Annotated in this window: 52 protein-coding genes and 1 pseudogene (2 of these 53 only partly in view); 34 read left to right on the forward strand and 19 right to left on the reverse strand. The window is 67.6% G+C overall.

Annotation, left to right across the window (positions count from 1 at the left end; all coding sequences use genetic code 11):
• Together HWX39_RS23900 and HWX39_RS23905 are read left to right on the forward strand one after the other, a co-directional pair.
• Window positions 1-1,290, forward strand: the 3' portion of a protein-coding gene (locus tag HWX39_RS23900) for an MFS transporter (protein WP_175970269.1). Its footprint begins 6 nt before the window's first position; the window shows 1,290 of its 1,296 coding nt (coding positions 7-1,296); the start codon falls outside the window, past its left edge; its stop codon occupies window positions 1,288-1,290.
• A gap of 66 nt (window positions 1,291-1,356) precedes the next feature.
• Window positions 1,357-2,139: a substrate-binding domain-containing protein gene (locus HWX39_RS23905; RefSeq protein WP_175970270.1), complete on the forward strand. Its 783-nt coding sequence runs from the start codon at window positions 1,357-1,359 to the stop codon at window positions 2,137-2,139.
• 24 nt (window positions 2,140-2,163) lie between these two features.
• On the opposite strand, the gene dctA is transcribed toward HWX39_RS23905, so the two are convergent.
• From dctA to HWX39_RS23940, 7 genes are all read right to left on the reverse strand, one after another.
• Window positions 2,164-3,492, reverse strand: a complete 1,329-nt coding sequence (dctA, locus tag HWX39_RS23910; protein WP_175970271.1) for a C4-dicarboxylate transporter DctA — start codon at window positions 3,490-3,492, stop codon at window positions 2,164-2,166.
• 34 nt (window positions 3,493-3,526) lie between these two features.
• Window positions 3,527-4,450, reverse strand: a complete 924-nt coding sequence (locus HWX39_RS23915) for a LysR family transcriptional regulator (protein WP_175970272.1) — start codon at window positions 4,448-4,450, stop codon at window positions 3,527-3,529.
• A gap of 86 nt (window positions 4,451-4,536) precedes the next feature.
• Complete coding sequence (locus HWX39_RS23920) at window positions 4,537-6,009, reverse strand: NAD-dependent succinate-semialdehyde dehydrogenase (RefSeq protein ID WP_175970273.1); 1,473 nt, start codon at window positions 6,007-6,009, stop codon at window positions 4,537-4,539.
• Between the two features lie 100 nt (window positions 6,010-6,109).
• Window positions 6,110-6,601: a winged helix-turn-helix transcriptional regulator gene (locus HWX39_RS23925; protein WP_077217568.1), complete on the reverse strand. Its 492-nt coding sequence runs from the start codon at window positions 6,599-6,601 to the stop codon at window positions 6,110-6,112.
• Window positions 6,602-6,686: 85 nt separating this feature from the next.
• On the reverse strand, window positions 6,687-8,087 hold the full coding sequence (locus HWX39_RS23930) for an aspartate aminotransferase family protein (RefSeq protein ID WP_175970274.1): 1,401 nt from the start codon (window positions 8,085-8,087) through the stop codon (window positions 6,687-6,689).
• 161 nt (window positions 8,088-8,248) lie between these two features.
• Window positions 8,249-9,175, reverse strand: a complete 927-nt coding sequence (locus HWX39_RS23935) for a glyoxylate/hydroxypyruvate reductase A (RefSeq protein ID WP_175970275.1) — start codon at window positions 9,173-9,175, stop codon at window positions 8,249-8,251.
• Window positions 9,176-9,187: 12 nt separating this feature from the next.
• Window positions 9,188-10,048 carry a GNAT family N-acetyltransferase gene (locus HWX39_RS23940; RefSeq protein ID WP_175970276.1) on the reverse strand — a complete coding sequence of 287 codons (861 nt, stop codon included), beginning with the start codon at window positions 10,046-10,048 and terminating at the stop codon, window positions 9,188-9,190.
• 420 nt (window positions 10,049-10,468) lie between these two features.
• Here HWX39_RS23940 and HWX39_RS23945 point away from each other — a divergent pair, with 420 nt between their 5' ends.
• The 12 genes from HWX39_RS23945 (at window position 10,469) to HWX39_RS24000 (ending at window position 25,320) form a co-directional block, all read left to right on the forward strand.
• A complete protein-coding gene (locus tag HWX39_RS23945; protein WP_175970277.1) occupies window positions 10,469-11,137 on the forward strand; it encodes a haloacid dehalogenase type II in 669 nt (222 codons plus the stop codon).
• Window positions 11,138-11,624: 487 nt separating this feature from the next.
• Window positions 11,625-13,199: an ABC transporter substrate-binding protein gene (locus HWX39_RS23950; RefSeq protein WP_175970278.1), complete on the forward strand. Its 1,575-nt coding sequence runs from the start codon at window positions 11,625-11,627 to the stop codon at window positions 13,197-13,199.
• Window positions 13,200-13,278: 79 nt separating this feature from the next.
• A complete protein-coding gene (locus tag HWX39_RS23955) occupies window positions 13,279-14,232 on the forward strand; it encodes an ABC transporter permease (protein ID WP_175970279.1) in 954 nt (317 codons plus the stop codon).
• A 32-nt stretch (window positions 14,233-14,264) separates the two neighbouring features.
• A complete protein-coding gene (locus HWX39_RS23960; protein ID WP_175970280.1) occupies window positions 14,265-15,221 on the forward strand; it encodes an ABC transporter permease in 957 nt (318 codons plus the stop codon).
• Complete coding sequence (locus tag HWX39_RS23965) at window positions 15,221-17,092, forward strand: ABC transporter ATP-binding protein (RefSeq protein ID WP_175970281.1); 1,872 nt, start codon at window positions 15,221-15,223, stop codon at window positions 17,090-17,092. Before HWX39_RS23960 ends, HWX39_RS23965 begins: the two co-directional genes overlap by 1 nt.
• A 199-nt stretch (window positions 17,093-17,291) precedes the next feature.
• Window positions 17,292-18,569, forward strand: a complete 1,278-nt coding sequence (locus HWX39_RS23970) for an FAD-binding oxidoreductase (protein ID WP_175970282.1) — start codon at window positions 17,292-17,294, stop codon at window positions 18,567-18,569.
• A 25-nt stretch (window positions 18,570-18,594) separates the two neighbouring features.
• Window positions 18,595-19,008, forward strand: a complete 414-nt coding sequence (locus tag HWX39_RS23975; RefSeq protein WP_175970283.1) for an AraC family transcriptional regulator — start codon at window positions 18,595-18,597, stop codon at window positions 19,006-19,008.
• Between the two features lie 115 nt (window positions 19,009-19,123).
• The gene (locus HWX39_RS23980; protein WP_175970284.1) at window positions 19,124-19,858 is read left to right on the forward strand and encodes a cupin domain-containing protein; all 735 of its coding nucleotides are present in this window, start codon (window positions 19,124-19,126) and stop codon (window positions 19,856-19,858) included.
• A gap of 2 nt (window positions 19,859-19,860) precedes the next feature.
• Window positions 19,861-21,186, forward strand: coding sequence for an FAD-binding oxidoreductase (locus HWX39_RS23985; RefSeq protein WP_175970285.1), 1,326 nt, complete (start codon window positions 19,861-19,863; stop codon window positions 21,184-21,186).
• 130 nt (window positions 21,187-21,316) lie between these two features.
• Entirely contained in the window at window positions 21,317-22,594 is a 1,278-nt protein-coding gene (locus tag HWX39_RS23990) for an FAD-binding oxidoreductase (RefSeq protein WP_175970286.1), read from the forward strand.
• Complete coding sequence (locus HWX39_RS23995) at window positions 22,591-24,048, forward strand: aldehyde dehydrogenase family protein (protein WP_175970287.1); 1,458 nt, start codon at window positions 22,591-22,593, stop codon at window positions 24,046-24,048. Before HWX39_RS23990 ends, HWX39_RS23995 begins: the two co-directional genes overlap by 4 nt.
• 84 nt (window positions 24,049-24,132) lie before the next feature.
• Entirely contained in the window at window positions 24,133-25,320 is a 1,188-nt protein-coding gene (locus HWX39_RS24000; protein WP_175970405.1) for a M20 aminoacylase family protein, read from the forward strand.
• Window positions 25,321-25,397: 77 nt separating this feature from the next.
• Here HWX39_RS24000 and HWX39_RS36390 read toward each other — a convergent pair.
• Window positions 25,398-25,550, reverse strand: a pseudogene (locus tag HWX39_RS36390) (cupin); the annotation flags it as partial.
• 447 nt (window positions 25,551-25,997) lie between these two features.
• Here HWX39_RS36390 and HWX39_RS24005 point away from each other — a divergent pair.
• A complete protein-coding gene (locus tag HWX39_RS24005) occupies window positions 25,998-26,672 on the forward strand; it encodes a lytic polysaccharide monooxygenase (protein WP_175970406.1) in 675 nt (224 codons plus the stop codon).
• Between the two features lie 97 nt (window positions 26,673-26,769).
• Here the strand turns inward: HWX39_RS24005 and HWX39_RS24010 are convergent, their stop codons facing one another.
• On the reverse strand, window positions 26,770-28,173 hold the full coding sequence (locus tag HWX39_RS24010) for a GGDEF domain-containing protein (protein WP_175970288.1): 1,404 nt from the start codon (window positions 28,171-28,173) through the stop codon (window positions 26,770-26,772).
• Between the two features lie 660 nt (window positions 28,174-28,833).
• Window positions 28,834-29,184 carry a hypothetical protein gene (locus tag HWX39_RS24015; protein WP_175970289.1) on the reverse strand — a complete coding sequence of 117 codons (351 nt, stop codon included), beginning with the start codon at window positions 29,182-29,184 and terminating at the stop codon, window positions 28,834-28,836.
• Between the two features lie 72 nt (window positions 29,185-29,256).
• Between HWX39_RS24015 and HWX39_RS24020 the strand changes: the two genes are divergently transcribed.
• Window positions 29,257-30,354, forward strand: coding sequence for a glycosyl hydrolase (locus HWX39_RS24020; protein WP_244135084.1), 1,098 nt, complete (start codon window positions 29,257-29,259; stop codon window positions 30,352-30,354).
• A 450-nt stretch (window positions 30,355-30,804) separates the two neighbouring features.
• The gene (locus HWX39_RS24025) at window positions 30,805-31,686 is read left to right on the forward strand and encodes an endo alpha-1,4 polygalactosaminidase (RefSeq protein WP_175970291.1); all 882 of its coding nucleotides are present in this window, start codon (window positions 30,805-30,807) and stop codon (window positions 31,684-31,686) included.
• Window positions 31,687-32,279: 593 nt separating this feature from the next.
• Here HWX39_RS24025 and HWX39_RS24030 read toward each other — a convergent pair.
• Window positions 32,280-32,552, reverse strand: coding sequence for a DUF4148 domain-containing protein (locus HWX39_RS24030; RefSeq protein WP_175970292.1), 273 nt, complete (start codon window positions 32,550-32,552; stop codon window positions 32,280-32,282).
• Between the two features lie 280 nt (window positions 32,553-32,832).
• Here HWX39_RS24030 and ppsA point away from each other — a divergent pair, with 280 nt between their 5' ends.
• Window positions 32,833-35,244 (forward strand): phosphoenolpyruvate synthase, encoded by a 2,412-nt coding sequence (gene ppsA, locus HWX39_RS24035; protein WP_175970293.1) that lies wholly within the window; start codon window positions 32,833-32,835, stop codon window positions 35,242-35,244.
• Between the two features lie 6 nt (window positions 35,245-35,250).
• Here ppsA and phaZ read toward each other — a convergent pair whose 3' ends face one another.
• Window positions 35,251-36,462, reverse strand: a complete 1,212-nt coding sequence (gene phaZ / locus HWX39_RS24040) for a polyhydroxyalkanoate depolymerase (RefSeq protein WP_175970407.1) — start codon at window positions 36,460-36,462, stop codon at window positions 35,251-35,253.
• A gap of 145 nt (window positions 36,463-36,607) precedes the next feature.
• Between phaZ and HWX39_RS24045 the strand changes: the two genes are divergently transcribed.
• Entirely contained in the window at window positions 36,608-37,141 is a 534-nt protein-coding gene (locus HWX39_RS24045) for a flavodoxin (RefSeq protein WP_175970294.1), read from the forward strand.
• A complete protein-coding gene (locus tag HWX39_RS24050; protein ID WP_175970295.1) occupies window positions 37,138-39,414 on the forward strand; it encodes an FAD-dependent oxidoreductase in 2,277 nt (758 codons plus the stop codon). The genes HWX39_RS24045 and HWX39_RS24050 overlap by 4 nt, the downstream gene beginning before the upstream one ends.
• A 7-nt stretch (window positions 39,415-39,421) precedes the next feature.
• Here the strand turns inward: HWX39_RS24050 and HWX39_RS24055 are convergent, their stop codons facing one another.
• Both HWX39_RS24055 and HWX39_RS24060 read right to left on the reverse strand, forming a co-directional pair.
• A complete protein-coding gene (locus tag HWX39_RS24055; RefSeq protein ID WP_175970296.1) occupies window positions 39,422-39,841 on the reverse strand; it encodes a hypothetical protein in 420 nt (139 codons plus the stop codon).
• A gap of 209 nt (window positions 39,842-40,050) precedes the next feature.
• A complete protein-coding gene (locus HWX39_RS24060) occupies window positions 40,051-40,266 on the reverse strand; it encodes a hypothetical protein (RefSeq protein WP_175970297.1) in 216 nt (71 codons plus the stop codon).
• A 440-nt stretch (window positions 40,267-40,706) separates the two neighbouring features.
• Between HWX39_RS24060 and HWX39_RS24065 the strand changes: the two genes are divergently transcribed.
• The 3 genes from HWX39_RS24065 to HWX39_RS24075 all read left to right on the forward strand — a co-directional run bounded on the left by HWX39_RS24065 (window position 40,707) and on the right by HWX39_RS24075 (window position 41,903).
• Entirely contained in the window at window positions 40,707-41,135 is a 429-nt protein-coding gene (locus HWX39_RS24065; protein WP_175970298.1) for a hypothetical protein, read from the forward strand.
• On the forward strand, window positions 41,132-41,587 hold the full coding sequence (locus tag HWX39_RS24070; protein WP_175970299.1) for a CBS domain-containing protein: 456 nt from the start codon (window positions 41,132-41,134) through the stop codon (window positions 41,585-41,587). The genes HWX39_RS24065 and HWX39_RS24070 overlap by 4 nt, the downstream gene beginning before the upstream one ends.
• 76 nt (window positions 41,588-41,663) lie before the next feature.
• Entirely contained in the window at window positions 41,664-41,903 is a 240-nt protein-coding gene (locus tag HWX39_RS24075; protein ID WP_175970408.1) for a hypothetical protein, read from the forward strand.
• Between the two features lie 13 nt (window positions 41,904-41,916).
• On the opposite strand, the gene HWX39_RS24080 is transcribed toward HWX39_RS24075, so the two are convergent.
• Complete coding sequence (locus HWX39_RS24080) at window positions 41,917-42,789, reverse strand: ABC transporter permease (RefSeq protein WP_175970300.1); 873 nt, start codon at window positions 42,787-42,789, stop codon at window positions 41,917-41,919.
• Window positions 42,746-43,561, reverse strand: coding sequence for an ATP-binding cassette domain-containing protein (locus HWX39_RS24085; protein WP_175970301.1), 816 nt, complete (start codon window positions 43,559-43,561; stop codon window positions 42,746-42,748). Before HWX39_RS24085 ends, HWX39_RS24080 begins: the two co-directional genes overlap by 44 nt.
• Before the next feature lie 238 nt (window positions 43,562-43,799).
• Here HWX39_RS24085 and HWX39_RS24090 point away from each other — a divergent pair, with 238 nt between their 5' ends.
• The 6 genes from HWX39_RS24090 to HWX39_RS24115 all read left to right on the forward strand — a co-directional run bounded on the left by HWX39_RS24090 (window position 43,800) and on the right by HWX39_RS24115 (window position 50,851).
• A complete protein-coding gene (locus HWX39_RS24090) occupies window positions 43,800-44,231 on the forward strand; it encodes a hypothetical protein (RefSeq protein ID WP_175970302.1) in 432 nt (143 codons plus the stop codon).
• A gap of 222 nt (window positions 44,232-44,453) precedes the next feature.
• On the forward strand, window positions 44,454-45,152 hold the full coding sequence (locus tag HWX39_RS24095; RefSeq protein ID WP_175970303.1) for a hypothetical protein: 699 nt from the start codon (window positions 44,454-44,456) through the stop codon (window positions 45,150-45,152).
• A 257-nt stretch (window positions 45,153-45,409) separates the two neighbouring features.
• Window positions 45,410-46,792, forward strand: coding sequence for a nicotinate phosphoribosyltransferase (locus HWX39_RS24100; RefSeq protein ID WP_175970409.1), 1,383 nt, complete (start codon window positions 45,410-45,412; stop codon window positions 46,790-46,792).
• 124 nt (window positions 46,793-46,916) lie between these two features.
• Window positions 46,917-48,650, forward strand: a complete 1,734-nt coding sequence (locus tag HWX39_RS24105) for an ABC transporter permease subunit (protein WP_175970410.1) — start codon at window positions 46,917-46,919, stop codon at window positions 48,648-48,650.
• 119 nt (window positions 48,651-48,769) lie between these two features.
• A complete protein-coding gene (locus tag HWX39_RS24110) occupies window positions 48,770-50,029 on the forward strand; it encodes a nitrate/sulfonate/bicarbonate ABC transporter ATP-binding protein (RefSeq protein WP_175970411.1) in 1,260 nt (419 codons plus the stop codon).
• Between the two features lie 351 nt (window positions 50,030-50,380).
• Entirely contained in the window at window positions 50,381-50,851 is a 471-nt protein-coding gene (locus tag HWX39_RS24115; protein WP_175970304.1) for a hypothetical protein, read from the forward strand.
• Between the two features lie 33 nt (window positions 50,852-50,884).
• Here HWX39_RS24115 and HWX39_RS24120 read toward each other — a convergent pair whose 3' ends face one another.
• Complete coding sequence (locus tag HWX39_RS24120) at window positions 50,885-51,478, reverse strand: rhomboid family intramembrane serine protease (protein ID WP_175970305.1); 594 nt, start codon at window positions 51,476-51,478, stop codon at window positions 50,885-50,887.
• A 315-nt stretch (window positions 51,479-51,793) separates the two neighbouring features.
• Here HWX39_RS24120 and HWX39_RS24125 point away from each other — a divergent pair, with 315 nt between their 5' ends.
• The gene (locus HWX39_RS24125) at window positions 51,794-52,243 is read left to right on the forward strand and encodes a CBS domain-containing protein (protein ID WP_175970412.1); all 450 of its coding nucleotides are present in this window, start codon (window positions 51,794-51,796) and stop codon (window positions 52,241-52,243) included.
• 69 nt (window positions 52,244-52,312) lie between these two features.
• Here HWX39_RS24125 and HWX39_RS24130 read toward each other — a convergent pair whose 3' ends face one another.
• Entirely contained in the window at window positions 52,313-53,917 is a 1,605-nt protein-coding gene (locus HWX39_RS24130; protein WP_175970306.1) for a bifunctional aminoglycoside phosphotransferase/ATP-binding protein, read from the reverse strand.
• A 463-nt stretch (window positions 53,918-54,380) separates the two neighbouring features.
• Between HWX39_RS24130 and HWX39_RS24135 the strand changes: the two genes are divergently transcribed.
• From HWX39_RS24135 to HWX39_RS24150, 4 genes are all read left to right on the forward strand, one after another.
• Window positions 54,381-54,854, forward strand: a complete 474-nt coding sequence (locus HWX39_RS24135) for a hypothetical protein (protein ID WP_175970307.1) — start codon at window positions 54,381-54,383, stop codon at window positions 54,852-54,854.
• 146 nt (window positions 54,855-55,000) lie between these two features.
• Entirely contained in the window at window positions 55,001-55,471 is a 471-nt protein-coding gene (locus tag HWX39_RS24140; RefSeq protein ID WP_175970308.1) for a universal stress protein, read from the forward strand.
• Between the two features lie 65 nt (window positions 55,472-55,536).
• A complete protein-coding gene (locus HWX39_RS24145; protein WP_175970309.1) occupies window positions 55,537-55,812 on the forward strand; it encodes a DUF1488 domain-containing protein in 276 nt (91 codons plus the stop codon).
• Window positions 55,813-55,992: 180 nt separating this feature from the next.
• A complete protein-coding gene (locus HWX39_RS24150; protein ID WP_175970310.1) occupies window positions 55,993-56,427 on the forward strand; it encodes an Hsp20/alpha crystallin family protein in 435 nt (144 codons plus the stop codon).
• Window positions 56,428-56,511: 84 nt separating this feature from the next.
• Here the strand turns inward: HWX39_RS24150 and HWX39_RS24155 are convergent, their stop codons facing one another.
• Window positions 56,512-56,658, reverse strand: partial view of a nitroreductase family protein gene (locus tag HWX39_RS24155; protein WP_175970311.1) — the 3' portion only. It continues 519 nt past the right edge of the window; only the last 147 of its 666 coding nucleotides appear in the window; the start codon falls outside the window, past its right edge; its stop codon occupies window positions 56,512-56,514.

Below are 56,658 nucleotides of genomic sequence, written 5' to 3' on the forward strand. Positions count from 1 at the left end.
CCCTCGTCCAGCCTTCCGACCGAACGTTCGAAGGCCGCTGCGGTCTTCCGCGTCACAGCCGGGAATTTTCTCGAGCAGTTCGACTTCTTCCTGTTCGGCTTCTACGCCACGCAGATCGCCAACGTCTTCTTTCCCGCGCAAAGCGAGTTCGCATCGCTGATGATGACCTTCGCCGTGTTCGGCGCCGGCTTCCTGATGCGGCCGCTGGGTGCCATCGTGCTGGGCGCGTACATCGACGACGTCGGCCGCCGCAAGGGCCTGATCGTCACGCTGTCCATCATGGCGAGCGGCACCATCCTGATCGCGTTCGTGCCGGGCTACGCGACGATCGGCCTGCTCGCACCCGCGCTCGTGCTGCTCGGCCGGCTGCTGCAGGGCTTCTCCGCCGGCGCCGAGCTGGGTGGGGTATCGGTGTATCTCGCCGAGCTGGCGACGCCCGGCCGCAAGGGCTTCTTCACGAGCTGGCAGTCCGCCAGCCAGCAGGTCGCGATCGTCGTCGCGGCGGGCCTGGGCTTTGCACTGAATCAATGGCTGAGCGCGTCGGCCATCGCCGCATGGGGATGGCGCGTGCCGTTCTTCGTCGGCTGCATGATCGTGCCGTTCATCTTCATGCTGCGCCGCAACCTGGAGGAAACCCAGGCGTTCAAGGCGCGCACGCATCGTCCGGGCATGAAGGAAGTGTTCGGTACGCTGGTCCAGAATTGGGGCGTCGTGGTGGCCGGCATGATGCTGGTCGCGATGACCACCACGAGCTTCTATCTGATCACGGTCTACGCGCCGACCTTCGGCAAGACGGTGCTGCATCTGAGCACCGCCGACAGCCTGCTCGTGACGCTGTGCGTCGGCGTGTCGAACTTCGTGTGGCTGCCGATCGGCGGTGCGCTGTCCGACCGGATCGGCCGCCGGCCGCTTCTGGTCGCCATGACGGTGCTCGCCGTCGTGACCGCCTACCCGGCGCTCTCGTTGCTCGCGCACGCGCCGTCGTTCGTCAACATGCTGCTCGTGCTCCTCTGGCTCTCGTTCATGTATGGGATCTACAACGGCGCGATGGTCGTCGCGCTCACGGAAGTGATGCCGGTGCAGGTGCGCGTCGCGGGCTTCTCGCTCGCGTACAGCCTCGCGACGGCCGTGTTCGGCGGCTTCACGCCGGCCATCTCGACCGCGCTCATTCACATGACGGGCGACAAGGCCGCACCGGGATACTGGATGAGCTTCGCCGCGGTGTGCGCGCTGCTTGCGACGTTCGCGCTCTATCGCCCCCGTGCCGCGACGCTGACGCCGGCGCATTGATGCGCTGACCCATCCGGCATGCTCGGCAAACCCCACGAACCCACGCGAATCCCTACGACCACGACCATGAAAAACCTGTTCCTGAAATGTTGCGCGACCGCGCTTGTCGCCGCTACCGCGGTGGCGGCCAACGTGCAGGCCGCCGAACTGCACGTGATGAGCTCGGGCGGCTTCACCGCCGCCTACAAGCTGCTCGGCCCCCGGTTCGAGTCGACGACGGGCAATACGCTCGATACCGCGCTCGGTCCGTCGATGGGCAAGTCGCCCGAAGCGATTCCGAACCGGCTCGCGCGCGGCGAGCCCGCCGACGCGGTGATCATGGTCGGCTACGCACTCGACGAACTGATCAAGCAAGGCAAGGTCGTCCCCGGATCCCGGGTCGAACTGGCCGATTCGCGCATCGGCATGGTCGTGCGCGACGGCGCGGCAAAGCCCGACATCAGCTCCGCCGAAGGGCTTAAGCAGGCGCTGCTGCACGCCAGGTCGATCGCCTATTCGGACAGCGCGAGCGGCGTGTATATCGAACGCGAGCTGTTCAGGAAGCTCGGCATCGAGGATCAGGTGAAGTCGAAGGCGAAGATGATTCCGCGGATTCCGGTGGCGTCGGTCGTGGCGAACGGCGACTACGAAATCGGCTTCCAGCAGGTGAGCGAGTTGCTGCCGGTCAAGGGCGCGACCTTCGTCGGCAAGATTCCCGAATCGTTGCAGTCGGTCACGCGCTTCGCCGCCGGCATCCCCGTCGGCGCGCAGCATCCGAAGGAAGCGAAGGCGCTGCTCGACTATCTTGCGTCGCCCGAGGTGCAGGCGGACGTGAAGTCGACCGGACTCGATTCCGTTTCCGCTCGCTGAATCCGGTCGACGGGAAGGCGTGCGTCAGGCGGCCTTCCCGTTACCGTCGGCATCGGCCGCGACACGGCCTTCATCGGCCCCGTTCGGGAAGGCTGAACCGGCCACGGCGAGCCGCTGCGCAAGAAGCGTGCGATCGCACGCGCGTTCCCACATCGACACGAAGATGACCGCGCAGGCGTTGCTGATCACGCTCGTCAGCGCGCGCGCCTCGGACATGAAGCGATCGATGCCGACCAGCAGGGCGACCCCGGCAACGGGCAGGTCGGGCATGACGGCGAGCGTGGCGACCAGCGCCACCAGCCCGCTGCCGGAAACACCGGCCGCGCCCTTGGACGTGAGCAGCATGACGGCGAGCATCATCGCGATCTGCGACGCGGAAAGCGGCACGTCGCACGCCTGCGCGATAAACAACGCGGCAAGCGTCAGGTAGATCGCGGTGCCGTCCAGGTTGAACGAATAGCCCGCCGGCAGCACGAGCCCGACGACGCCCCGGTCGCAACCGAGCGACGTCAGCTTGACGATCAGGCGCGGCAGAACGGGCTCCGACGAGGACGTCGCGAGGACGATGAGCAGCTCTTCGCGCAGGTAGCGCAACAGCCGCCACAGCGCGAAGCCGTGCAGGCGCGCGAGCGGTGCGAGCACCAACGCGACGAACAGCGCGCATGCCGCGTAGAAGGACAGCATCAGCTTCGCCAGCGAGCCGACCGAGCCGATACCGAAGCGGCCCACCGTGAACGCCATCGCGCCGAATGCGCCGAGCGGCGCGAGCCGCATGATCATCGCAAGCACGCGGAAGACGACCTGGGCGACCCCGTCGATCAGCGCAAGAACGGGCCGGCCGGCCGTCCGGTGCGCGTTCAGCGAGAAGCCGAACAGCAGCGACAGCAGCAGTACCGGCAACACCTCGCCCTTCTCGAACGCGCCGAGCATCGTATCGGGGATCACGCTCAACCCGAACGCCACGAGCCCGCGTGGCTGCGCGTCCTTCGCGTACTGCGCGAGGATGCTCGAATCGAGATGGTGCACGTCGATGTGCAGGCCGGCGCCCGGTCGCAGCACGAACGCGGTGACGAGCCCGATCGCGAGTGCGACGGCGGTCAGCGAATAGAAGAGCGCCATGGCCCGAACGATCGTGCGGCCGATGGCCTTCCCGTCCGCGAGTGATGTGATGCCCGAGACGATCGTGCAAAAGACGATCGGCGCGATGGTCATCCGCACCAGGCCGACGAACGCATCGCTGAGGGGCTTGAGCATGGCGCACGCGTCCGGCCATGCGTGACCGACGCTCACGCCGAGCAGCATCGCAAGCAGCACCTGCACATAGAGCGATTTGAGCAGCCTGGCCAGCCTCACGGGACGATCTTCCTTCGGGTCTTTCCGGTCGTTGTCATGCCGCTGCACCACGGCTCGCGAACCCGCCGCGCTTCGCGTCGACGATCATCCGATGAAACGCTTCGGCGGCCGGCGTGAGCGGACGTCCGCGCCGCTTGACGATGCCCACGCGCCGTTTCACGACCGGCTCGACGAGCGGCACGCTCGTGAGAACGGGATGGTCATGCCCGGGCATCGCCATCGAGGGCACCGCGGCGACGCCGAGCCCCGCCTCGATCAATCCGAGCAGGGTCGTCACGTGGCGCGCTTCGCACACGCTCGGCCCGCGCGGCGCCACGGCGGCCAGCGCCTGGTCGAGCAGCAGACGGTTACCGGACGTCTTGTCCACCGCCACGTAATCGTGCTCGTAGAGTTCGTTCCAGGTCACGCGCTTCTTGCGCGCGAGCGGATGGTCGCGACGGCACGCCGCGACGAAGCGCTCCTGGAGCAACACCTTGAACTCGATCTCGGCTTCCTGGCTGCCGATGAAGCTCACGCCGAAATCGGCCTCGCCGCTGATGACGGCGCCCAGCACCTCGTTCGCGCTCGCGTCCAGCAGCTTGACCCGGATGCGCGGAAAGCGCTGATGATAGCGCGCGATGATCGCGGGCAGAAAGTAGTAGGCCACCGAGGGCACGCACGCGATGGTCACATGGCCCAGGCGGCTCGATGACACGTCGCGAATGCCGAGCAGCGCGGCGTCGAGATCGTCGAGCAGTTGTTCGGCACTCTGGGCGAACACGCGGCCGACCGTGGTGAGCGTGACGCGACGCGTGGTGCGCTCGAACAGGCGCACGCCGAGCGCTTCCTCGAGCTTGTCGATCCGACGACTCAACGCCGGCTGGGAAATGCTCACCGTCTCCGCGGCCTTGCGGAAACTGCCCGTTTCCACGACCGCGCGAAACGCCTGCAAGTCGTTCAAATCGAAGTTGATTCCCACGGGCAAGCCTCCGCATCTCAGATGCGCAGTATTGTCCACGATTCCCGCGATCCTGCCTTGCCGGCGCTGCACGCATCCGTGCAATGTCAGTCGAGCCCGCCCTGGCACAGGTACTTGATCGACAGGTAGTCGTCGAGGCCGTAGCGCGAACCTTCGCGGCCATAGCCCGATTCCTTCACGCCGCCGAACGGCGCGGCCTCGCTCGCGAGCGCGCCTTCGTTGATCCCGACGATGCCCGTTTCGAGCCGCGCCGACACGCGCGCGATGCGTCGCACGTCCTGCGTGTAGAAATACGCGGCGAGCCCGAACGGCGTGTCGTTCGCGGCGGCGACGGCCTCGTCCTCGGTATCGAAGCGAAACAGCGCGGCGATCGGGCCGAACGTTTCCTCGCAGTTCAGTTGCATCGCGGCGGTGGCGTCGGCGAGCACCGTCGGTGCGTAGAAGTTCGGGCCGAGTTCGGGCAGGCGCTTGCCGCCGGCCAGGACGCGCGCGCCGTGCTCGATGGCGTCGCCGACGTGGCGCGCGATCTTGTCGACCGCACGTGCGTTGATCATCGGGCCGATCTGCGCGGCCGGGTCGGTCGCCGGCGCGACCTTCAACGCGGCGACGCGCGCCGCGAGCTTCGCGGCGAATGCGTCGTAGACGCCGGCCTGCACGTACACGCGATTCGGCGACACGCACGTCTGGCCGCCGTTGCGGAACTTGGCCGCCATCAGCCCGTCGACTGCCGCGTCGAGCTCGGCATCGTCGAACACGATGAACGGCGCGTTGCCGCCGAGCTCCAGCGACAGCTTCTTCAGCGTGGCGGCCGATTCGCGTGCGAGCAGCTTGCCGACGGGCGTCGATCCGGTGAACGTGATCTTGCGCACGCGGCCGTCGGCGAGCCAGTCGGCCACGGCATCGATGCCGCGCTCGCGCGACGCGGCAATCATGTTCAGCACGCCGGCCGGCACGCCCGCTTCCTGCGCGAGGAAGGCGAGCGCGAGCGCGGTGAGCGGCGTGTCCTCCGCCGGTTTCGCGACCACCGTGCAGCCGGCCGCGAGGGCGGGCGCGATCTTGCGCGCGATCATCGCGAGCGGAAAATTCCACGGGGTGATCGCGGCGACGATGCCGATCGGCTCCTTGACCGCGGCGAGGCGTTTGCCGCGCTGCTGCTGCGGAATCAGGTCGCCGTACGTGCGCGTCGCTTCCTCGGCGAACCACAGCACGTACGACGCGCCGTAGGCGACTTCGCCGCGCGCTTCGGCGAGCGGCTTGCCCTGCTCGCGAGACATCAGCTTCGCGAGATCCTCGGTATGCGCGACGATCGCCGCATGCCATGCACGCAGGATCGCCGCCCGTTCGCGAGCGGGCGTCGCGCGCCAGGCAGGCAGCGCGCGCGCGGCCGCGTCGGTGGCCGCGCGGGCGTCGGCCGCGCCGCTGTCGGGGGCTTCGGCGGCGGTGTCGAGGGTGGCCGGATCGGTGACGGCGAAGCGGCGGCCGTCGAGCGCATCGCGCCAGGTGCCGTCGATCAGGTTGGCGGTGCGCAGGAGTTCGGAGCGGGACAGCGTGAGCGGCATGACAGGTCCTTGGATGGGGCGGTTCGGCGGCGGCGCGGGCGCGCGACGACTCCACGCGGACGGCATGGCTGCCGCGTTCGTGGATGCCGCGCGCTGTCCGTCAATGCCGTTCGCCGAACAGCGATTCGAGCGGGTAGTGCCGTTTGACGAACGGCGACTTGATGATCACGTAACTGAAATACTTCTCGATGCCGATGTTCTGCTCGAGCAGGCCCTCGATGATCGTCTGGTAATGGCTGACGCTGCGCGTGATGAACTTCAGCAGATAGTCGTAGCCGCCGCTTGCGAGATGGCACTCGACGATCTCGTCGACGTTGCGGATCGCCGCGACGAAACGGTCGAAATCCTCGCGCCGATGGTCGGCCAGCGTGACCTCGGTAAATACGACCTGCACGTCGCCGAGCTTCTCGAGCTGGATGTGCGCGCCGTAACCGCCGATGTAGCCGGCCTTCTCGAGCCGCTTGACGCGGATCAGGCAGGGACTGGGCGACAGCCCGACCGCATCGGCCAGTTCGACGTTGGTCATGCGGCCGCGCTTTTGCAACTGGGAGAGGATGCGCAGGTCGATGCGATCCAGCTTGCTGTCCGTCATGGTCCGGGAGAGGGAAAAAATGGAATGTCCGGTTACTTTAGAGTCGAACGGGGGCCGTCACAAGCCCCGCTTTCCCTTGTCGCGCTCACGCCGGCTGCGCGTGTGCGGCGTCGAGCGCGCGCTGCACGCCCGGTTCGGCCAGCACGTCGTCGAGCGTCTTGCGCACGCGCTCGAACAGCAGGTCGAACTCGCCCGCGGTGAAGCTCAGCGCCGGCGCGAAACCGAGCACGCCGTCGCCGAACGCGCGGAACACCACGCCGTTTGCATACGCGGCGGCGGCAATCCTGTCCGGCACGTTCAGTGCCGGGTCGAAGCGCGTCTTGCGTGCCTTGTCGGCCACCAGCTCGAGCGCGCCGAGCAGGCCGACCGAGCGCGCGTCGCCGACGAGCGGATGCGCACGCAGCGCGTCGAGGCCGGCGGCAAAGCGGGGCGCCATCGCCCGGCCGTTCGCGAGCAGCCCGCCTTCGTGATAGAGCTTGAGCACTTCGAGGCCGATCGCCGCGCTGACCGGATGCGCGGAATACGTGTAGCCGTGGCCGACCACGGCCGATTCGGCGCGGCTGCCCGCGATCCCCTCGTAGATTTCGTCGGACATCAGCACCGCGCCCATCGGCGCATAACCGGCGGTCAAGCCTTTCGCGACGGTCATCAGGTCGGGTTCGACGCGCTCGGTTTCGCACGCGAACAGCGGGCCCGTCCGGCCGAAGCCGGTGATCACCTCGTCGGCGACGAACAGGATGCCGAGGCGCCGGCATGCGTCGCGCATCGCCTTCAGCCAGCCGGCCGGCGGCACGATCACGCCGCCGGAGCCTTGCACGGGCTCGCAGAAGAATGCCGCGACGTTGTCCGCGCCCAGTTCGGCCACCTTCGCGTCGAGCGCGGCGACCGACGCGGCGATCAGCGCCTGCGGATCGTCGCCGAGCGGATGGCGGTACGGGTAGGGCGACGGGATGTGGTGCTGGTCGGCGCGCGGCAGGTCGAAATGGCGATGGAACGCGGGCAGTGCGGTAAGGCCGGCGCCGATCGACGACGAACCGTGATAGCCGCGTTCGAGCGCGATCATCTGCTTTTTCGACGGCCGGCCGGTCGCGTTGAAATAGTGCGTGATGAAGCGCACCGCGGAGTCGATCGCGTCCGAACCGCCGAGCGTGAAGTACACACGGTTCAGCGACGGCGGCGCGAGCGCCGCGAGCCGTTCGGCGAGCTCGATCGCCGGCTGCGACCCGAAATGGAAATAGCCGGTCGCGTAGGGCAGCTTCGCCATCTGCTCGGCGGCGGCTTTCACGATGCTGGCGCGGCCGTAGCCGACGTTGACGCACCACAGGCCCGAGAACGCGTCGAGCAGCGTATGGCCGCCGGCGTCGCGCAGGAACACGCCGTCGGCGGATTCGAGCACGGTGACGCCGCGCGCCTCGTGCGCACGATAGTTGACGACGGGGTGGATCAGGTGTTGACGATCGGCTTCGATCAGCGCGGCGTGGTTCATGGGAGGGCGGGACTCTCGTCGGGTGTCAGCGGTGAGTTCATGCTACCGGGCGAGCCATTCGCCTGTGCCTTCAATTCGCTGCCCGAAACGTATGGATACGGCGTTTGCACGGGGTGCTTCGGCATTTTCTGCTGCGTACCCCGCCGCACCGGAGGCGCGCGTCAGTAGCCGCGCGCGCGATCGACGACGCCGATCATCGGCTGCCCCGCGCGATGCCGCGCGAGGTTCGCGAGCACGGCGTCCACCGCGGTATCGGGCCGAGTTGCGCTCGCGATGTGCGGCGTGATCCGGATCCGCGGATGCGCCCAGAACGGATGGCCGGCGGGCAACGGTTCGGGGTCCGTCACGTCGAGGATCGCGCTGTCGAGCCGGCCGCTGTCGAGCGCGGCGAGCAGGGCGGCCGCATCGAGCTGCGGCCCGCGCCCGGCCTGCACGAGCGACGCGCCGGCCGGCAGCGCATCGAACACGCGCGTGCCCAGCAGGCCGCGGGTGCTGTCGGTGAGCGGCAGCAGGCAGATCAGGACGTCGGTGCGGGCCAGGAACGCGTCGAGCGCCGCGTCGCCCGCGTAGCAGTCGACGCCGTCGAGCGTGCGCGGCGTGCGGCTCCAGCCGGCACACGGGAACCCGAAGCGCCGCAGCGTATCGAGCACGGCCTGGCCGAGCGTGCCGAGGCCGAGCACGCCGACGCGCCGCGACGCGGCCGCGCGCACCGGCTTCTCGCGCCACACCTGCGCGCGTTGTTGCGCCGCATAGTCGAACAGGTCGCGGTGAATCGTCAGCACGGCCTGCGTCACATACTCGACCATGCCTTCGACGATGCCGGGCTCGATCATCCGCACGACCGGGATGTGAGCCGGCACGCGCGACAGGTCGAACTGGTCGATGCCGGCGCCGACCGAGAACACGACCTCGAGGTTCGGCAGCAGCGCGGCCGGATCGTCCGGCGGTTGCCATGCGGCGAGGTAGCGGACGTCGTGCGGATCGCCGATGTCCGGCCAGATCCGGAACGCGAGGTCGGGCGCCTGTTGCGCAAAGCGCTGCGCCCATTGCGTGCCGCGCACCGGGTCGGCCTTGTAGAGGAAGCTCATCGGGCGTGCCGCTCAGCCGAGCGCCTGGTTGACGATCGCGAACGCGCGCAGCGCGGGGTCGCGCGCGGGCGTCGCACCGCGCGCCATCGCGACGACGGTATCGACGCGCGGCAGCCCGAGCCCTTGCAGCCAGTCGGACAGCCCGCTGTCGCCCGGCACGTCGAGGCGCACGAACATGCCTTCATGCAGCGCGAGCCAGTGGCTGATCAGCGCCTGTGCGCGCAGCGTGTCCGGTGCGACCACCGGGCCGATCACGTGGCCGCGGCCGAAACGGCGAAACAACGCGAAGCCGAGCAGTTCGCCGTCACGGTCGAGTGCGATGCCGTTCGCGACGCCGAGCAGCGCCTCGATCACCGCGTCACGTCGATAGCCCGCGGCCCGCGATGCGAGCGCGGCAAGCCGCGGGCCGTCGTTTGCGCCGATGGGCCGCAGGCGCTCGCCGGGCGGCAACGATATCAGCGGCGGCTGGAACGCGGCGCCCTGGTGCTGATCGATCGTGTCGATCGCTTCGAATCCGAATTTCGCGTACAGCGGTTCGCCCGCCGGCGTCGCATGCAGAAAAATGGTTCGCGAGCCGAGGCTGTCGAGCACGCGGGAAAACAGTTCGCGCCCGATGCCGCGGCCCTGGCGCTCGGGCGACACGATGACCATGCCGAGCGACGCGTGCGCTTCGCCGAAGCGCCAGCCCAGTGCGGTACCGACGATGCCGGTTTCGTCCTCGGCGACGAAGCCGCCGCCGAGCTGGAACACGAAGCGCCAGTCGTCGAGCCGGTGCGGCCACTTGACGGCCTCCGACAGCCGATGCGCGGCGGGCAGGTCGGTTTCGGCGAACGGGCGATAGGTAAGCGTGCTGGAAGGATTGAGGTCGGACACGCCGGACTCCGGATGGGTGGGAATGATGCGCCCACTGTGCCAGCGCCACGGCGGTGCGGATAGGACGATTCGCCTGTTTTCCGGTGCACGCGGCCGGTCCGGCGGGTTCGACGCAAACCGGCCTGATCGGCGCGCGGGAACGCGCGGTTCGTGCCGGCCCGACCCGTCATTGCGGCAGCTTCTGCTGATCGGACGCAATACGATTGAAGCAAGGCGCCGAAGCGGCCACGCATCCCGCCTCCGCTCGTGCGCCCCATGAAGGCCGCCGCAGATCGTGCCGTGCGAGGCGCGCAACACGCGGCGATTCTGCGCTTTGGGCGGCATCGAACGACGCGCGGCGGATTTTTTGCCCTGATTCAATTTCGTACAACCCAGCCCGTCCCCGGCCCTGCCGGGGCTTCACACCGACAGGACGTCACCATGATCCAATTTGAACCGAAGTTCATCACGTTCGACTGCTACGGCACGCTCACCCGCTTCCGGATGGCGGAAATGGCGCGCGAGGTTTACGCGGACCGGCTGTCGCCGGTCGCGCTCGAGGCGTTCGTGCGCGCGTTCGCCGCCTATCGCCTCGACGAGGTGCTCGGTGCATGGAAGCCGTACCGGGATGTCGTCGTCAACGCGATCCGCCGCACCTGCAACAAGCTCGGCGTGACGTTCGACGAAGCCGAGGCCGAAAGCTTCTATCTGGCGGTGCCGACCTGGGGCCCGCATCCGGACGTGCCCGCGGGCCTGTCGCGACTGGCCCAAAAATACAAGCTGGTGATCCTGTCGAACGCATCGGACGACCAGATCATGAGCAACGTCGACAAGCTCGGCGCGCCGTTCCATGCGGTGTTCACCGCGCAACAGGCGCAGTCGTACAAGCCGCGGATGCAGGGCTTCGAATACATGTTCGGCCAGCTCGGCTGCCAGCCGGAGGATGTGCTGCACGTGTCGTCGAGCCTGCGCTACGACCTGATGACGGCGGAGGATCTCGGGATCAAGCACAAGGCGTTCGTCAACCGCGGCCACGAGCCGGGCACGCCGTTCTACAACTACTACGAAGTGTCGGACATCGGCCATCTCGCGACGCAGCTCGGACTGTAGGCGGCGTATCGGCCGCGCAGCGCGCCTTCGAACCGGCCGGGATCGCATGCGTCGCCGCCCGGCGGTCTATACGCGCGGGCGCGGTGCCGGGCAAGCCGCCCGCACCGCGGTCGGCGCCCGGATCGGTCGCGCCGGGCGCCGACTATCGTCTGAACTTTCATGCGGGGCCGGCGCGCGGCGCGGGGGCATCGCGGGTCGGCGCGGCCGTCGCGGCACGGTGTCGGCCAAACGGTGCGACGCGGTGTGACGCGGCGTGACGTGACGCGCAGTGACGTATAGACACGCAGCAATTCATGCTGCGCAGGCTACCCAAAACGGTTGATTCGTGTCGTGCGGCCGCCCCGAATCGAGACAACCCGCATTTTGGCGATGCTTAAATGAACTTCATGTGCAAGACGTTGCGCCCGCCACCAGCAGGCGGGCGCAACGGGATGATCGAACCACGCTGGACCCCAGGACCCACTTTCCACAGTCAGGAGCAGTTCGGATGAACGACGATATCGACAAGGGCGGTTTCACGCGCCGCGACATGATGCGGGTCATGGCGGCGAGCGGCATGATGGCCGTCGGCGGCGGCGGGCTGCTGATGAATGCGCAGTCGGCGTTCGCCGCGCCGGCGCCGAAGCGCGGCGGCAAGATCCGGGTCGCGAACGAATCCAGTTCGACGGCCGATACGCTCGATCCGGCCAAGGGCTCGACCGGCGCGGACTACATTCGCTTCTTCATGTTCTACAGCGGCCTCACGCAGCTCGATGCGAGCCTGACGCCGCAGATGAATCTCGCCGAGTCGCTGCAGACGACCGACGCGAAGACGTGGATCGTCAAGCTGCGCAAGGGCGTCACGTTTCACGACGGGAAGCCGGTCGGGCCGGCCGACGTCGTGTTCTCGCTGATGCGCCACAAGAACCCGGCCACCGCATCGAAGGTCAAGACGCTCGCCGACCAGTTCGCCGACGTGAAGGCGAGCGGTCCGGACGAGGTCACGCTCACGCTCGCCAGCGCGAACGCCGACCTGCCGGTGATCCTCGCGACGCCGCAGCTCGTGATCGTCAAGGACGGCACGACCGACTTCTCGACCGGCATCGGCTGCGGGCCGTACAAGCTCAAGTCGTTCAAGCCGGGGGTATCGACCGTCGGCGTGCGCAACGACAGCTACTTCAAGCCCGGGATGCCGTACCTCGACGAGATCGAGCTGATCGGCATCAGCGACAGCGCCGCGCGCCTGAACGCGCTGCTGTCGGGCGACGTGCACCTGATCAACTCGATCGACCCGCGCTCGACGCAGCGGGTCGCGTCGACGCCCGGCTACGCGCTGAAGGAGACCAAGTCGGGGCTCTATACCGATCTGATCATGCGCAGCGAAAACCCGATCACCGCGCATCCCGATTTCGTCGAGGGGATGAAGTACCTGTTCGATCGCGAGCAGATCCGCTCGGCGGTGTTCCGCGGCTACGCGGTGATCGGCAACGACCAGCCGATCCCGCCGGGGCATCGCTACTTCAACGCGTCGCTGCCGCAGCGCCCGCACGATCCGGACAAGGCGAAGTTCCTGTTCCAGAAGGCCGGTGCGCTCGGCGCCGCGCTGCCGCCGATCTACGCGACGTCGGATGCGAACGGGTCGATCGAGATGGCCGTGCTGCTGCAGCAGGCCGGCCAGAAGATCGGATTGAACCTGCAGGTGAACCGCGTGTCGCCCGACGGCTACTGGTCGAACCACTGGATGAAGCATCCGCTCGGCTTCGGCAACATCAACCCACGCTCGAGCGCCGACGTGCTGTTCACGCAGTTCTTCAAGTCGGATGCGCCGTGGAACGAGTCGGGCTGGAAGAACACGAAGTTCGACCAGTTGCTGCTCGCCGCGCGCTCCGAGACCGACGATGCGAAGCGCAAGCAGATGTACGGCGAGATGCAGGCGATCGTCGCGCAGCAGGGCCGGGTCGGCATTCCGGCGTTCATCAGCTTCCTCGACGGGTACGACAAGCGGCTCGCGGGCCTCGGCTCGGTGCCGACCGGCGGGATGATGGGCTTCATGTTCGCCGAGCACGTGTGGTGGAACGCCTGATGGCGACGCCTGCCGCCGTGGCGCGACCGGTGCGGGACACCGCGCCGGCTGCGCGCGGCCTTTTCGGGAGTGCCGCTCCATGAACCGAATCCTGCTCGGGCTGATCGGCCGGCGCATCGCGGTGACCGCGCTGACGCTGCTGATCGTGTCCGCGATCATCTTCACGATCACGAACCTGCTGCCGGGCGACGCCGCACAGGCCGCGCTCGGCCAGTCGGCGACGCCGGAGACGGTCGCCGCGCTGCGTCAGCAGTTCGGCCTCGACATGCCGGCCCACGTGCGCTACCTGCACTGGCTCGCGGGGCTGCTGCACGGCGATTTCGGCCGTTCGCTGTCCGGCGACATGCCGGTGTCCGACATGATCGGCGGGCGCCTGCCGAAGTCGCTCGCGCTCGCGGCGATCACGACGGCCGTGTCGGTGCCGATCGCGCTGCTGCTCGGGATCCTCGCGGCGGTCAAGCGCGAGTCGGTGATCGATCGCGTGATCAGCCTCGGCACGCTGTCGCTCGTCGCGACGCCGGAGTTCCTGATCGCGACGGTCGCGGTGCTCGTGCTGGCCGTGAAGCTGCACTGGCTGTCCGCGCTGTCGTACAGCGGCCCGATCGACAGCGTGCACGACTTCCTGCGCGCGTATGCGATGCCGGTGCTGACGCTGTGCGCGGTCGTGATCGCGCAGATGGCCCGCATGACGCGCGCCGCGGTGATCGAGCAGCTGAGCGCGTCGTATGTCGAGATGGCCGTGCTCAAGGGGGCGAGCCCCGCGCGCGTCGTGCTGCGCCATGCGCTGCCGAACGCGATCGGGCCGATCGCCAATGCAGTCGCCCTGAGCCTGTCGTATCTGCTCGGCGGCGTGATCGTCGTCGAGACGATCTTCAACTATCCGGGCCTCGCGAGCCTGATGGTCGATGCCGTCGGCAACCGCGATTTCCCGCTGATCCAGGCGTGCACGCTGATCTTCTGCGTCGCATATCTGACGCTCGTGCTGTTTGCCGACCTGTGCTCGATCGTGTCGAACCCGCGACTGCGCACCTGACAGGTTGCCGTCCTTCTACCGAGATGCCGCCCATGCACCCCGAACCCGTTCAACGCAGCAGCGCGCTGCCGCCGTCCGGCGAGCAGCGCCCACCGTGGGGCGGCTCGCCGCCGCCCGCCGCGCCCGCCCCCGATCGGCCGCGCAAGCGCCGCACCGCGCGCCTGAAGCTGACGGCCGGCGGTCGCGTCGGCCTGTCGATGGTCGGCCTGATGCTGTTCATCGCGGTATTCGCACCGCTGCTCGCGCCGCACGACGTCGGCACGATCGTCACGCAGGACGTGTTCGCGCCGTTCAGCGCGAAGCTGCCGTTCGGCTCGGATTTCCTCGGCCGCGACATGCTGAGCCGGATCCTGTACGGCACGCGGCTGACCGTGCTGCTCGCGCTCGCGGCCGTGTTGCTCGCCGCGCTGACCGGCACGACGCTCGGGCTGCTCGCGACCGTGTCGGGCCGCGCGGTCGACGAGACGATGAGCCGGCTGCTCGATGCGCTCACGTCGATTCCGTCGAAGATGTTCGCGCTGATGTTCGTCGCCGCGTTCGGCTCGTCGCTGCCGCTGCTGGTCCTCACCGCCGCGGTCAGCTACATGCCGGGTTCGTACCGGATCGCGCGCGCGCTGGCCGTCAACATCAGCACGCTCGAATTCGTCCAGGTCGCGCGGGCGCGCGGCGAAAGCGCGCTGTACATCGCGTGCGTCGAGATGCTGCCGAACATGATTCACCCGATGCTCGCCGACACCGGGCTGCGCTTCACGTTCGTCGTGCTGCTGCTGAGCGGCCTCAGCTTTCTGGGGCTCGGCGTGCAGCCGCCGTACGCGGATCTCGGCTCGCTCGTGCGCGAGAACATCGCGAGCCTCGGCGACGGCTCGGCCGTCGCGATCATGCCCGCGGTCGCGATCGCGATCCTGACGGTGGGCGTGAACCTGTTGATCGACGGCCTGCCGCATCGCGGCCGCCGCAAGGGCGCTGCGGGCGCCGCGGGAGGGCACTGATGCAACACGAATCGAACCTGCTCGTCGAGGTGCGCGGGCTGCGTGTGGTCGGCGGCCGGCCGGGCGGCGAGGAAACGACGATCGTCCATGGCGTCGACTTCGAGATCCGGCGCGGCGAGGTGCTCGCGCTGATCGGCGAATCCGGGTCCGGCAAGACGACGATCGCGTTGTCGCTGATGGGCCATGCGCGCGCCGGCTGCCGGATCGCCGGCGGCTCCGTGAAGCTCGGGGGTACCGACGTCTGCACGTTGTCCGCGCCTGCACTGGCCGCGCTGCGCGGCCGCAGGGTCGCGTACATCGCGCAGAGCGCCGCTGCCGCATTCAATCCGTCGCGCACGATCCTCGACCAGGTGATCGAGAGCGCGCTGATCCACAAGACGCTGACGAAGCGCGATGCGCAGGCGAAGGCGGTCGAGCTGTTCCGCGCGCTCGCGCTGCCGGAGCCGGAGACGATCGGCAGGCGCTACCCGCACCAGGTGTCGGGCGGCCAGTTGCAGCGGCTCATGGCCGCGATGGCGCTGATCACCGATCCGGAGCTGGTGATCCTCGACGAACCGACCACGGCGCTCGACGTGACCACGCAGATCGACGTGCTGCAGGCCTTCAAGAGCGTGATCCGGCGCTACGGGATGAGCGCGGTCTACGTGTCGCACGATCTCGCGGTCGTCGCGCAGATGGCCGACCGGATCGTCGTGCTGAGCGACGGCGTGATCCGCGAGGCGGGCGAGACCGAACAGATCCTGCATGCGCCGGCGCACCCGTACACGCAGAGCCTGATCGCGGCGGTCACGCCGTCCGATGCCGGACGCGATGCGAAAGCAGCGCCCGCCGCGCCGGCGCACCTGCTCGACCTGCGCGGCGCGATCGCCGGCTATGGCGGCCGGACCGCGAAAGGCTGGCCCGCGAAGGTGATCCTGCACGAAGTCGACCTGCGCATCGGGCGCGGGCAGACGGTCGGCGTGATCGGCGAGTCCGGCTCCGGCAAGACGACGCTCGCGAAGGTGATCGCGGGCCTCGTGCCGGCGACGGGCGGCGAGATCCTGCTCGACGGCGTGCCGCTCGCGCGCGATATCGGCAAGCGCACCAAGGAGCAGCACCGCCGCGTGCAGATCGTGTTCCAGAACGCCGATACCGCGCTCAACCCGGTGCATACCGTCGAGCGCACGCTGGCGCGACCGCTTGCGTTCTATCACGGGATCAGGGGGGCGCGTGCGCGGCAGCGCGTCGCGGAATTGCTCGAACTCGTGCGGCTGCCGCAGACGGTCGCCGCGCGGCGCACGGGCGAGCTGTCCGGCGGACAGAAGCAGCGCGTGAACCTCGCGCGCGCACTCGCGGCCGAGCCCGACCTGATCCTGTGCGACGAGGTCACGTCGGCGCTCGATACGGTGGTGGGCGCCGCGATCATGGACCTGCTGCGCGACCTGCAGGCGAAGCTCGGCGTGTCGTACATATTCATCACGCACGACATCGCGAAGGTGCGCGCGATCAGCGACGAGATCGTCGTGCTGTACGCGGGCCGGCGGGTCGAGACCGGCAGCCGCGATGCGCTGTGCGCGCCGCCCTACCACCCGTATTCGCACCTGCTCGTGTCGTCCGCGCCGGAACTGCGCGCGGGCTGGCTCGACGGTGCGGCCGAGCGTTGTCATCGGCCGCTCGTGCCGATCGGCGCGAGCACGGACGATGCCGAGCTGTGCCCGTTCCTGTCGCGCTGCGCGATGCGGGTGGACGGTGTGTGCAATCGCACGGCGCCGGTATTGCGCACGCTCGGGAACGGCGCGCAGGTGCTGTGCCATCGCAGCGAGGACGATCTCGCGCGCTTCCAGGCCGAGCCGGCCGGGGCCGACGCGCCGGTGCAGCCGGTGCGCCTGTAACGCGCGGCGCCGCCCATGCATCGCGTGCGCCGCGCCCGGCGAGCAGCCTTCCGCATAGTGTGCTGCGGCGGTCGTGCAAAACGGTGAATCGTGCGCGCGCCATGCGTGAATACGCGGCAACTGCGCTTTTTGATGGTGATTAAATGGCTTGCAACGGACGGTCGCCGATCGTCGGTGCCGAAGGCTCGAGAAGGATCCGATGAAATTCGAATCGTACTGGCTGGATACCCGCCCCGCGTTTCGCGCCGGCTGCGAGGGGCCCGTTGAAGGGCGCGCCGACGTGGCCGTGATCGGCGGCGGCTTCACCGGCCTGTCCGCGGCGCTTGCGCTGGCGCAGCGCGGCGTCTCGGTGGTCGTGCTCGAAGCCGCGCAGATCGCAGGCGAAGCGTCGGGCCGCAACGGCGGCCAGTGCAACACCGGCGTGGCGCAGGACTACGCGTCGCTGGTCGCGCGAATCGGCGCCGAACCCGCCAAGCAGTTCTATCGCGCGTACGAAAACGCGGTGAAGAGCGTCGAGACGATCGTGGCCGAGCACGCGATCGACTGCGATTTCCGGCGTGCGGGCAAGCTGAAGCTCGCCGCGAAGCCGCAGCATTTCGCGGGGCTCGCGAAGACGTTCGACGCATTGCGGCGGGATGTCGATCCGGACATCGAACTGATCGAGCCGGCGCGGATCCGCGAGGAAGTCGCGTCCGACGGTTTCCACGGCGGGCTGTTGCAGCGCCGCGGCGTGCAGATGCACATGGGCAAGTTCGGCGTGGGCCTCGCGCAGGCGGCGGTGCGGGCCGGCGCGCGCATCTACGAGCAGGCGGCCGTCACGCGGCTCGAACGGCTCGGGGGCGAGCGGCACGCGATCACCTGCGCGCGCGGCACACTCGTCGCCGATCGCGTGCTGGTCGCCACCGGTGCGTCGCAGCACGGCCCGTTCGCATGGTTCCGTCGGCGCATCGCGCCGGTCGGCAGTTTCATCGTCGTCACCGAGCCGCTGCCCGACGCGCAACTGAACCGGTTGTTTCCGCACCGCCGCGCGTACGTGACGTCGCGCCAGATCGGCAACTACTTCCGCGTGACACCCGACAACCGGCTGCTGTTCGGCGGCCGCGCGCGTTTCGCGATGTCGAGCCCGCGCTCCGACGCGAAAAGCGGCGACATCCTGCGCGCGGGCATGGCCGGATATTTTCCGGAACTGGCCGACGTGCGGCTCGATTACTGCTGGGGCGGGCTGGTCGACATCACTGCCGACCGGCTGCCGCGCGCGGGCCAGCACGACGGACTCTACTACTCGATGGGCTACAGCGGCCACGGTGTGCAGATGTCGGTGCACATGGGCCGTGTGATGGCCGACGTGCTGTACGGGGCAGCCGCGTCGAACCCGTGGCGCGAGCTCGACTGGCCGGCGATGCCGGGCCATTTCGGGCATGCGTGGTTCCTGCCCATCGTCGGCGCGTATTACCGGATGCAGGATTTCCTGCATTGAAACGCGTGCCCCGGGAGGATTCGACATGAACGCACGATTCGTTTGCCCGCTCTCGCCGGCGATCGGCGACGTGCTCCGCACGATCGATGCGTCGTTTGCGCAGCCGCTGAACCTCGACACGCTCGCGGCCGTGGCCGGATTGAGCGTGTCGCGTTTCACCGCGCGCTTTCGCAGCGAAGTCGGGTTGTCGCCGCACCGCTATCTGTGCCTCGTGCGGGTGCGGCGGGCGCAGGACCTGTTGCGGGCCGGCCTGGCGCCGTCGGTCGTGGCGACCGAGGTCGGCTTCTTCGATCAGAGCCATCTGTGCCGGCATTTCCGGCGCGTGCTCGGGATCACGCCGCGCGACTACATGGTCGCGCGCACGGATGGCGCACCGGCGCGCGTGCCGGCGATCCGCACGCGGACCGAACACCGCGAAGCGTCGTGTCACGTCGCGTAGGTGCAAGGGCGGCGCGCCCGCCCGCGGGTTGCCGGCCGACGCGCCGGCAAACGACGATTTCCGATATCGCGCGGCGGTTTTCCACCCGGCCCGCGCGCACAGTACAGGAGCAGGAATGAGCGCAGTTTTCGTGTTGCACCGTGCCGACGGCAGCCCTTCTTCAACCGCGTTCGACATGCGGGCGTTCGGCGAGCGCGATCCTTTCGCGCGACATCGCGAGATCGCGTGGGAAGGGCCCGACTCGATGGCCGCGGGGCGGATCCGCTTCGTTGGCGAGCTCGACGTCTCGAGCTATTCGCACATTGAAACCCTCGTCGTGGTCGAAGGCGAACTGACGCTCGAAGCGGACGGGGCCGCCCCGTTGGTGCTCGGGCCGGGGGAGGGGGCCGTCATCGGCGGCGGCACGGCGCTGCGCGTCAGCGCGGCATCACGCGTGCTTCTCATGTTCTGCGCGGCCGCGTGCGCGACACCGACGAAGCGAGGATGCTTTCCGCTGAGTGCCGACGCGGACTTCAAGCCGTCGTCGTCGCTGCCGGCGGAGGTGCTGCTCGGGCCCGCACCGCAATGCCGCAGCGACAACGTGTTCATCGACGACGGCGCCGGGTACTGCGCGGGCACGTGGGATTCGACGCCCTATCACCGCATCGTTCGCCCGCATCGCGTGAACGAGTTCATGTTCCTGCTGGCCGGCAGCGTACGGTTCGCCGCGCCCGACGGCAGCGTGCTGTCGCTCGGCGCCGGCGATGCGCTGTTCGTGCCGCACGGCGCACCGATCGGGTGGGAAAGCCGCGAGCGCGTGGCGAAATTCTACGTCGTGCAGAACGTCCACGTATCCACCGAACGAGACTGAACATGTCCCCTCCGCTGCGCCAAATAGAAACTTCGCCCACGCTGCCGGCTTCGGCCGACGTCGTCGTGATCGGCGGCGGAATCATCGGCGTGTTTACCGCGTACTACCTCGCCCGGCGCGGGGTGTCGGTCGCGCTGGTCGAGAAGGGGCGGATCGGTGCCGAGCAGTCGAGCCGCAACTGGGGCTGGTGCCGGCAGCAGAACCGCGACGAGCGCGAATTGCCGATGGCCAGCAAGAGCATCGATCTGTGGGAGCGATTCGCCGCCGAGTCCGGCGAAGACACGGGCTTTCATCGCTGCGGGTTGCTGTACCTGAGCAATGACGAGGCCGAGCTGTCCCGCTGGGCCAGCTGGGGCGACTTCGCGAAGACCGCGGGCGTGACGACGTACATGCTCGACAGCAAGCAGGCCGGCGAGCGCGGGCATGCAACCGGGCGGCCATGGAAGGGCGGCGTGTTCTCGCCGACCGACGGCACGGCCGACCCGGGGAAGGCCGCGCCGGCCGTGGCGGCTGCACTGATGAAGCTGGGCGGCAGCGTGCACCAGCAATGCGCGGCGCGCGGGATCGAACTCGAGGGCGGGCGTGTCGCAGGGGTCGTCACCGAAGCCGGCGTGATCAAGACCCGGACGGTCGTGCTTGCCGGCGGCGCGTGGGCGTCGTCGTTCTGCCGCCAGCTCGGCATCCGTTTTCTGCAGGCGTCGATCCGTCAGTCGATCCTGAGCGTGTCGCCGGTCGAGCATCCGCTGCCCGATGCGATGTACACGTCGGGGGTGTCCGTGACGCGCCGCAGCGACGGACGTTACGCGCTGGCCATCAGCGGCCGCGCGCGCGTGGACGTGACGCCGCAGTTCCTGCGATTCGCCCCGCAGTTCGTGCCGATGTTCGCCAAGCGCTGGCGCAACCTGCTTCCGGGCGGCCTGGAGGGCGTGCGCGGCGGACACGAAACGCTGAAGCGGTGGCGGCTCGACGCGCCGACCCCGATGGAGCAGGTGCGCATTCTCGATCCGAAACCCGACATGCCGACGGTCGCCGAAACCTACCACCGCGCCGTCGAGCTGCTGCCCGAACTTCGCGAAGCAACGATCACGCATGCGTGGGCCGGCTTCGTCGACAGCACGCCGGACGGCGTTCCGGGGATCGGCGAAGTGCCGGGCGTGCCGGGCTTGATCCTGGCTGCCGGCTTTTCCGGGCACGGTTTCGGCATCGGCCCCGGCGCGGGCCACCTGATCGCGGATCTCGCCACCGGCGCGCAACCGATCGTGGATCCGCTGCCGTATCGGCCGGGCCGGTTCGACGCTTCCGCATGGGGCAAGGTCGCCGATTTCTAGGCGGCGGCCGTCACGCGGAAGGCGGCGGCGTTTGAACGATGCGTTTCGGTTCGGATCGCGCGACCGGCCGGACCGGCGCGGCGAACGCCCGCCGGCTTTCCGGCCCGATGCACCAGCTTTGGAGTGTGTGATGCGTTTCAGTTCCTACTGGCTCGATACGTCCGAGCCATTCGTGGGCAACTCGCCGGGGCTGCCTGACGGAAGTTGCGACGTGGTCGTGGTGGGCGGCGGGATCACGGGCTCCGCGGCTGCGCTGGCGCTGTCGAAAAAAGGCGCGCGGGTCGTCGTCTGCGAGGCGGGCACCGTGGGGCAGGCAGCGTCGGGACGCAACGGCGGCATGTGCAACAACGGCTTCGCGCAGGATTACGCGTCACTGTCGCAGCGCATCGGCACCGAACTGGCCAACCGGTTGTATCGGGCGTTCGATGCGGGTGTCGACACGGTCGAGCGGCTGGTCAGGGAAGAGTCGATCGACTGCGATTTCGTGCGCCGCGGCAAGCTCAAGCTCGCGGCGAAGCCGGAGCACTACGACAAGCTGGTGCGAAGCCAGGCGCTGCTCGCCGCGAGCGTGGACCCCGACACGCGTGTGGTGACGAAGGCGCAACTGCGTGACGAGATCGGCTCGCACCGGTATCACGGCGGGTTGATCTTCGAGAAGAGCGCCGGGATGCACGTCGGCCGCTATGTGCGCGGCCTGGCGCGCGCCGCGCAAGCGCGCGGCGCGCACATCCTGGAGCATGCGCCGGTGCTCGGCTTGAAGCGGGAGGCGGGCGGCGCATACGCGGTGCATACGCCGCTCGGCGAGATTCGTGCGCGCCAGGTGCTGCTCGCGAGCGGCATCTCGCAGGTGGGGCCGTTCGGCTGGATCCGCCGCAGGATCGTGCCGGTCGGCGCGTTCATCATCGTCACCGAGCCGTTGCCGCGCGAGCGGCTCGACCGGTTGCTGCCGACGCGCCGGATGGTCACCGACACGAAGCACTTCGTCAATTTCTTTCGCGTCACGCCCGACAACCGGATCCTGTTCGGCGGGCGGGCGCGTTTCGCGGCGTCGAACCCCCGTTCGGACGAAAAGAGCGGGCTGATCCTGCGACAGCAGATGGCCGCCGTGTTTCCCGAGCTGGCCGGCGTGCGCATCGACTATTGCTGGGGCGGCATGGTCGACATGACAGCCAACCGCCTGCCGCGCGCGGGCCAGCGACAAGGCGTGTATTACTCGACGGGTTATAGCGGCCACGGCACGCACATGGCCACGCTGATGGGCACGTTGATGGCGGAGATCATGGACGGGCGGGCCGATCTCAACCCGTGGAGCGGTTTCGACTGGCCCGCCATTCCTGGCCACTTCGGCAAACCGTGGTTTTTGCCGTTCGTGGGCGCGTGGTACCGACTGAAGGACACCCTGCAATGAATTCACCTGTTCGTCACCTGCTGCAAGCCGGAAGGCTCGACCGCTTCTTCATCGACGGAGACTGGGTCTTGCCCGACGGTGGCGACCGGTTCGCCGTGGTCTGCCCGTCCACTGAAGACACGCTGTGCGAGATTCCGCTCGGCAGCGCCCGCGACGCCGATCGCGCGGTGCAGGCCGCGCGCCACGCGTTCGAGCGCTGGGCCGCGACGTCGCCGCAGCAGCGCGCCGCGCTGCTCGACCGCATTCATGCGCTGATCCTCGAGCGTGCGGAGTCGTTCGCGCTGGCGCTCGCGATGGAGATGGGCGCGCCGATCGGCTATGCGCGCGGCGCGCATGTGCCGCTCGCGGCCGAACATATCCGGGTCGCGCGCGACAACCTGGCGAGCTACCCGTTCGTCACGCGGCGGGGGACCACCGCGGTCGTGCGCGAGCCGATCGGCGTATGTGCGCTGATCACGCCGTGGAACTGGCCGATCTATCAAATCACCGCGAAGGTCGGCCCGGCGCTCGCGGCAGGCTGCACCGTGGTGCTGAAGCCCAGCGAGCTGTCGCCGCTCAGCGCATTGCTGTTTGCCGAAGTGATCGCCGATGCGGGCGTGCCGGCCGGCGTATTCAACCTGGTGAGCGGCAGCGGCACGGAGGTGGGCGCATCGCTCGCGTCGCACCCGCAGGTCGACATGGTGTCGATCACGGGGTCGACGCGCGCCGGCGTGCTGGTGGCGCAAGCCGCGGCCCCGACCGTCAAGCGCGTCGCGCAGGAGCTGGGCGGCAAGTCGCCGAACCTCGTATTGCCGGATGCGGACCTGTCGCTGGCCATCCCGCCGGGCGTGGCCGCCGCGTTCCGGAACATGGGCCAGTCGTGCAGCGCGCCGACCCGCATGATCGTGCCGCGCAACCTGCTCGGCGCGGTCGAGGACCTGGCCGTCGCGGCCGCGCAGCAGCTGATCGTCGGCGATCCGTTCGACGACGCGACGACGCATGGGCCGCTGGCCAATCGTGCGCAGTTCGGCCGGGTCGCGCAGATGATCGACATAGGCATCGACGAAGGGGCAAAGCTGATCGCAGGCGGTCCCGGCCGGCCCGCGGGGTTCGACAAGGGCTTTTACGCGCGGCCGACGATCTTTTCCGATGTGCGGCCCGACATGACGATCGCGCAGCAGGAGATCTTCGGTCCGGTCCTCGCCATCCTGCCGTACGACACCGTGGACGAGGCGATCGCCATCGCGAACGACACGGTGTACGGGCTCGGCGCACATGTGCAGGGCGCCGACAAGGACGGCGCGCGCGCGGTGGCCGCGCGCATCCGGTCGGGGCAGGTGCACCTGAACTATCCGGCATGGGATCCGCAGGCGCCGTTCGGCGGGTACAAGCAGTCGGGCAACGGTCGCGAGTACGGGATCGAAGGGATGGAAGAGTACATGGAGATCAAGTCGATCGTCGGCTATTACGATTGACGCGGCCGCCGCGTGCGAACGCGGTGGCGCGCCGGCATGGAGCCGGGCAGCATGGAAGCCGTTTACTTTCCGAAGGTGCCGAAATTGGAAAACCCCGTCATTCCCGATACGTCGCTGCACGCGCATCACGCGCACTGGGCGAAGCTGCGGCGCGACCTGCATGCGCATCCCGAGCTGCGGTTCGAAGAGCACCGGACGGCCGACGTCGTCGCCCGCGAGCTGGAAGCGCTCGGCTATGCGGTGTCGCGCGGCCTGGGCGGCACCGGCGTCGTTGCGAGCCTGCCCGGCGCGGACCCGGGCCGCGGCATCGTGCTTCGCGCGGATCTGGATGCGTTGCCGATCCAGGAGGCCAACGATTTTGCGCACGCATCGTGCACGCACGGGATCATGCACGCTTGCGGCCATGACGGCCATACCGTCATGTTGCTCGGCGCCGCGCGGGTGCTGAAGGACTTGCCGCAACTGCCGGGCACCGTCCATTTCGTGTTTCAGCCCGGAGAAGAGGGAGGCGCGGGCGCGCGCAAGATGATCGACGACGGGCTGTTCGACCAATACCCGACGGAAGCGGTATTCGGCATGCACAACTGGCCTGGTTTGCCGGCCGGGCACTTCGGGCTGCGTACCGGCCCGATCATGGCCGCGGGCTCCCGCTTCAGGATCACGGTAACCGGCAAGGGCGCGCATGCGGCGCAGCCGCACCTGGGTATCGATCCCGTGCCGCTCGCGTGCTCGATGGTGCTGCAGTGCCAGACCATCGCCGCGCGGCACAAGGATCCGGTGGATCCCGCCGTCATTTCCGTCTGCATGATCCATGCGGGAACGACGGACAACGTCATTCCGGACAGCGCCGAGCTGCGCGGGACGATTCGCACGCTGTCGTCCGCGTTGCAGCAACAGTTGCAGCGCGACGTGCGGCTCATGTGCGAGGGGCTGGCAAGCGCCCATGGCGCACGCGTCGACGTGGAATTCTTTCAGTACTACCCGGCAACGGTCAACACGCCGGCCGAGACCGCACTGTGCGAAGCGGTGATACGCGAGACGTTCGGCGACGAACGCCTGGACCGCGATGTGCCGCCGAACATGACTTCCGAAGACTTCGGCTTCATGCTGGAGGAGCGCCCCGGCGCTTACGTGCTGATCGGCAATGCGCCGGCCGGCGACGTCGCACCGGCGCTCCATCACCCGAAATACGACTTCAACGACGACATCATTCCGGCCGGTGTCCGGTACTGGGTTGCGCTGGCGCGCGATTACTTCACGCGCTTGCCGTGACGGTGCGCCCGATTCGTCGCGTTGGCTGACGCGGGGAGGCGGCCCGGCGTTGCCGGGCCCCGGTCGCGATCGCGCTGCTTCACCGGTGTCGGGACCGGCACGCCCTTGTCATTGATCAGGAACCCGACGAATTCTGCCGGCCCCATGCGGCCGGCGTTTCGTCCGACCGTGTGCATGTCGTCCGGCCCTTCATGAAACGTGTCGCCGGCATGGAGCGTGACCGTTTTTCCCGCCGTTCAGGCCCATGACGCTCGGCTGCTGCTTGATCTGCTGAAACACCGTGCAGCGGAATCCCCCGTTTTTATGAAACCTTCTCTAAATGAATTGGCGGTTTATTCAATATCGCAATCGAACTTGAGCCATAAAAGATTGAAATGAAAAACGATTCAAGCCTTTGATTGAAATTAAAAAACTATCCGCGCGGGACGTTTATTTTTTCTATTTTTGCGGATAAGGTTCGGTTTGGTGAAAGCGATTTGTCAGCAAGCGTGGCGATTGATCATCGCTTGCCGCGATTTGATTGGGCTGCCGCTTTTGCCGATCAGTGTGCGCGACGACGCGTCGACAGGATTCCCTGCCGGGGATCTTGCTGCAGGCTCGATATGCGCCCATCCGTTCCGACATCAATGCCATGAGGGCTCATGAAAAAGAACATCCGCAGATACGTTGCTTCCGTGATGCCATGCTCGTTGGCCGCCGCGGCACTGCTGGTCGCGGCGGCCGGCGCTCACGCGCACGGCCGTTTGACCGAACCGCCTTCGCGCATCGTGCTGTGCACGCAAGGCCAGAATCCGGACTGTCATGTCGACGCCTGGCACGCGAACGCGATGGAGAACGGCAAGTTCTTCCCCGCGACGCAAAGTGGCCTGTCCGATCCGTTTGCGCCGGACGACGCGAAGAATGCCGCACCACCGATGGACGGCGAAATCGCCGGCGCCAGCACGAATGGCGCGCTGCCCGTGCTGAACGAGCAGTCGCCGGGCCGCTGGCAGAAGATCCCGCTGCGGCCGGGCGCATTGCAGAATTTCAAATGGGAATTCAGCGCCGTGCACAAGACGCGGCGCTGGAACTACTTCATTACACGCACCGACTGGAACCCGTCGGAGAAGCTGACGCGCGCGCAGTTCGAGCCCACGCCGTTCTGCACGATCCAGAATCCCGGCCAGCCCTACTGGAACCCGAACGCGAACCTGGTACCGCAGCAGCCGACCATTCATCAATGCCGGTTGCCGGTGCGTAGCGGTTACCACGTCATCCTTGCGGTCTGGGAAGTCGCGGATACGGCGATGGCGTTCTATCAGGTCGTCGACGCGACGTTCACCAATGGCGATACGACACGCAGCCCGTTCTGAACCTGCTGCGACATGACGCGCCCGGCGATGGCCGGGGCGTCATGAATCGAAGAACGCCTGCCGAAGGCGAGGCGGACGGCACTGATACGGTTCCCGGCTAGCCGGCGACCACCTGATTGCGACCTTGATGCTTCGCGCGGTACAGGCGTTCGTCGGCCTTGCGCAGGATCGCGTCGATCGTCTCGCCGTCCCGGCCGAATTCGGACGCGCCGACGCTCACGGTGACCTTGATCGGTGCGCCGGTGCCTGCTTCGAACGGCGTGCCCGCGATCGCCGCGCGGATGCGCTCGCCGATCGACTGCGCGGTGTCCAGCGCGGCTTGCGGAAGCAGCACCATGAATTCCTCGCCGCCCACCCGCGCGACGCCGTCGTACGGCCGGATCGCATCGGCGCATGTGTCGACGAAGCGTTGCAATACCTGATCGCCCGCCTGATGCCCGTAACTGTCGTTGATCGCCTTGAAGTGGTCGAGATCGAGTGCGAGCAACGAGAACGGCGCGCCATTGCGCTTGGCCCGGTTGATTTCCGCTTCCACGCTTTCGATGAATTGCCGCCGGTTGGTCGCGCCCGTGAGCGGGTCCGTGGCTGCCAGGTGTTCGAGCTTTTCGTTGGTCCGTTGAAGCGCCTGCAGGGCGCGCTCCGTCCGGGCCATGGCCTCCCTCAGCCGGGCAAACAGTTCTTCCTGGCTGTAGATCCTCGAAAACGAACGGGTTGTATGAAAGGCCTGCACCACGCCGAAACTGAGCAGGAAGAAGCCTGCCGCAAAAATGGCATGCGCCAGCCACCACATGTGATTCCACGGCCGCCCGAGGATGAAGGCGAGCGACGAAAACGCGAACGACGTCACCGAAATGCCGTAGATCGTCATCAGCGGCGAGCGGATGCGGCGCATGAGCAGCGCAACGACGTTTACGACCGAGAGCAGCAGTGCGCCGCCCTCCATCGACAGGCGTACCCACGGGTGGCCGGCCACCGGCGAGAAGGCGATCACGGCGACCGCGACGTCGACGAGCGCGAACAGCGCGAGCCAGGGTAACCAGATGCGGGAATCGGCGCGGGTTGCTGCGCTGTCGGCCTTGTGACTGTAGGTGTACTGCCCGACCAGGATCAGGATCGACATGGTCAGGCGCGATGCAGGTCCGTACAGCAGGAACAGCCAGATATTGTGATGCGCCATGCCGGTAAACAAGCCATGCAACGCATAGATGACGGAAAAGCCCAGGAAGCCCAGCGTGAGCCAGCGTAGCAACGGCTCGCCCGACAGGCGATAGCAGCGCCAGCAGACGTAGGTGACGAACGCGCCCTCGAGCGTGGCGACCGCGATCGCCAGTTCGTGAAAGGCGTGATTCTCGAATGTCAGCGATGGGTCCTGGAACACGTACAGGTAGGCGATCAGGTAAGCAGGCGCCAGCGCGAAGCCGACCAGCAGGAACCTGGCGTACACCCGGGTGACCCGTTCGGCGGTGCGGGCCGATTCCTGGGCGGCGACATTGACGGTCATGATCTGCCTCCGGTTTCGATGGATGCATCAAGGATCAGCACGGCAACCACGATGTCATGGCGAGCCGGTCGCCAATCCGGTGAAGCACGATCGCAGCGCCTGAATTTCGTCTATTTGAACAATCATCCAGACGACTGCGAGATATCTGTTTGAATTATCGAATGTCGACAATTTCAATCCGGCTATGCAATCACATGAGTATTTCGGGTTTCGACGTGGGTGGAAATAGTCGATTCCAGGGTTGATGCCGGATGATTATGTAGTATAACAAATCAAAGTGCGGATGCAGGATTGAAGCATCACTACATTTGCCGTCGAAATATAGGTATTCGACACCGTGAGGCAGGTGCCGTTTCAGGCGGGCGTGACGACTTCACGATACTACTGCTTGCGTCGCGTCGTTTGGGGCATCCGGTCTTGCGCGAAAGTGACGGACGACACGCTTCACCACCATTGAATGAAGTCGTGGTGTATTCCGTTGGCGATATAAAAACAGAATCAATATCGAAATTTGTCTTCAAGTGACAATTTGTAAGGTCGATTTCATTTGAATTCGGCCTGGGCGGAGCTTTGTCGATCGAAAGGGGAAACCATGAGCCAGATCGGAATGACGAACGGGCGGGGTTCGAGAAATGAAACGGGCGCCATGCCGTTTCGCTTTCATTCGCGTTGCTTTCCATGCCTGGCGCGACGGTGCCGGGCCATGCGGCAGCGGTATTGACCCGTCACGTTCGGGAGGGCGCCGATCGGGTACTTCAATCCGTTGATTGACGCGCGGAACCAGGTCAACGGCGCGCTGACGCACAGCCTGTGCAGCAGGCTTCCATTGATATCGCGAGCGGCGCGGCAGGCAGTTGCAGGGCGGTGAAAGTCCACGACCTGGTCACCGGGTTGTGAACAAAAGTCTGATTTGAGCACGATGTTGATTTTGCAGTCCGTATCAATGGTGCAGGCGTTTGCTGTCGATGTCACATGGCGGATTTCCGCTACACCCGCCTGGGTGGAGCGCATCTTCCTGACCTATTCCCCGGCATGGTTTGCGTGCAGGACAGGTGCCGGTAACGCGTAAAACACGATGAGGGCATGAACATGAAGAGCAACCGATCCGGAATCATCCAGCGATCGACCTTGAAGGGCGCGCTGGCGCTTTTGTTGGCATGGTCATCTTTCGGCACCGGCGCCGCCGCGGCGGGCGCGGCGGCCACCGGCACGGCGCCGGCGTTCGTTTACAGCCCGTACAAGGACGCGACGATTTCGATGAACTGGAACACGAACGTCATCTCGTCGAACGTCACGGGCCAGCTGAGCCCGGTGCTGTCGGTGCTGCCGGCCGGTGTCCGTACGCTGACGCTCGCGTTTGCGACCGGTGAATGCGGCAGCGAGAACTGGGCGGGCGTCGACGGCGGCGCGATGGCGGCCGCCAATGTGCCGCTTTTCACCGCGGCCAATGTGAATTACGTGATTTCCACCGGCGGCGCGGCCGGCATGTTCACGTGCGGGACGGATGCGGGCATGGCGGCCTTCATCAACCGTTATGCATCGAGCAACCTGATCGGAATCGATTTCGATATCGAGGGCGGGCAGACACAACAGGTGATCAACGATCTCGTCCAACGCGTGGCGGTTGCCCAGCAGAATTATCCCGGCCTGCGCTTCAGCTTCACGCTGGCGACACTGGCCCCTTCCCAGCAGGGCGCGACCACGGCCAGCTCATGGGGCGCCAGCGCCCCCGACAGCTTCAACGTGTATGGCGACTGGGTCATGCAGGCGATCCAGGCGGTCGGCCTGAAGAACTACACCATCGACCTGATGACGATGGACTACGGGTCGGCCGGGGCGGGGAACTGCGTGGTCGCGAACGGCACCTGCCAGATGGGGCAATCGGCGATCCAGGCGGCGATGAACCTGCACGATCGCTGGGGCGTGCCGTACAGCCAGATCGAGCTGACGCCGATGATCGGCGGCAACGATGTGAGCGGCGAAACCTTTACGCCGGCGGATGCAGACACCGTTGCGCAGTTCGTGAAACAGAACGGTCTCGTGGGTGTCCACTTCTGGTCGTTCGACCGTGACGTCGATTGCCCGCCGGGCGCCGCATCGTCGACGTGCAATTCGATCGGCGGTGTCGGTACGCTCGGTTATACGAACCGGTTTGCCAACGACCTGGCGCCCGGCAATTGAACGAAGCCGGGCAGGGTGGAGACCATGCGTGGCCGCCCGCATCATGGCGGCGAGGTTTCCCATGGTCTCCGACTTCCGCGACCGGCAACCGGGGGAATCGCCGAGGGCATGCGTTGAACGGCGACTGACGCTCAAATGCGAACGGATCGGCAGGATCGCGGCGGTCGTGCAGGCGAAGAGACCGATCGATCAGGCAACCGTCACCTTCCTGCGTCGAGAAGCCGTGGCCCATGAGGAAGTTCGTACCGCGGCAACCGTGGCTTTCCGCCGCTCGCCACGCCGACAAAAATCGACAAATTGGAACAGATCGACGCTGCGTTCCCGCCTACCATCCGCACGTGCCTCGCGCATTCCCGCGCCACCGCAGCGTCGGCAGAGACATCGCCCGCATCCCGCTGCACGTGTCTTCCCCGCATCCTGACAAGCCGCCCAACAGGCAAAGGATTCGCCATGTCCGCCAGATCGTTCGCTTCAGTCGTGCTGATGCTGCTGCTCGCCGCGTGCGGAGGCGACTCGGATTCGTTCACGCCCGGCACCGCCGTCGCGGCGGCTTCGGCGCGTGCGTCGCAAGCCACCGCGTGGAAGCCGCTCGTGCCCGGCACGAGCTGGCAATGGCAGATCGACGGCAACCGCATCAACGAGACGGTGCTGGACGGCGTGAACAACCCGCGCAAGATGTTCGACGTCGACATGGAGCTGACCGATGCCGGCACGATCCAGCGCCTGAAGGCGAAGGGCATCTATGTCGTCTGCTACATGGAGGTGGGCGGGCGCGAAGACAACCGCGGCGATGCCGGCAAGTTTCCGGACAGCGTGCTCGGCAACCCCGTCGAAGGGTACGAGGATCACGAACGCTGGCTGGACATTCGCCAGACCGCGATCCTGATGCCGCTGATGCTGGCGCGTCTCGACCAGGCGAAGAAGAAGGGCTGCGACGGCATCGAGCCGGACCTCGACGACAGCTATCGCCAGGAAACGGGTTTTCCGCTGACGCGCGACGATCAGTTGCGCTACAACACGGCGCTGATCGCCGCCGCGCACGATCGCGGCATGTCGATGGGGCTGAAGAACGGCTCGGGCATCGCGACCGAGATGGCGAAGGTGGCCGACTGGGCGCTCAACGAGCAATGCAACAGGTTCCATGAGTGCGCCGACTACGCCAGCTTTATCGCGCTGAACAAGGCCGTGTTCAATGTCGAATACACGCGTCCGGACGGCATGAAGCTCGCGGATTTCTGTCCGGCGGACAACCAGGCCAATTTCGACGGCATTCTGAAACTGTCGAGCGACACGCTCTCGGCGCTGCCGCGCGGGGCTTGCCGGTTCGAGTGAGCGGCGCGGCGAACGACGCGGCGTCGCCGCAGCGAACGGGACGGGCCTGCCGCGCACGTCGCGCTCATGCATCGCGTCGCGTCGGGCCGACGGGGCATGGCACGATCCTGCCGGCCGCGACGAGGGCGGCCGCCACGCCGCCCGACAGCGCGACCAGCAGGATGGCGAGGTCGGTCAACAGGCTGCTCGCAGCGTCGAGATCGGGGCCGATCGCGCGCTGAGCCCGTTCGACGTACGCTGAACGCGATAGGCCCTGTCGGTCGGCGAGGGCCCTCAGCCGCGTGTCCGGGGGCGGTGGCCGCCGGCAAGCCGAGGCGCTGCGTCAGGGCCGCTTCCGGCACGTGGTACGTCGTGGCCACGTAGCCGAGCGTCATCCATGAGCGCACGCTGCCGGTTTGCGGTGCAGCGGCTTCATAGGAGGAATGCAGCTGGACGATCGCGTGATAGCTATGCACTTGAAAATCGTTCCGACGCGACGGCGCAAGCCAGCATCACCGCGATTGCGACGACGCGTGCGATGCCCGGACTGACCCGCATCGGCGATGATCCCGTTCGAAACACGCAGCGCATGGCCCGTGTCGGTGCGACGGCGATCAGCTGCCGCTGCCGAAGAAGCGGTCGATGCGCTTGATTTCGCCGACCCGTTCGGCCTGTTCAAGCTCTCGCCTGACCTGCGCGCGGGTCTTGCCGGCGACGCCGTCGCGCGGAATCGATGCGGGAGCGGGCGATTCGCTTTCCGATGGCGCCGCGACAACCGGTGACGGCGTGTCCGCGGCAGGCGGTTCCGGCCCCTGCGCATGAACCGGTACGACGAATCCGGTCCAGGCGATGGCGGCCGCCAACGCTGACGATCTGGCAAGACGCATGCAATCCATGTCCGGACTCCTGTGGTTGGCACGGCGCGATCGATCCGGTTTCGATCCCGAGCGTACGAGACGCGCGGCGTGATCCGTTGACGAACGTCAAACGCAGACACATCGCGGGCCGCACAGCGCATGGCCCGCGTCGGCCTCCATTCTTGATACAGGTCACGGGAGCCCGCGCGGCGCGGCGCCAGGATGACTGTGTCCGGCGCGCCCGCGCCGGCGAATGCCTGCCACGCGCGCCTGCCGCGCGCGGCCGGCTGCGACGGCTGGAGGATGCGACATGGACCACGGGAAAGCATCGATCGTCTGGTTCGACGAACTGCGTCGCGGCGACGTGGCGCGCGTCGGTGGAAAGAATGCGTCGCTGGGCGAACTGATCGGCAACCTGTCCGCGCGGGGCGTGAGCGTGCCGCCCGGCTTCGCGTCGACGGCGGATGCGTACTGGCGGTTCATCGAGGCGAACGGGTTGCGGCAGACCATCGGCGGCGCGCTCGACGCATTCGCCGCCCGGAAGATGGCGCTCGCCGATGCCGGCGCGGCGATCCGGCAGGCGATCCTCCATGGCGACTGGCCCGACGACATCGCCGACGCGATCCGGGACGCGTACCGGCAGCTGTGCAGCCAGGCCGGCCGGCCCGACGTCGATGTCGCCGTGCGTTCGAGCGCGACTGCCGAGGATCTGCCGGACGCGAGCTTCGCGGGGCAGCAGGAAACCTACCTGAACGTGCGTGGCGAGCACGCGTTGCTCGCCGCGTGCCGCCGGTGCTACGCGTCGCTGTTCACCGACCGCGCGATTGCCTACCGGGAGGAAAAGGGCTTCGATCATCTGCGTGTCGCGCTGTCGATCGGCGTGCAGCGGATGGTGCGTTCCGACGTCGGCGCGGCCGGCGTGATGTTCTCGCTCGACACGGAAACGGGTTTCGACAAGGTGGTGCTGATCAGTGCCGCGTGGGGGTTGGGCGAGAACGTGGTGCAGGGAACCGTCGATCCCGACGAATATGAAGTATTCAAGCCCTTGCTGGGCGATCCCGCATGCAGCCCCGTCATCGGCAAGACGCTCGGCGGCAAGGCGTACAAGCTGATCTACGCGCGCGACAAGGATGCGCCGACCCGCAACGTGCCGACCTCGAAAGCGGAGCGCGCCGCGTTCGTGCTCGCGGATCGCGACATCCTGACGCTCGCGCACTGGGCCTGCGTGATCGAGGCGCACTACGGCCAGCCGATGGACATCGAGTGGGCGAAGGACGGCGTGAGCGGCGAACTGTTCGTCGTGCAGGCGCGCCCGGAAACGGTGCAGTCGCGGCGTGAAGCCAGCGCCGTGAAGACCTACCGGCTCGGCCAGACCGGCCGGAAGCTGCTGACGGGCGTCAGTGTCGGCGAGGCCGTCGCGGCCGGCAGCGTATGCGTGATCGACAGCCCGCGCGACATGGCGCGCTTCGTCGACGGCGCGGTGCTCGTGACGCGCACGACGGATCCGGACTGGCTGCCGGTCATGCGTCGCGCCGCAGCGATCATCACCGATCACGGCGGCCGCACGTCGCATGCCGCGATCGTGAGCCGCGAGCTGGGATTGCCGGCGATCGTCGGCACCGGCCATGCGACGCACCTGCTGCACGACCAGCAGGAAGTCACGGTGTCGTGCGCGGAGGGCGAGGCCGGCTTCGTCTACGAAGGCATCGCGCACTACGACGTGGAAGCGATCGACCTGGCCGACCTGCCGGCCACCCGCACGCAGGTCATGCTGAACCTCGCGAATCCGGCAGCGGCTTTCCGGTGGTGGCGCATGCCGGCGGACGGCATCGGGCTCGCGCGGATGGAGTTCGTGATCAGCAATCACATCAAGGTGCATCCGATGGCGCTGGCCTGCTACGACGCATTGCAGGACGAGCAGGCGAAGCGCGCGATCGCGGTGCTGACAACGGGCTACGACGATCCGGCGGACTATTTCGTCGACCGGCTCGCGCGCGGCCTCGCGCGCATCGCGGCGGTCTGCCATCCCGCGCCGGTCATCGTCCGCATGAGCGACTTCAAGACGAACGAATACGCGCATCTCATCGGCGGCGCGCAATTCGAGCCGCAGGAAGAGAATCCGATGCTCGGATTTCGCGGTGCGTCGCGCTACTACTCGCCGCGCTACCGCGACGGGTTTGCACTCGAGTGCCGGGCGATCGCACGGCTGCGCAACGACATGGGTTTCAGGAACGTGATCGTGATGATTCCGTTCTGCCGCACGCCCGACGAGGCGGACCGCGTGCTCGAGGTACTGGCCGCGAACGGGCTGAAGCGGGGTGAAGACGGTCTGCAGATCTACGTGATGTGCGAGATCCCGTCGAACGTCATTCTGGCGAGCGCGTTTGCGCAGCGCTTCGACGGGTTTTCGATCGGCAGCAACGACCTGACCCAGCTCACGCTCGGGGTCGATCGCGATTCCGCGGAGCTGGCCGGCCTGTTCGATGAACGGAACGATGCGGTGAAGTGGATGATTGCACGCGTGATCGCTTCCGCGCACGACGCCGGGGCGAAGGTGGGACTCTGCGGCCAGGCGCCGAGCGATCATCCGGAATTCGCCGATTTCCTCGTGGCGTGCGGCATCGACTCGGTGTCGGTCAGCCCCGACAGCTTCATTGCGGTCAAGCGCCGCGTGGCGGCCGCGGAACAGGCGGCGCGCGGCGCGGACCCGCCTTCGGCATGAGCGGCGTCACGCCGCGCGTGTGCGCGGCCGGCTGCTTTCGGCGCGGGCAAACGCCGCGTGCAGCGCGGGATGAACGTCGGTGCGCCAGTGCTCATCGGTGAACAGCCCGTAGTGGTCGCATCCGTCGATGTCGACGCGCTGCCTCGCATCCGCTGCGAGGCCGCTGCACATGGCCAGTGCTGCATGGGTCTGTCCCGCGCCGGTGACGGCATCGCGCGCGCCTTCGACGGTCAGCAGCACGATGTCGCGCAGTGCGGCAGGGTCGACCCGCAGGCCCTGAACGTGCCAGGTGCCGTTGGCGAGGCAGGCACGCTGGAACACGATGTCGACCGTGTCGAGGAAATACTCGGCGGGCATGTCGAGGAGCGTCAGGTATTCGCGCAGCGCCCGGCGCGCGTGCGCGAGTACGCCGGCATCGCCGCCCGTTGCCGCGCGCCGGTAGCGATCGACCAGCGTCATGTAGCGTTGCGGGTAGGCGATCGAGATCTCGGCGCGTTGCAGATAAGCCGGGAAGACCTGCCGCCCGTGTCCGGCGAAGCCGGACGGAACCGTGTCGATCAAGGTGGCACGACACCACGCGAGCGAATGCGAGCCGGCCGCGATCCCGAGCGCGCTCGGATTGATCCGGGCATCGAGCGGGCCGCCAATCAGCGTCAGGCTGGCCGGCAGTGCGGCCCCGCGCTGCGCGCGCAGCGCGAACGCGCCGAGCGACGGAACCGTCGCCTGGCAGACGGCGACGACGTGCACGGGCCGCCTGTCGGCCAGCAGCGCATCGATGAAGCCGTCGAGCAGCGCCACGTATTCGTCGAGGCCGAATCGACCGGCGTCAGGCGGCACGTCGCGCGCATCGATCCAGTCGGTGATGCAGACATCGCCATCGGTCAGCAGCGTCTCGACCGTCTCCCGCATCATCACGGCCGCATGGCCGGCCAGCGGTACGCACAGGAGGATCACGCGCGGCGCACCGGCGCGCGCGAAGCGGCGCAGCGAGCAGAACGGGGTGGGCGCGGCAATCGTTTCATCGACGTCGAATCGTCGTCCGTCCGCGTCGATCGCTTCGATCGCGAACCGTGGCGCTACGGCATCCGGGTCGAGCAGGGGCTCGAACAGGTCTGCGTAGCACGCCGCCGCACCGGGCCAGAGACCGCACGCGAACCGCGCCGCCGTGTCCCACGTACGCAACCATTGCCGTTGCCGTTCGATCAGGTCATACCACATCGCGCATGGACGAGAAGCCGCCGGGAATTCGGACAGGTTTACTGTCGCCGGATTGACCGGCGACGGGTTGACCTGAATCAGCGTCGGCTCGACCGCCGCTGCATAAGCTGATGTTCGGATCCTGGACGCAGGCACGGAGCAGATCATGGACGCTTCTCGACGCATGCTCGTCGTTTTTTACTCGCGTAGCGATACGACGGCGGGGCTGGCGCGCCTGCTTGCCGCCGAACTCGGCGCGGATTGCGAACGGCTGCGGGAGCACGACGATCGACGGCGAGCGGGGGCCATCGGCTATCTGCGTTCGCTCGCCGACGTGATCGGCCAGCGCGAGGCGGACCTGCGGCCGACGGCCTGTTCGCCATCGGCCTACGATGTGGTCTTGCTCGGTACGCCGGTATGGGCCGGACGCGCATCGACGCCTGTATCGACGTGGCTGGCCCGTCACGGGCACGAACTGCGCGCAACCGCATTCTTCTGCACGATGGGCCTGCGTGGCGACCTGACGGCATTCGGGCAGATGCAGGCGCTGGCACGGCAAAAGCCGGTCGCGACGTGTGCGATTTCCGCGCGCGATATCGGCCGCGGCCTGGCTTCCAGGAAGCTCGCCCACTTTGCCCGGTCGATCGCTCGACGGCTGGATGTCCGCGAGCGTCGCGCGAGCACGGAGCGGGCAGCGTGACGGTGCGTGCGGCCGGCGAGCGAGACTACGATCATGTACTGGTCGGTGGCGGCATCGCCAGCGTGTCGGCCGCGCATGCGCTGCGGCGCGAAGATCCGGCCGCGCGCATCGCGATCCTGTGCGGAGAACGCGTGCTGCCCTATCAGCGACAGCCGCTGACGAAGGAGTTCCTCGCAGGCAAGGTTGCGCCGGCGGCAATCGCGATCCATCCGGCCGGGTTCTACGAGATGCGCCGGATCGACCTGCTGCTCGATGCAAGGGTAGCGGCAGTCGATTGCGGTGCGCACGCCGTCCGGCTCGCCGACGGCGCCGAGGTGCGGTACGGCAAGCTGCTGATCGCGACCGGCGCGTCGCCTCGCCGCCTGAATGTGCCGGGCGCGACGCTCGATGGTGTCCACTACCTTCACGACATCGACGAAACGGTCGCGCTTCGCGAGAACGCCGCCCGGCGGCGGCGCCTGCTCGTGGTGGGCGGCGGCTTCACGGGGATCGAGGCGGCGGCGACGCTCCGCGAACGGGGGCTTGAAGTCACGCTCGTCGAGCGCTGCGACGGGCTGCTGCCGCAGCTGCACTCCGCACGGCTGTCCGGGCATTTCGGCAGGCTGTGCGCCGCGCGCGGTGTCGACGTCCGGACCGGAACGACGGTCGAACGCTTCGTCGGGCAGCAGAAGATCGAGGCCGCCGTGCTCGCCGACGGCAGCGTCGTCGAATGTGATCTCGCCGTGATCGCGGTTGGCGTCGAGCCGAACTGCGGGTTTCTGGCGGGCAGCGGCATCGCGACGGCGGACGGCGTGCTCGTCGACGAATGCCTGCAGTCGTCGGATCCGGACATCCATGCGGCCGGCGATGTGGCGCGGTTTCGCGATCCGGTGTTCGGCATGCAGCGGCGCGTCGAGCATTGGGACAATGCGGTGCGTCAGGGGCGCCTGGCCGCCCGGAACATGCGCGGCGCGCGTTTGCCCTATCGGGACGTGTCGATCTTCTACGGCAACGTGTTCGATGTGCCCTACAACTTTCTCGGCAATGCGTCCGATGCGACGGAAGTCGTCGAACAGGGCGGGTTCCCGGATGCCCCGTATGCGCTGCTTTATCTGAAGCATCATGTCCTGCGCGCGATGTTCTCGATCGGCGTGCGCGCGGATGAAATGACCGCGGCCGAGGAGACGATCCGCCACCGGGTCAATCTCGGCTCGCACCTCCAGGCCGCCGAGCACAACGCATTGCGGCTGCGCGAGCTGCCGGCGCAAACGGTCCTGATCCTGCAGGGCGGCGGCGCGCTCGGCGCGTTCGAAAGCGGCGCGATCGCCGCGCTCGAATCACGCGGCATCCGGCCGGATGTGGTCGCGGCCGTGTCGATCGGCGCGTTCAACGGCGCGATTGTCGCGAGCCACCCGGGGCACGCTGCCGAGGCGCTCGACGCGTTCTGGCGCGAACTGTCGATCCCGTATCCGGCGGCGGTGCTGTCGCCCGCCGGGGCGGAGCATGCGCTGCTCGCCTGGCATGTCGCGCTGTTCGGCGTGCCGAACTTCCTGCGACCCCACTGGTGGCCGGGCGGGATGTTTTCGTCGGGCCTCGCGCCGTGGTGGACGAGCTGCTACGACACGCAGCCGATGCTCGCGCTGCTGCGCCGCCATGTCGATTTCGATGCGCTGGCGGCCAGTTCGACGCGCCTGTTGCTCGGGGCCGTCGACGTGGAGAGCGGGGAACGGCGGATTTTCGACAGCTATGTCGACCGCATCACGCCCGAGCACCTGCTTGCCAGCGGCAGCCTGCCGCCCGCGATGCCGTGGACGTGTATCGACGGCCGCGCTTACTGGGACGGCGGGATCATCAGCAACTCGCCGCTCGATCTCGTGATCGAAAGGTGCGGGCGGATTGCGGGGCGCGTATTCGTCGTCGATCTGTTTTCCGGGGTGCGGCCGTTGCCGTCGAACCTGCTCGAGGTCATGCTGCGGCGTGACGAGATCGTCTATGCGGACCGGGTGCGTAACGACCTGCGGTTCGAGGAGAGCGCGAACGATTTTCGCGATCTCGTCGAACGCATCACCAGCCGGCTCGATCCCGGGACGGCGGCGCGCATGCGCCAGCTTCCCGAATACATCCGGCTGATGGGCAATCGCGCGCCGGTACGGGTGCTCAGGATCGCGCTGGACGGCCGCGCCGCAGGTCGGGAAACGTTCGCGCGCGATTTCGATTTTTCCGGTGCGTCGATCGCGGCGCTGTTCGAACTGGGTCGCGCCACGGCGCTTGACGTGCTCGCGCGCCATACGTGAACGGCACTCACTCGACCGTTGCTGAGCGCGCCGAGCGTCGGCCGGACGACGGTGACGGCGCGAGGCCCTGGCCGAACCACGGGATCGCTGCGCCGAGTGATGCGACGTAGCGCGCCCAGCCACCCGGGTTGCCCGCGAACAGCCACGCGCACACGGACTCGGCGAGTGCGTCGCGGTCGAGCGGTTCGTCGAGCAGACGCTGCGGCCACAAGCAGTAGGCGTGGAGGACCGCGCGCGTGAACTCACGTAAGGTCATGTGCGCGAACACGTGATTCAGCAGCGGCACGTCGGCGAGCATGGGCTGCGCTGCCAGCAGCGAGTCGATCGTCCTGTCGTCAGGCTCGTATTCGAGCACGCAACTGAGCGTTCGCAAGATGCTGCCAAGATGCATGAGCAAGGCGTAGCGTGCTTCGGTTTCGGTCGGCATGATCGGCTTCCGGTTTCGCGGAGCGAATCGCCACGCGTGCTTCCTTGCAATCTATGAGCGATGCCGCGACGGAGCGTTGATGGAGGTCAAGCGCGGTCGACCGGGCAGGCCTAGCCGGATCGATCGACGCACGCCACGGGTTCCGCGTTCACTCGCCCGAATCGTGCGGTCGTTTCGCATCGCGAATGCAAGCGAGCAGCGCGAACGCATCAGAATCGTTCGAGGAGCGCGAGGATTTCGTCGGTGCGGCGCAACAGCGTCTTGTTCTGCTCGGCCGTTGCCCTGACAGCGTGCAGTCTTGCGCGCCAGTAGGCGGGATCGCCAATCGACGTTTTCGTGCGGAAGTAGCCCCGTGTCTGTTCGAGCAGGCGAATGGATCCTTCGATATGGGCGAGCTCGCGTTCGACTTCGTAGTACCAGTTCATGCACGGACCCCTTCAGGATGGTGATTCATGGTGGATTCCCGCTGTCCGTTGCGCATTGACTTCAAGCAAGCCGGATACGACATCCGGCCCATCGGCGAAAAACAGACGATTCGGAGTGCTGTGTTGACGGGATGAACCCGGGAGCGAAAATTCGAGGCGCCGGCGTGAAGACACGCACGGTATCGCGGTGTTTCGATCGGGCGACGAAAGGCTAAGCGATCAACTTGACGTGTTCCTGACAGGCAGGAACACGTGATCGTCGGACACCAACATGGCGTCAGATGAATCGCCGGTCGTTTCGTGCGCGCGTGTGCTTGCTGACCTGCGTCAAGGCCGCTCGCGCCGCAAGAGCGAATATCGACGTTCGCGCGTGTCGATCACGATCGAGGACCGATGCGCATCGTGCCGTCTGCGTCGTCACAATGATACGGGCCTCCATCATGCCTTCCCTGTTCGCGCACACGTCGAATCTTCAGATCATCACGCTGCCCGGCGAGGCGACGCCGAACGTACCGCTCGCCACACCGCACCGGAATCGTCCGGTCGACATCGACGGCGACCGCCTGTTGAGTCCCCACGAAATCGCGATCCTGATGGTGCTGGCCAGCGAGCCGCGACGCCAGCAGGGCGACCCTGCCGATCTTCACTGCCTTGCCGACCGCGGTCTCGTCCGGCTGGAGGCCGCGCCGCTTGCGGCGGCTCACGTGCGCCTGTCGGATCGGGGGCGCCAGATGGTGTCGCGTCTCGCCGAACCCGACCGGCCACGTTGCGGCTGCCATGCCGACACGACGATTGCCGGCTGGACGTCAACCTCGGCACCGGGCGTCGATCGACGATCCGCGTCGACCCGACTGGGAGAGGGAACATGAATGCCGCGATGCTTTGCACCCGCGATATCGCCATGTGTTCCGCGCAGACGACCGTCGTCGAGGCGGCCGCGATGATGCGCGATACACACGCTGGCGATCTGGTCGTCGTACGTGAACGGGAAGGGGACGGGCGATGCGAGCCGGTCGGCATGCTGACCGACCGGGACATCGTGCTCGCCGTGGTTGGCCCCGACGCACCGGCCGGCTCGCTGTTCGTCGGCGACATCATGTCGGCGCCCGTCGCGGTCGCGAATGTCGACGACGATCTCTGGCTGCTCGCGAAGCGGATGCGCCAGCATGGCGTGCGCCGGCTGCCGGTCGTCGGCGACGACGGCGAGCTGGTCGGCATCGTGTCGCTCGACGATCTGCTGCGCGCGGCTGCCGCGCTGCTCGACGAATTGCGTCTCGTGGCGGCGCGTCAGCCGTATTTCGAGGAGAAGCTGCGTGGATGATGCGGTGCGTGTCTGGGGCGGTCGCGACGCGCGCGGCGGTGGCGTGCGCGAGCACGGCAACGAAGGGGGAATGACCATGGCGATTTCAGGCGAACTTCACGAGGCGGACTGGTCCGTCGAGATCGAGACGATTCCCGTCGAGAACGGCGGCTACCGGTGCCGCGTTCACGTGATGGTCCGCGCGCCGGACCGCACGTGCGAGCATGTATTCCCGCATCACCGCATATTCGCGACCGAGCGCGAAGCGGCGCTCGAAGGCTTGCGCAGCGGCATGACCTGGATCGAAATGAAGAAGTCGGATACGTTCACGTTCTGACTGCCGGCCGCGTTCACCGCGCGATATGCGGATAGAGCCGTGCGCTCACCGTCACCAGCAACACGAGCGAACCGGTGAGCACGAGGAAATCGGTTGCAAGCCCGATGTGTGCGATTGCGCCGTAGCCGGGCAACAGCAGCAGGCGAAGCGCGTCGACCTGGTAGCTGAGCGGATTCAGGTGCGCGACGACCTGCAGCGCGCGCGGCATCATCGCGGTCGGGTAGATCGCGTTGCTCGCGAAAAAAAGCGGCATGGTCAGCACCTGTCCGACTCCCATGAAGCGCTCGCGCGTCTTTACGAGGCACGCGATGATCAGCGAGAACGTCGAGAACACGGCCGCGCCCAGCATGACGAACAGCACGAGCCCGGCGAGCGCGGCCGGATCGTAGCGCATGTGCACGCCGAGCATCGCCCCGAGCGCCATCACCACGACGGCCTGCACCAGCGCGCGGGCGCCGCCGCCGAGCGCCTTGCCCATCACCAGCGCGGCGCGCGGCGTCGGCGTGGCGAGAAACTTGTGGACGATGCCGAGATCCCGCTCCCAGATGATCGAGATGCCGTTGAAGATCGCGATGAACAGCACGCTCTGCGCGAGGATGCCCGGCGTGAGGAAGTCGAGGTAGCGCATGTCGGCCGTTTCGATCGCGCGGGCGCGGCTCATCACCTGGCCGAAGATCAGCAGCCACAGGGCCGGCTGGATCGCGCGTGTCGCGAGCTCGGTCGGGTCGTGCCGCAGCTTGCGGATCTCCATGTCGGCGATCGCCAGCGTTTTCGACACGAAACCCGCAAGGTGCCGGAGCGGGCGCGGCATGCGCGCGCGCACGGCAGCCGGTGTGACGGTCTTATCCGAGCCGCTGGGTAGTGCGGCGAGTCTGCGAGATTTCATCGTAGGATCCTTCCGAACCGGCGTCGTCGCGCGTGAAGTGCTCGAACGCGTCGTCGAAGGTGGCGCCGGGCCGCACGCTCGCGGCCAGTTCGCGCGGGCTGCCGATCGCCGTCACGCGGCCACGGCTCATGATCGCGACGCGGTCGCACATCTGCTCGGCCTCGTCGAGGTAATGGGTGGTCAGCAGCACCGCCGCGTGATATTCGGCGCGCAGGCGCTCGACCAGCGACCAGACGGTCGCGCGGGCAATCGGATCGAGCCCGACGGTGGGCTCGTCGAGAAACAGCACCTGCGGACGGTGCAGCGTGGACTGCGCGATCTCGAGGCGCCGGATCATGCCGCCCGAATAGGTTTTCACGAGCTTGTCGCCGAAATCGGAGAGTTCCATGAAAGCAAGCGCGTCGCGAATCCGTGAGGCCCGTTCCGCACGCGGCAGGTCGTACAGCTTCGCGAACACGAGCATGTTTTCGTAGCCGGTCAGGTCGCCGTCTGCCGACAACGCCTGCGGGACATAGCCGATCGTGCGGCGCACCGACCCGGCTGCGTCCACGATGTCGAAGCCGGCGACCCGGGCGTGGCCCGAGGTCGGCGGAAGCAGTGTCGTCAGCATCTTGATCACGGTCGTCTTGCCCGCGCCGTTCCGGCCGAGCAGGCCGAGCGCTTCCCCGGGCTTGACCGTCAGCGTCAGTGCATTGACCGCACACAGGTCGCCGAAGCGCCGGGTCAACCGGTCGGTTTCGACGACGGGCGCGGCGAGCGAGGTGTCGTTCATGAGGCGATGCGCCAGGAAGGCCGATTCGTTAGAGGTTCGCGATTCATTCTTCCAGCCGGGCGTGCTGCACGCTTGATGCACGTCAAGCGCCCGCTCGACGCATGGGCATGCGGCGCGCGACCGGCTCGCCTGAGCGCTTGCGCTGCCGGTCGCATCGCAGCCGTGTCGTTGATCGCGGTCAACGCCGCGCCGTGGGGCGTGAATACGATGGATCGCAACTCCTTGAAGGGCGACGACCATGGGCAGAATCCACTCCGCTTGCCGCGCACTCGTGCTCTGCGCGGCGGCATGCTGTGCGATGGCGCAGCCGGCACGGGCGCAGCATGCGGGTCATGTGCCCCGCCAGGATTTTCACGGCCGAGACTTTCGACACTTCGGACCGGGGGACCGCGCGCGATGGCGGGGCGGCCACTGGACGCAGGACTGGCACGACGGTCGTTACGCGTGGTGGTGGATCGTCGACGACTACTGGTATTTCTATCCGGAGCCGATGTACCCGTTTCCGACGTACATTCCGCCGGCGGTCATCATGCAGCGGCCGCCGCCCACGCCAGACGGCCTGCCGCCGGCGCGCGCGTGGTTCTACTGCAGCGACCCGCGCGGCTACTACCCGTACGTCGCCTCATGCAACGGCGTGTGGACCGAGGTGCCGTCGACGCCCGGTCCCTGAACGGTGTCGACAGGTACGACGAACCGGAGCACGCGGCATGGCTGAAGCGGCGGACCGCGCATCGTCCGCGGGCACCCGGCGACGTACGGTCCGTTCGTCCGTTCGTGCCGCGCGAACACGACCATGATTTCACGAGCCAGCGCCATGTTTCTGGATCGACGCGATGCCGGCCGTCATGTCGCGCTCGCGCTGCATTCGTGCGCGAACCGCGACGATGTCGTCGTGATCGCACTGGCACGCGGCGGCATTCCGGTCGGCCTCGAGGTGGCATACGCGTTGCGGGCCCGGTTCGACATCGTCGCGGTCGGGCGACTGCACAATTCGCCGGCCGACGCGCCGCCGCTCGGCACGATTACCGCGTCGGGCGCGTGCGTGTTCGATGGCGCGTTGCTCGGAAGCGGGACCGTGAGTGCGGCACAGCTCGACCGGATCATCCGTCGCGAGCGCGCCGCGCTCGAACGCGCGAGCCGCCTGATGCGAGGGTTCGTGACGCCGGTCCCGCTGCACGGTCGATCGGTCATCGTCGTCGGTGACGGCTTCGACGGCGAGGACATGGTGCGCGCGGCGCTCCTCGAGATCCATCTGGCTTCCCCCGCACACGTGACCATCGCGGCGCCCGTACTGCCGAGCGACATCCGCGGACGATTGGGCGATCTGGCCAACGCGTCGATTGCGGTGCGCGAGCCGGCGGCGTTTCGTGGCGGCCGGGCTTACTACCGGGATTGCTGTTCGATCAGTGATGCCGAATTCATCCTTGACCTCGCGGCGGCGCGGTGCTGGCAACGTGAACAGGCAGCGCTCGAGAAGCAGGGCGCGCAGGGTGCCCATCGCCCGGCGGCCCTGCTGGCCGGCATGGCGCGCAGGATTGCGACCGCGACGTCGCTTGCCGTGGGGCAGCATATCGCGTCGATCTTCCGGTGAGGCGCGGGATCGGGCCCGCGGTCACGACGCGGGTCGCGACATGACGACTGCACGGTGTGTCGGGTGACGCCCGTCGGCCCGTTCGACGGTGTGCCTGACGGGCGAAAATGGGGCGGCCGCGGGCTGGCCGAAGGCGGCGGCGATCGTGCCGCGGCCCCTTGATCTCGCGCAAATTCGCCACCGGACGGCAATCTATGCTGGGCTGTGCCGACATGGCCGCCGGCGCCGATGCGGCGTGCCGCGCGGGAGAACGCATGATGAACGGATTTTTGCAGGATGCGAACGCGAACGACGTGTTGCTTACGGATTGGTATGAGCTGACGATGATGCAGGCCGCCTTCGATGCCGGCATGAATGACACGGCCAGCTTCGAATTCTTCGTTCGGGCGCTGCCGGAGCAGCGCTCGTTCCTGATGGCGGCGGGACTTGCGCCCGTGCTCGATTATCTGGAGCGACTGCGCATGCCGGCCGCCGTGCTCGAACGGCTGGCCGGAACCGGGCGCCTTCGCGGGGACTTCCTCGCATCGCTCGCCGGCATCCGCTTCACTGGCACGGTCGACGCGATGCCGGAGGGCACGGTGTTCTTTGCCGACGAGCCGATCCTGCGGATCACGGCGCCGCTTCGCGAGGCGCAGTTCGTCGAGAGCCGCGTGATGAACCTGCTCCACTATGCGACGCTCGTCGCAAGCAAGGCCGCACGCGCCACGTTGGCCGCGCACGGCAGGCTGCTGGTCGACTTCGGCCTGCGGCGCGCGCATGGCGCGGAGGCAGCGATGCTGTCGGCGCGCGCCAGCTATCTGGCGGGTTTCTCCGGGACGGCGACCCTGCTTGCCGGCTTGCGCTATGGCATTCCCGCGTACGGGACGATGGCGCATTCATATATCCAGGTGCACGACGACGAAGCGCGCGCGTTCGAGAACTTCGCGCGATCGCAGCCGGACAACGCGGTGTTGGTGATCGATACGTATGACACGGAGCGCGCGGCGCACAAGGTGGTCGAACTGGCGCGACGGCTCGCACGCGAGCAGATCCGCATCAAGGGTGTGCGGATCGATAGCGGCGATCTCGCAGCGCATGCGCGAAACGTTCGAGTGATCCTCGACCGGGGCGGCCTCGCCGACGTCACGATCTTCGTGAGCGGCAATCTCGACGAACGCCGGCTGCAGGCGCTGATTCGCGAGCACGCACCGATCGACGGTTTCGGGATCGGCACGCAGATGAGCACGTCGGCGGACGCGCCTTGTCTCGATTGCGCGTACAAGCTAGTCGAGTATGCGGGCCGGGCGCGTTGCAAACTTTCGGAAGGCAAGGCGACGCTGCCCGGCCGCAAGCAGGTGTTCCGGCGATACGGCCCGGATGGGAGGATCGCCGGCGACTGCATCGGTCTCAATGGCGAACGCGTCGACGGCAGGCCGCTGTTGCGGCCGGTCATGGTCTCGGGTGCGCGGCTCCCGTCCCCGACGCTCGACGAGAGCCGCATACACGCGCTGCGCGAATTGACCACGCTGCCGGATCTCATGCATGCGCTGGCGCCCGTGATGCCGCTGCAGGCGTCGATTTCTCCGGCGCTGGCGGTCTGCGTTGCGCAGTGCGGCGGCGGGCCGGACACGCACGCGCATGCGAGGCAGCAAGCGGCATGAGCGAGACCCGCGGCGCGATCGGCGCGACGCGTGCCGGCGGCTGCGGGACGGTTGACGCAGGTCAACCGGGCTGGCCTGTCTGCCCCGGAAGATGAACCCCGCCATCATCGCCGGGGAGGGCATCGTGGAGCACCATGCGGAGGTATTGCGGGGCGGTCGCTGGACGCTGCCGCTGCCGGGCTGGCGGGATCTCGCCGCGATGCTGATCGTCACCGGTTTTCTGCTGCTGGCCGGCATCTCGGCGCACCAGATGGCAGGCCCGCTCGCGGTCGCCCATCCTCCGGTCATCTCGCTGTCTCCCGCGGCGCTGCCAGGCTACACGCTGCGTACGGTCTCGCGCATGTTCGCGGCCTTGCTCGCGTCGATCGTCTTCACATTCGTCTACGCGACTGCAGCGGCCAGGAGTCCGTCAGCCGAGCGGGTGCTGATTCCGGTGCTCGACGTGCTGCAGTCGGTGCCGATCCTCGGCTACCTGTCGTTTACGGTGCTGTTCTTCCTGTCGTTGTTTCCGGGGCGAATCCTCGGCGCCGAGTGCGCGGCGATCTTCGCAATCTTCACGAGCCAAGCGTGGAATATGACGTTCAGCTTCTACCAGGCGCTGCGCACGGTGCCGCTCGACCTCGACGAGGCAAGCCGTAGCTTCCGGCTTTCGGCATGGCAGCGCTTCTGGCGTCTCGAGGTGCCGTTCGCGATGCCCGGCCTCGTCTGGAACGCGATGATGTCGATGTCGGGCGGCTGGTTCTTTGTGGTCGCATCCGAAGCGATCGCAGTTGGCGACCTGCACGTCGACCTGCCGGGCGTGGGCGCCTACGTCGCGCAGGCGATCGCGAACCGCGACCTGGCCGCGGTCGGCTGGGCGATCGTTGCGATGAGCATAGCAATCGTCCTGTACGACCAGTTGCTGTTCCGGCCGCTCGTCGCGTGGTCGGAACGGTTCCGCTACGGCGATGCCGCGCCCTCGGTCGCGCCGCACAGCTGGGTGCTCGACCTGTTTCATCGATCGCGATGGGTGACTCGCGCGGTCGGCCCGGTCCGCATGCTGTTGCGCCGCGCGGCGCGTGCGCGGCTGCACGGGGCAGCATGGCCGTTGCGCGGCCGGATCGCATTGCCGCGCCGCGCGCGCGATGTGCTCTGGTTCGCGCTGTGCGGTGCAGGATGCGCCTATGCGGCGTATGTGCTGTTCCGGCTCGGACGCGCGACGCTGACCTGGACAGACTTTAGTGTCGTGGCGGGCGCGGGGGCGCTCACGTTCGTTCGCGTGACGGTGCTGGTCGTGATCGCGTCAGCGATCTGGGTGCCGGTCGGTATCGCGATCGGTCTCAGGCCGCGCCTGGCCGCCCGCGTTCAGCCGGTCACGCAGTTCCTCGCCGCGTTTCCGGCCAACCTGCTGTTTCCGGTCGCCGTGTTTGCGATCGTGCGCTTCCGTCTCGAACCCGACATCTGGCTGTGCCTGCTGATGATCCTGGGCGCGCAATGGTATGTACTGTTCAACGTGGTCGCCGGTGCGAGCGCGTTCCCGGCCGACCTGTGCGAAGCGGCCGCGTGCTTCCGGGTCCGGCCGGCGACCTGGTGGCGTCGCGTCATGCTGCCGGGCGTCCTGCCGTACTTCGTGACGGGCGCGATCACTGCGTCCGGTGGCGCATGGAATGCGAGCATCGTTGCCGAAGCCGTTAGCTGGGGCAGCACGCGCCTGAACGCCGGTGGGCTGGGCGCCTACATCGCGCAGATGACCGACGCGGGCGACTATCCGCACATTGCGCTCGGCGTCGCCATCATGTCGTTGCTCGTGATCGCGACCAACCGGCTCGTGTGGCGGCCGATGTACGCGTTCGCGGAGCGCAGAACGCGGCTCGACTGAGCCCGAGCCCCACCCTTTACTCGCGGGAGTCCGGTGTGCCGAACCTCGATGAATGCAAGGAAGCGAACGTTTTGACGTCGGGTGCGTGCTCATCGGACGAGGCGCCGATCGTGCTCGAGATGCACGCCGTCTGCAAATCGTTTGCGAAGCCGTCCGGCGACCCGCTGCACGTGCTCGCCGATATCGATCTCGCGCTGCGCGAGGGTGAAATACTGGGGCTGCTCGGGCGTTCCGGCTCAGGCAAGTCCACGCTGTTGCGGATCGCAGGCGGGCTCGTCAGGCCTTCGTCAGGCACGGTCGCGTATCGCGGTGCGCCACTTGCCGGCCCGACCGGCGGCATCGCGGTGGTGTTCCAGACATTCGCGCTGTACCCGTGGCTGACCGTCGTCGAGAACGTCGAGCTTGGGCTCGATGCGCTGAGCCTCCCGCCACGCGAGGTGCGCGAACGGGCGGCCGCTGCGATCGAGATGATTGGACTCGACGGTTTCGAATCGGCCTTCCCGCGTGAACTGTCGGGCGGCATGCGCCAGCGGGTCGGGTTCGCCCGCGCGCTCGTCAGCGAGCCCGTCTTGCTGTTGATGGACGAACCGTTCTCGGCGCTCGACGTGCTCACCGCGGAAACGTTACGTACTGATTTTCTCGACCTGTGGGACGCGGGTCAGCTGTCGACTCGGTCAGTGATGATGGTGACCCACAACATCGAGGAGGCCGTGCTCATGTGCGATCGAATCCTAGTGCTCGGCGCGGGTCCGGCGCACATCGACACAGTGCTGAACGTGCCGCTCCCGCGCCCGCGCAGCCGGCACGACTCGGCCTTTCAGGCGATCGTCGGCAGGATCTACGCGACGCTGACCGCGCGTATCGCCGACACGACGGCGGCCCGGGAGGAGACCGGCCGCGCGCTGGCCATGATGTTGCCCGATGTGACGAGCCACCATCTCGCCGGGTTCGTCGAGACACTGGCGGCCGCGCCGTATGACGGCCATGTGGAGCTCGGCGCGATTGCGTCTGCGCTCGCGCTGCGGGTCGATGCACTCCATTCGACCGCCGCGGCACTCCATCTGCTTGCCTTTGCGGAGTGGCACGATCGCACCATCCGGCTGAGCGCGGCAGGCCACTTGTTCGCGCACAGCGACGACGAGGCCCGGCGGCGCCTGTTTCGGGAGCATGTCGTCAAATTCGTGCCGCTTGCCGCGCATATCGACGAAGTGCTGGACGAGCGGGCAGGGCATCGTGCGCCGCGCGAGCGTTTCGAACTGGAGCTCGAGGATCATCTCGATCCGCGCGCCGCGGATCAGTCATTGCGCGTCGTGACCGACTGGGGCCGCTACGCCGGACTGTTCGATTACGACGACCATACGCGCACGTTCGGCCGTTGACCGTGTGCACTCCCGTCAAATGCGATGCGACGTGACGTGTCGATGGCGAGCGTGTGCCGCGGTGCGCATTGACTTCCGTCAACGCACACCGCGCGGTGCGATCGAGAATGAATGCATCGTCGATGGCAAGTCGAGGCAGCTTGCCGATCCGGCACCGGAACACACTGGGCGTTCGCTGACGACGTCGCTCAAGCATCCGATCGATGCGTCGCGGCGCGACGTCGATCGTCTCGTCATCGAGCGTGGCGCAGCGGGGCATGCGACGCTGGATGTGCCGTCGGCGCCAGCGTGCCGAACCGGCCGAACTGTCCCGCGCTAGCACGCCAACGACCGTCCGTGGGAGGACTGACCATGAACTGGCTTTCCGAATATTTTGCACAGCACACGAGCCCGTTGTGGCTGTCGCTCTGGGCGCATCCGCCGCTCGTGGTCGGGCCGGACGGGCCGGCTTGCCGCGAGCCTTATCGCCTGCCTTATCCGGGTGTGGAACTGATGTACACGCCGGCCGAATCGGTGGAGCACGGCGGCAGGATCTATGCGTTGCCGGCGCGCTACGACTCGAGCGGGACGTTCGCGCGCGGCGGGGTGCACCACGACGGCACGCCGTTCTTCCGCGAGGTGACGATTTTCGCGCCATCGCCGTTCAACCGCGACTTCGTCGTAACGGTCAACGGTGAATTTTCATTCGCGCCATCGTTCTGGCCGGACGGGTCGCCCGGCTTCTCGGGTATCTGCGTGCCTGCCGCGGGCGGCTGTTTGTCGGGGGTGTCCGGTGAGCGATCCGCCCCGCCATGGCTGTTCCAGGGGTATCTCAGCATCTAGGCGGCCGGTTCCAGCCGAGGGCCGGAACCGGCCCTACGCGCGCGCGTCCCCGCGCTTTCTCCAGACGGCGAGGCAAACGAGCGCGCCGAGCATGCCGCCCAGGTGGGCGAAGTGCGCGACGCCGCTTGTGTCGCCGCCGAGACCGGCCAGCAGCTCGGTCAATGCATAGCCGGTGGCGAAGAGCCATGCTGGCATCGGCACCGGCGGAAACAGTAGCACGACGTGCCGTTTCGGAAACAGCACCGCATAGGCGATCAGCGCGCCGAACACGCCCGCCGACGCGCCGACGGTCGGCGCGCCGCTGGGCGGCAGCATCTGCACGACCGCGAGCTGCGTGACGCCGCCGGCCAGCACGCTCGCCAGGTAGAGCGCGAGAAAACGTGCGCGGCCGAGCGCGCGTTCGACGTCGCGTCCGAACATGTAGAGCCCGAACATGTTGAACGCAATGTGCGCGAGACTGGCATGCAGCATGCCGTAGGTCAGCAGCTGCCACACGTGGAAATCCGGTGTCGCCGGCGCACCCGGCCGGGCAGGCGGCCACAGTGCGAACAGGTCGACGAGCGGCGGCCGGCCGATGGTTTCGGCGATGAACACGGCGAGGTTCGCCAGAATCAATGCGCTGGTCATGGGGCAACGGCATCCGCGGGATGAACGTGACGTTGCGCGGCAGCGGCGCGGCCCGCGTCGAACGTCGTGACATACCGTCAAGTTAGCCGCGCGCCGTGCACGGTCGTTGAGGCAAATCATGGACAGCCGACGCCCGGGACCTGCCGGGACGATTCTCCGGCCGTCAGTGCGCCGTGCGCGGCGAGCGCGCGCGGCACGTTGACGTGCGTCAAGCCCGCCCGGGCGGCCCCCCTTACCCTGAATCCGGGATGCATGCGCCGCCGCCGGGCGGGTCGCGTGCGTGGTCTCCACCGAACGCGCAACAGGAGCCTCATCATGCACATCGGAAGAATCAGTACCCGGCCGGTCGAATCCTGCACCGTGGAATGCAGTGCGCTCGAACTGGCCGATCGCATGCGGCACGCGCATGTCGGCGATATCGTCGTCATCGAGTATCGCGAGGGCGACGCCATCCCGATCGGCGTCGTCACCGACCGCGACCTGGTGATCGAGGTGATGGCCCGCGGCGACGATCCGGGCGCCGTAACGGCCGGCCAGATCATGTCGCGGGGCCTGGTCGTCGTGTCGGACACCGACGAAATCGGCGTCGCGCTCGAGGAGATGCGCCGGTCGGGCATTCGGCGCTTGCCGGTGGTCGACGATGAGGGCCGTCTCGCCGGCATCGTGACGCTCGACGATATCGTCGAGCATCTTGCCGGGCTGCTCGGCGGTGTCGCGGAAGTCAGCAAGCTGCAGCAGATCGAGGAGCAGCGTTTCCGCGCGTAACGACGTGTCGCCGGCGCTGCGCCCGTTGCGTGCGCCGGTGCCGTTCCCCGAGCGCCACGCATAGCGCGTCTACGTGGGCAGCACCGCGAGCAACGGCGCCCAGAATGCGCTGCTCCCGTACGCCGCGACATCGCAGTCGGTCTCGAAGCGGATCGCGATCGCGGCCTCGGATCCGTCCAGCGGGTCGGCACGCTCGAATTGCCGGGCCAGCACGGCCGTGTCGGCGTCGGATGCGTCGTGCCCGCGTACGGCCCGTTCGGCGACGCGCGCGGCGAGCGTCGCCGGGCTTGCGGTGAAATCGAGAATCGCGACGCGCACGCCGAGCTGCGCGGCGAGCGAGATGAAGGCCGCCCGGTTGTGCCGGCGCAGGAACGTCGCGTCGGCGATCGCCGTATAGCCGCTGGCGAGGACCACACCGGCCTGCTCACGCAGTCTTTCGTAGATCGCGTCGATTGCCGTATCCGAGTAAGCGGCAGCGGGAAGCCGGGTGTGCTCCGGCGCACAGGCGTCGCGCTTGCGCTCGACGTCGCTGGACAGCCGGATCGCGCCGATCCGCTCAGCCAGCGCGCGGCTGGCCACCGATTTGCCGGAGCCGGATACGCCATGACACAGCAGCAAGGCCGGTTGCGTTTCGCGCCGCGTTCGCGCCAGGTCCGACGCGACGCGCAGATAGCGGCTGCGCGCCGCGTCGTCGCCGCGCAGCCGCGCGGTCATCGCACGCACCAGCGCGCGATAGACGAAGTAGCACGGCAGCACGCCCAGTGCTGCATGGTCGCCCGTGCGTGCGAGCCATCCGGACAGGAGGCGATGGGCGCAATCGGCTCGCCCGCGGGCGGAATAATCCATCAGCGCAAACGCGAGATCGCTCGCCACGTCGATCCAGCGCAGCGTGTCATCGAACTCGATGCAGTCGAACATCAGGATGCGGTTGCGCCAGCGCACGATGTTGTCGAGATGCAGGTCGCCGTGGCATGCGCGCACGAAGCCGTGCGCGTGCCGCTCGGCGAGCCGCGGTGCGATGCGGGCCAGCTCGGCCTCGTACCAGCGGCGCAGCGCGGCTTCCCCGGGCACCGTGACGTCGAGCGTGTCGCACAGCGGCCGGCATTGAGCCGCGACGCTGGCCGCGCTGCCCGGGTGGCCGCGTGGCGCACGCCGGGGCGCGTGAAGGTGATGGCGGGCCAGGGTATCCGCGAGCGCGTCCGCATCGGCCAGCCCCACGTCGTGCGACGTGCTGCGCACCGACAGCATCGCATCCGAATCGAAGCGGCGCATGCGCACCACATACTCGCCCGGCACCGCCGCGTGCCGCTGCCGGCGTGCACCGATCGGCACGGGCGGGCCGAAGGCACTGCGCCGGCCGTGCGCGACGAGCGGCCAGACGGCCAGGTACAGCGGGCCGGCGAACGGCCGGTTGAGCGCGCACTCCGCAAGCGCGCAGCGGCGCCGCTGCGCGGGGTGCACGAGATCGACGAACGCGAAGCGCACGGGCTTGATGCGCTTGTACGCGTAACGCCCCGCCAGATACACGACGGACAGGTGCGTTTCGATCCGTTCGATTCGGCCGGCGGGGTGCGGATAAGTGGTGGGCCGGCGCAATGTGCGATCGAGTTGCAGGGTCTTGCGTCGTGCGGCTGCGCGACTCGACGTGAACGGCGGGCGTGACGCTCGGGGCATGGTGAACGGATCGATGCGGCGCGCGTGCATGCCGCGGCGCTGGCGGGTTGGTGTCGAACGGAAACGGCACGTTTCCGTCTGCTCGATGTCGCGGGATCGGGCCGGCAGGCCCTCAGTGACGTATGCGACGACCCCTATTGCAGCCGACCGGCGCCGGTTCCGGCTTGATGCGCGTCAAGCCGGTCGCGGTCGCGCGCCCCGCACGGTTTCGCGCGGCCCGGCGCGGGTGCGGCATCGACGCAACGTCGTTCCAGTACGCGGTCTGCATCGCGCGGGCGGGTGATTGACCAAGGTCAACCGTAATTCCGGCGGCGGCCATACAGTCGATTCGAACGCTTGCGCGATGCGGCATGCGCCCGCGCGCCACACGCGGGACGTTTGCCGCGACAGGGCCGGATTCGCGCCGAGCGTGTTCATGCCGCCCGATTGCGAGCGGAATTCGATGCGTTGCGGGGCAGTGACGATGAATCAACGGGTGTGGGTGGTCTGCATGGTGCTTGCGTTGGCCGCGTGCGCGGGTGCGGAACGGAACGCGGCCTTCCGGTCGATGGAAACGCAATTGTTCGCGACGCGCCAGGCCGCCGCGCTGCCGTGTCCGACGCCTGCCGAATGCGATCGTGCATGGAACTTCGCACGCCGCTACGTCGAAACGCATTCGTCGACCCGGATCACGCGCGCCGGTGCGGAGACGATCGAAACGGCGCCTCCGTTTCTGGCCGGAGAGGTGTATCTGTGGGCTTCCCGGACGGCCTCGGGGAGCGGCGCTTCGGTGATCCGGATCAAGGCGATGTGCAAGGGCATGTACGACAGTGATGGCGGCCCGGGGTGGCAGTACGACGCATGCGCGACGAAGATCCTCGACATCGAGCGAGGCTTCCGGTCATACGGAAACCCGGCGCGTTCGTCCGACGCGCCGAAGACGCCCGTCGCGCCGTGATGATCCCGCGTTTCGTGCCCGCTCGCGGGCCGGTTTTTCCGTGATTTCGAACCGTTGACTTCCATCAACGCCCGCTTCCGTCGAACGCCGATGATGAAAGCCAATCCGAACGCCGCCAGCGCGTCGGTTCATCCAGCGAGGTCGGTATGTACATGAACATCATGGTCGCCGTGGACGGCAGTCCTTCATCGCAACGGGCGCTCGACGAGGGCCTGAAGGTGGCGCGAGCGTGCGGCGCCCGCCTGTTCGCGGTTTTCGTCGTCGACAAGTCGCTGCTGATCACGTTCGGCGGACGCATGGACCCGGATGCACTGCTCGCCGAGATCCGGCGCGACGGTGCGTCGGTCCTGCGACGCGAGGAACGGACCATCGCGCACGCGGCTGTCAACGGCGAGACGGAACTCATCGAGACCGAGATCGGCGAGAGTGTCGCCGAACGGCTGCAGCGCTACGTCGCCGACCGGTCGATCGATCTGGCCGTGATCGGTACCCATGGGCGGCGCGGGGTCCGGCGGCTGTTCCTTGGCAGCGTCGCCGAACGGTTCCTGCGCGGATCGAGCTGCCCGGTGCTGCTCGTGCGCGCCGGCGACGCCGCACCGGCTGCCGCGGCGGCGTAGGACCGCCGTGCGCGGCGCGCTGCCAGCCGGCGCCCGCCCATGCGTAACCTGCCGAGGTGACCATCATGCAGATCTCCTTTCCTTCCGAACATCCGACCTATTGCGGCCTGGATCCGGCATTGACCTTTCCGGCGCTGGTCGAAGGCCGTCGCGTGCGCTGCGCGATCACCGCGGAAGCGCTGGAGGATCACTTCCGCGCGGCGTCGCCGCGCGAACAGGATCTCGTGGACGCGTTCGCGCGCCACCGGCCCGCGATCGAGCGCGCCGCACGGTGCCTGCTCGAGGAAATGGGCGGCCGGCCTATCCTGCTCCACAGCGGCTATTTCCGGTTTTGCACGTGAGCGTCCGCGGCCGTTGACGCGCGTCAAACCCAAGACGATGCGGGAAGTTACGCTGGAATCCTGATGATCGTTCGTCCGTTGCGCGGCATACGGCGCCGCGTCAATCCGGTCTTAGTCATGGCTTCGCGCGGGCGGGACGAACGCGCAGGCCGCCTGTCTATCGTTCTAGGAGTAGGAATCATGAGCAATGTCTCGCGTTACGATCCGTTTTCGATCGAACCCGTCGCCGACTTGTTTCAGGGGCTGTTCAGGCCGCTGCGCGGGATGACGCTGACGGACGAGCCCGATCTGGCCTCGATGAAGATCGACGTGACGGAAAGCGACGATGCGTACAAGGTCAACGCGGAGCTGCCGGGCGTCGCCAAGGACGATATCGACGTCCAGGTGACAGGCAGCACGGTATCGATCAACGCGAAGATCGAGCGCAACAAGGAGCAGAAGGACGGCGAGCGCGTGATCCGGCGCGAGCGCTACAGCGGCGCGATCAGCCGTTCGTTCTCGCTGTCGGGCGAGATCGACGATGCGAACGCCACGGCGACCTACCAGGACGGCGTGCTGTCGCTGACGTTGCCGAAGAAGGCACCGCTCGCGCAGAAGAAACTGACGATCGGCTGATCGGGCGGCACACGTCGCCCGCAGGGAGATGCCGGCGCGTGGAGCGATCCGCGCGCCGTTTCTTTTCAACGCCCGCCAGGGCGCTCACGCATGCGATGCCGCACCGCCGGCCCGGTAGCCGACCGTCTGCGCGAGGATCGGGAGTTCGTCCTCGTTCAGCCGCAGCGCGTCGGCAAGCGCGCGGTGGTTGATCCAGCCGCGCACGACCGTGCCGAGCCCGGCGGCTGCGCA

The organism is Burkholderia sp. BCC0322 (genome assembly GCF_902833045.1).
In the GTDB taxonomy this organism is placed as follows: Bacteria; Pseudomonadota; Gammaproteobacteria; order Burkholderiales; family Burkholderiaceae; genus Burkholderia.

Bases quoted from the DNA above. Each gene is read 5' to 3' on its own strand.
- HWX39_RS23905 (WP_175970270.1), top strand. From the start codon at position 1,357: ATGAAAAACCTGTTCCTGAAATGTTGCGCGACCGCGCTTGTCGCCGCT.
- HWX39_RS23920 (WP_175970273.1), bottom strand. From the start codon at position 6,009: ATGCCGCTCACGCTGTCCCGCTCCGAACTCCTGCGCACCGCCAACCTG.
- HWX39_RS23925 (WP_077217568.1), bottom strand. From the start codon at position 6,601: ATGACGGACAGCAAGCTGGATCGCATCGACCTGCGCATCCTCTCCCAG.
- HWX39_RS23930 (WP_175970274.1), bottom strand. From the start codon at position 8,087: ATGAACCACGCCGCGCTGATCGAAGCCGATCGTCAACACCTGATCCAC.
- HWX39_RS23935 (WP_175970275.1), bottom strand. From the start codon at position 9,175: ATGAGCTTCCTCTACAAGGCCGACCCGGTGCGCGGCACGCAATGGGCG.
- HWX39_RS23945 (WP_175970277.1), top strand. From the start codon at position 10,469: ATGATCCAATTTGAACCGAAGTTCATCACGTTCGACTGCTACGGCACG.
- HWX39_RS23950 (WP_175970278.1), top strand. From the start codon at position 11,625: ATGAACGACGATATCGACAAGGGCGGTTTCACGCGCCGCGACATGATG.
- HWX39_RS23955 (WP_175970279.1), top strand. From the start codon at position 13,279: ATGAACCGAATCCTGCTCGGGCTGATCGGCCGGCGCATCGCGGTGACC.
- HWX39_RS23960 (WP_175970280.1), top strand. From the start codon at position 14,265: ATGCACCCCGAACCCGTTCAACGCAGCAGCGCGCTGCCGCCGTCCGGC.
- HWX39_RS23965 (WP_175970281.1), top strand. From the start codon at position 15,221: ATGCAACACGAATCGAACCTGCTCGTCGAGGTGCGCGGGCTGCGTGTG.
- HWX39_RS23970 (WP_175970282.1), top strand. From the start codon at position 17,292: ATGAAATTCGAATCGTACTGGCTGGATACCCGCCCCGCGTTTCGCGCC.
- HWX39_RS23975 (WP_175970283.1), top strand. From the start codon at position 18,595: ATGAACGCACGATTCGTTTGCCCGCTCTCGCCGGCGATCGGCGACGTG.
- HWX39_RS23980 (WP_175970284.1), top strand. From the start codon at position 19,124: ATGAGCGCAGTTTTCGTGTTGCACCGTGCCGACGGCAGCCCTTCTTCA.
- HWX39_RS23985 (WP_175970285.1), top strand. From the start codon at position 19,861: ATGTCCCCTCCGCTGCGCCAAATAGAAACTTCGCCCACGCTGCCGGCT.
- HWX39_RS23990 (WP_175970286.1), top strand. From the start codon at position 21,317: ATGCGTTTCAGTTCCTACTGGCTCGATACGTCCGAGCCATTCGTGGGC.
- HWX39_RS23995 (WP_175970287.1), top strand. From the start codon at position 22,591: ATGAATTCACCTGTTCGTCACCTGCTGCAAGCCGGAAGGCTCGACCGC.
- HWX39_RS24005 (WP_175970406.1), top strand. From the start codon at position 25,998: ATGCCATGCTCGTTGGCCGCCGCGGCACTGCTGGTCGCGGCGGCCGGC.
- HWX39_RS24010 (WP_175970288.1), bottom strand. From the start codon at position 28,173: ATGACCGTCAATGTCGCCGCCCAGGAATCGGCCCGCACCGCCGAACGG.
- HWX39_RS24015 (WP_175970289.1), bottom strand. From the start codon at position 29,184: ATGCGCTCCACCCAGGCGGGTGTAGCGGAAATCCGCCATGTGACATCG.
- HWX39_RS24020 (WP_244135084.1), top strand. From the start codon at position 29,257: ATGAACATGAAGAGCAACCGATCCGGAATCATCCAGCGATCGACCTTG.
- HWX39_RS24025 (WP_175970291.1), top strand. From the start codon at position 30,805: ATGTCCGCCAGATCGTTCGCTTCAGTCGTGCTGATGCTGCTGCTCGCC.
- HWX39_RS24030 (WP_175970292.1), bottom strand. From the start codon at position 32,552: ATGCGTCTTGCCAGATCGTCAGCGTTGGCGGCCGCCATCGCCTGGACC.
- ppsA (WP_175970293.1), top strand. From the start codon at position 32,833: ATGGACCACGGGAAAGCATCGATCGTCTGGTTCGACGAACTGCGTCGC.
- phaZ (WP_175970407.1), bottom strand. From the start codon at position 36,462: ATGTGGTATGACCTGATCGAACGGCAACGGCAATGGTTGCGTACGTGG.
- HWX39_RS24045 (WP_175970294.1), top strand. From the start codon at position 36,608: ATGGACGCTTCTCGACGCATGCTCGTCGTTTTTTACTCGCGTAGCGAT.
- HWX39_RS24055 (WP_175970296.1), bottom strand. From the start codon at position 39,841: ATGCCGACCGAAACCGAAGCACGCTACGCCTTGCTCATGCATCTTGGC.
- HWX39_RS24060 (WP_175970297.1), bottom strand. From the start codon at position 40,266: ATGAACTGGTACTACGAAGTCGAACGCGAGCTCGCCCATATCGAAGGA.
- HWX39_RS24065 (WP_175970298.1), top strand. From the start codon at position 40,707: ATGCCTTCCCTGTTCGCGCACACGTCGAATCTTCAGATCATCACGCTG.
- HWX39_RS24070 (WP_175970299.1), top strand. From the start codon at position 41,132: ATGAATGCCGCGATGCTTTGCACCCGCGATATCGCCATGTGTTCCGCG.
- HWX39_RS24075 (WP_175970408.1), top strand. From the start codon at position 41,664: ATGGCGATTTCAGGCGAACTTCACGAGGCGGACTGGTCCGTCGAGATC.
- HWX39_RS24080 (WP_175970300.1), bottom strand. From the start codon at position 42,789: ATGAAATCTCGCAGACTCGCCGCACTACCCAGCGGCTCGGATAAGACC.
- HWX39_RS24085 (WP_175970301.1), bottom strand. From the start codon at position 43,561: ATGAACGACACCTCGCTCGCCGCGCCCGTCGTCGAAACCGACCGGTTG.
- HWX39_RS24090 (WP_175970302.1), top strand. From the start codon at position 43,800: ATGGGCAGAATCCACTCCGCTTGCCGCGCACTCGTGCTCTGCGCGGCG.
- HWX39_RS24100 (WP_175970409.1), top strand. From the start codon at position 45,410: ATGAACGGATTTTTGCAGGATGCGAACGCGAACGACGTGTTGCTTACG.
- HWX39_RS24110 (WP_175970411.1), top strand. From the start codon at position 48,770: ATGCACGCCGTCTGCAAATCGTTTGCGAAGCCGTCCGGCGACCCGCTG.
- HWX39_RS24115 (WP_175970304.1), top strand. From the start codon at position 50,381: ATGAACTGGCTTTCCGAATATTTTGCACAGCACACGAGCCCGTTGTGG.
- HWX39_RS24120 (WP_175970305.1), bottom strand. From the start codon at position 51,478: ATGACCAGCGCATTGATTCTGGCGAACCTCGCCGTGTTCATCGCCGAA.
- HWX39_RS24125 (WP_175970412.1), top strand. From the start codon at position 51,794: ATGCACATCGGAAGAATCAGTACCCGGCCGGTCGAATCCTGCACCGTG.
- HWX39_RS24130 (WP_175970306.1), bottom strand. From the start codon at position 53,917: ATGCCCCGAGCGTCACGCCCGCCGTTCACGTCGAGTCGCGCAGCCGCA.
- HWX39_RS24135 (WP_175970307.1), top strand. From the start codon at position 54,381: ATGAATCAACGGGTGTGGGTGGTCTGCATGGTGCTTGCGTTGGCCGCG.
- HWX39_RS24140 (WP_175970308.1), top strand. From the start codon at position 55,001: ATGTACATGAACATCATGGTCGCCGTGGACGGCAGTCCTTCATCGCAA.
- HWX39_RS24145 (WP_175970309.1), top strand. From the start codon at position 55,537: ATGCAGATCTCCTTTCCTTCCGAACATCCGACCTATTGCGGCCTGGAT.
- HWX39_RS24150 (WP_175970310.1), top strand. From the start codon at position 55,993: ATGAGCAATGTCTCGCGTTACGATCCGTTTTCGATCGAACCCGTCGCC.